Annotated in this window: 47 protein-coding genes and 2 tRNA genes (2 of these 49 cut by a window edge); 27 read left to right on the forward strand and 22 right to left on the reverse strand. The window is 66.0% G+C overall.

All coding sequences use genetic code 11. The features are described 5' to 3' along the window. A protein-coding gene (locus tag AC1DB8_RS15015; protein WP_441419180.1) for a class E sortase crosses the window boundary here: on the reverse strand, positions 1–622 show its 5' portion. 194 nt of this gene lie to the left of the window's left edge; 622 of the gene's 816 nt are visible here — the first part of the coding sequence; its start codon is at positions 620–622; its stop codon lies beyond the left edge, outside the window. 180 nt (positions 623–802) lie between these two features. On the opposite strand from AC1DB8_RS15015, the gene AC1DB8_RS15020 reads away from it, so the two are divergent. Then, positions 803–1057, forward strand: coding sequence for a cell division protein CrgA (locus AC1DB8_RS15020; protein WP_441419121.1), 255 nt, complete (start codon positions 803–805; stop codon positions 1055–1057). Between the two features lie 129 nt (positions 1058–1186). After that, the gene (locus AC1DB8_RS15025; RefSeq protein ID WP_441419122.1) at positions 1187–1792 is read left to right on the forward strand and encodes a DNA-3-methyladenine glycosylase I; all 606 of its coding nucleotides are present in this window, start codon (positions 1187–1189) and stop codon (positions 1790–1792) included. A 1003-nt stretch (positions 1793–2795) separates the two neighbouring features. Here the strand turns inward: AC1DB8_RS15025 and AC1DB8_RS15030 are convergent. Then, the gene (locus AC1DB8_RS15030; RefSeq protein ID WP_441419123.1) at positions 2796–3689 is read right to left on the reverse strand and encodes a rhomboid family intramembrane serine protease; all 894 of its coding nucleotides are present in this window, start codon (positions 3687–3689) and stop codon (positions 2796–2798) included. Positions 3690–3697: 8 nt separating this feature from the next. Next, a complete protein-coding gene (locus AC1DB8_RS15035) occupies positions 3698–4243 on the reverse strand; it encodes a peptidylprolyl isomerase (protein ID WP_441419124.1) in 546 nt (181 codons plus the stop codon). Positions 4244–4397: 154 nt separating this feature from the next. Here AC1DB8_RS15035 and AC1DB8_RS15040 point away from each other — a divergent pair, with 154 nt between their 5' ends. Beyond that, positions 4398–5336 (forward strand): hypothetical protein, encoded by a 939-nt coding sequence (locus AC1DB8_RS15040; RefSeq protein ID WP_441419125.1) that lies wholly within the window; start codon positions 4398–4400, stop codon positions 5334–5336. A 155-nt stretch (positions 5337–5491) separates the two neighbouring features. Next, entirely contained in the window at positions 5492–6367 is an 876-nt protein-coding gene (locus tag AC1DB8_RS15045; RefSeq protein WP_476893470.1) for a glycosyltransferase family 2 protein, read from the forward strand. Between the two features lie 42 nt (positions 6368–6409). Here the strand turns inward: AC1DB8_RS15045 and AC1DB8_RS15050 are convergent, their stop codons facing one another. The 12 genes from AC1DB8_RS15050 to dnaA form a co-directional block, all read right to left on the reverse strand. Beyond that, positions 6410–7324, reverse strand: a complete 915-nt coding sequence (locus AC1DB8_RS15050) for a DMT family transporter (protein WP_441419127.1) — start codon at positions 7322–7324, stop codon at positions 6410–6412. A gap of 120 nt (positions 7325–7444) precedes the next feature. Continuing rightward, positions 7445–7520 (reverse strand) — tRNA-Ala (locus AC1DB8_RS15055). A 71-nt stretch (positions 7521–7591) separates the two neighbouring features. Further along, a complete protein-coding gene (locus tag AC1DB8_RS15060) occupies positions 7592–7735 on the reverse strand; it encodes a DLW-39 family protein (RefSeq protein ID WP_175322972.1) in 144 nt (47 codons plus the stop codon). A 32-nt stretch (positions 7736–7767) separates the two neighbouring features. Further along, positions 7768–7841: transfer RNA gene (locus AC1DB8_RS15065), tRNA-Ile, on the reverse strand. 98 nt (positions 7842–7939) lie between these two features. Continuing rightward, the gene (locus AC1DB8_RS15070; protein ID WP_441419128.1) at positions 7940–8566 is read right to left on the reverse strand and encodes a DUF3566 domain-containing protein; all 627 of its coding nucleotides are present in this window, start codon (positions 8564–8566) and stop codon (positions 7940–7942) included. Further along, positions 8563–11271 carry a DNA gyrase subunit A gene (gene gyrA, locus AC1DB8_RS15075; protein WP_441419129.1) on the reverse strand — a complete coding sequence of 903 codons (2709 nt, stop codon included), beginning with the start codon at positions 11269–11271 and terminating at the stop codon, positions 8563–8565. The genes AC1DB8_RS15070 and gyrA overlap by 4 nt, the downstream gene beginning before the upstream one ends. Before the next feature lie 58 nt (positions 11272–11329). Further along, positions 11330–13417, reverse strand: coding sequence for a DNA topoisomerase (ATP-hydrolyzing) subunit B (gyrB, locus tag AC1DB8_RS15080; RefSeq protein WP_441419130.1), 2088 nt, complete (start codon positions 13415–13417; stop codon positions 11330–11332). A gap of 421 nt (positions 13418–13838) precedes the next feature. Beyond that, a complete protein-coding gene (locus AC1DB8_RS15085) occupies positions 13839–14396 on the reverse strand; it encodes a DciA family protein (RefSeq protein ID WP_476893471.1) in 558 nt (185 codons plus the stop codon). Next, positions 14393–15595, reverse strand: coding sequence for a DNA replication/repair protein RecF (gene recF / locus AC1DB8_RS15090; RefSeq protein ID WP_476893472.1), 1203 nt, complete (start codon positions 15593–15595; stop codon positions 14393–14395). Before recF ends, AC1DB8_RS15085 begins: the two co-directional genes overlap by 4 nt. 22 nt (positions 15596–15617) lie before the next feature. Then, on the reverse strand, positions 15618–16502 hold the full coding sequence (gene gnd, locus AC1DB8_RS15095; RefSeq protein ID WP_441419133.1) for a phosphogluconate dehydrogenase (NAD(+)-dependent, decarboxylating): 885 nt from the start codon (positions 16500–16502) through the stop codon (positions 15618–15620). 126 nt (positions 16503–16628) lie between these two features. Next, on the reverse strand, positions 16629–17753 hold the full coding sequence (gene dnaN / locus AC1DB8_RS15100; protein ID WP_175323034.1) for a DNA polymerase III subunit beta: 1125 nt from the start codon (positions 17751–17753) through the stop codon (positions 16629–16631). A 589-nt stretch (positions 17754–18342) separates the two neighbouring features. Beyond that, positions 18343–19764, reverse strand: a complete 1422-nt coding sequence (dnaA, locus tag AC1DB8_RS15105; protein WP_441419134.1) for a chromosomal replication initiator protein DnaA — start codon at positions 19762–19764, stop codon at positions 18343–18345. 466 nt (positions 19765–20230) lie between these two features. Between dnaA and rpmH the strand changes: the two genes are divergently transcribed. The 8 genes from rpmH to AC1DB8_RS15145 all read left to right on the forward strand — a co-directional run bounded on the left by rpmH (position 20231) and on the right by AC1DB8_RS15145 (position 26045). Next, complete coding sequence (gene rpmH, locus AC1DB8_RS15110) at positions 20231–20368, forward strand: 50S ribosomal protein L34 (RefSeq protein WP_003800212.1); 138 nt, start codon at positions 20231–20233, stop codon at positions 20366–20368. Between the two features lie 41 nt (positions 20369–20409). Further along, positions 20410–20820 carry a ribonuclease P protein component gene (rnpA, locus tag AC1DB8_RS15115; protein ID WP_175323036.1) on the forward strand — a complete coding sequence of 137 codons (411 nt, stop codon included), beginning with the start codon at positions 20410–20412 and terminating at the stop codon, positions 20818–20820. Beyond that, the gene (gene yidD, locus AC1DB8_RS15120; RefSeq protein ID WP_441419135.1) at positions 20813–21220 is read left to right on the forward strand and encodes a membrane protein insertion efficiency factor YidD; all 408 of its coding nucleotides are present in this window, start codon (positions 20813–20815) and stop codon (positions 21218–21220) included. The genes rnpA and yidD overlap by 8 nt, the downstream gene beginning before the upstream one ends. 16 nt (positions 21221–21236) lie before the next feature. Beyond that, complete coding sequence (gene yidC, locus AC1DB8_RS15125) at positions 21237–22211, forward strand: membrane protein insertase YidC (protein WP_441419136.1); 975 nt, start codon at positions 21237–21239, stop codon at positions 22209–22211. Further along, positions 22211–22822 carry a Jag family protein gene (locus tag AC1DB8_RS15130; RefSeq protein WP_441419137.1) on the forward strand — a complete coding sequence of 204 codons (612 nt, stop codon included), beginning with the start codon at positions 22211–22213 and terminating at the stop codon, positions 22820–22822. The genes yidC and AC1DB8_RS15130 overlap by 1 nt, the downstream gene beginning before the upstream one ends. Before the next feature lie 17 nt (positions 22823–22839). Next, positions 22840–23490, forward strand: coding sequence for a 16S rRNA (guanine(527)-N(7))-methyltransferase RsmG (rsmG, locus tag AC1DB8_RS15135; protein ID WP_476893473.1), 651 nt, complete (start codon positions 22840–22842; stop codon positions 23488–23490). 85 nt (positions 23491–23575) lie between these two features. After that, complete coding sequence (locus AC1DB8_RS15140; RefSeq protein WP_441419139.1) at positions 23576–24643, forward strand: ParA family protein; 1068 nt, start codon at positions 23576–23578, stop codon at positions 24641–24643. Between the two features lie 67 nt (positions 24644–24710). Beyond that, positions 24711–26045, forward strand: coding sequence for a ParB/RepB/Spo0J family partition protein (locus AC1DB8_RS15145; protein ID WP_476893474.1), 1335 nt, complete (start codon positions 24711–24713; stop codon positions 26043–26045). Positions 26046–31517: 5472 nt separating this feature from the next. On the opposite strand, the gene trxA is transcribed toward AC1DB8_RS15145, so the two are convergent. The 5 genes from trxA to AC1DB8_RS15170 form a co-directional block, all read right to left on the reverse strand. Beyond that, on the reverse strand, positions 31518–31844 hold the full coding sequence (gene trxA, locus AC1DB8_RS15150) for a thioredoxin (RefSeq protein WP_441419141.1): 327 nt from the start codon (positions 31842–31844) through the stop codon (positions 31518–31520). 37 nt (positions 31845–31881) lie between these two features. Next, positions 31882–32838, reverse strand: a complete 957-nt coding sequence (gene trxB, locus AC1DB8_RS15155) for a thioredoxin-disulfide reductase (RefSeq protein ID WP_476893475.1) — start codon at positions 32836–32838, stop codon at positions 31882–31884. 189 nt (positions 32839–33027) lie between these two features. Then, entirely contained in the window at positions 33028–34575 is a 1548-nt protein-coding gene (locus tag AC1DB8_RS15160) for an ABC transporter substrate-binding protein (RefSeq protein WP_476893476.1), read from the reverse strand. A 171-nt stretch (positions 34576–34746) separates the two neighbouring features. Continuing rightward, the gene (murJ, locus tag AC1DB8_RS15165; protein ID WP_476893477.1) at positions 34747–36840 is read right to left on the reverse strand and encodes a murein biosynthesis integral membrane protein MurJ; all 2094 of its coding nucleotides are present in this window, start codon (positions 36838–36840) and stop codon (positions 34747–34749) included. A 117-nt stretch (positions 36841–36957) separates the two neighbouring features. Then, the gene (locus AC1DB8_RS15170; protein ID WP_441419144.1) at positions 36958–37506 is read right to left on the reverse strand and encodes an NUDIX hydrolase; all 549 of its coding nucleotides are present in this window, start codon (positions 37504–37506) and stop codon (positions 36958–36960) included. 170 nt (positions 37507–37676) lie between these two features. Here AC1DB8_RS15170 and AC1DB8_RS15175 point away from each other — a divergent pair, with 170 nt between their 5' ends. The 5 genes from AC1DB8_RS15175 to AC1DB8_RS15195 all read left to right on the forward strand — a co-directional run bounded on the left by AC1DB8_RS15175 (position 37677) and on the right by AC1DB8_RS15195 (position 43636). Then, the gene (locus AC1DB8_RS15175) at positions 37677–39149 is read left to right on the forward strand and encodes a CCA tRNA nucleotidyltransferase (protein ID WP_441419145.1); all 1473 of its coding nucleotides are present in this window, start codon (positions 37677–37679) and stop codon (positions 39147–39149) included. Then, positions 39150–39734, forward strand: a complete 585-nt coding sequence (locus AC1DB8_RS15180; protein ID WP_441419146.1) for a histidine phosphatase family protein — start codon at positions 39150–39152, stop codon at positions 39732–39734. A 665-nt stretch (positions 39735–40399) separates the two neighbouring features. Beyond that, the gene (locus AC1DB8_RS15185; RefSeq protein WP_441419147.1) at positions 40400–40540 is read left to right on the forward strand and encodes a hypothetical protein; all 141 of its coding nucleotides are present in this window, start codon (positions 40400–40402) and stop codon (positions 40538–40540) included. Between the two features lie 149 nt (positions 40541–40689). Beyond that, positions 40690–42171: a glycosyltransferase family 87 protein gene (locus AC1DB8_RS15190; RefSeq protein WP_476893478.1), complete on the forward strand. Its 1482-nt coding sequence runs from the start codon at positions 40690–40692 to the stop codon at positions 42169–42171. After that, positions 42164–43636: a phytoene desaturase family protein gene (locus AC1DB8_RS15195; RefSeq protein ID WP_476893479.1), complete on the forward strand. Its 1473-nt coding sequence runs from the start codon at positions 42164–42166 to the stop codon at positions 43634–43636. Before AC1DB8_RS15190 ends, AC1DB8_RS15195 begins: the two co-directional genes overlap by 8 nt. Here AC1DB8_RS15195 and AC1DB8_RS15200 read toward each other — a convergent pair. Then, positions 43633–44331, reverse strand: coding sequence for an ABC transporter ATP-binding protein (locus AC1DB8_RS15200; RefSeq protein ID WP_476893480.1), 699 nt, complete (start codon positions 44329–44331; stop codon positions 43633–43635). The two genes, AC1DB8_RS15195 and AC1DB8_RS15200, sit on opposite strands and share 4 nt — an antisense overlap. Positions 44332–44390: 59 nt before the next feature. After that, positions 44391–45488 (reverse strand): ABC transporter permease, encoded by a 1098-nt coding sequence (locus AC1DB8_RS15205; protein ID WP_476893481.1) that lies wholly within the window; start codon positions 45486–45488, stop codon positions 44391–44393. 198 nt (positions 45489–45686) lie between these two features. On the opposite strand from AC1DB8_RS15205, the gene AC1DB8_RS15210 reads away from it, so the two are divergent. From AC1DB8_RS15210 to AC1DB8_RS15255, 10 genes are all read left to right on the forward strand, one after another. After that, positions 45687–46958, forward strand: coding sequence for a sensor histidine kinase (locus tag AC1DB8_RS15210; protein ID WP_476893482.1), 1272 nt, complete (start codon positions 45687–45689; stop codon positions 46956–46958). Beyond that, positions 46955–47611 carry a response regulator gene (locus AC1DB8_RS15215; RefSeq protein WP_476893483.1) on the forward strand — a complete coding sequence of 219 codons (657 nt, stop codon included), beginning with the start codon at positions 46955–46957 and terminating at the stop codon, positions 47609–47611. The genes AC1DB8_RS15210 and AC1DB8_RS15215 overlap by 4 nt, the downstream gene beginning before the upstream one ends. Before the next feature lie 77 nt (positions 47612–47688). Next, entirely contained in the window at positions 47689–49668 is a 1980-nt protein-coding gene (locus AC1DB8_RS15220) for a penicillin-binding transpeptidase domain-containing protein (protein WP_476893484.1), read from the forward strand. Between the two features lie 38 nt (positions 49669–49706). Continuing rightward, the gene (locus AC1DB8_RS15225) at positions 49707–51389 is read left to right on the forward strand and encodes an ABC-F family ATP-binding cassette domain-containing protein (protein ID WP_441419155.1); all 1683 of its coding nucleotides are present in this window, start codon (positions 49707–49709) and stop codon (positions 51387–51389) included. Between the two features lie 65 nt (positions 51390–51454). Further along, positions 51455–52228: a DeoR/GlpR family DNA-binding transcription regulator gene (locus tag AC1DB8_RS15230; protein WP_476893502.1), complete on the forward strand. Its 774-nt coding sequence runs from the start codon at positions 51455–51457 to the stop codon at positions 52226–52228. Continuing rightward, the gene (locus AC1DB8_RS15235) at positions 52225–53412 is read left to right on the forward strand and encodes an MFS transporter (RefSeq protein ID WP_476893485.1); all 1188 of its coding nucleotides are present in this window, start codon (positions 52225–52227) and stop codon (positions 53410–53412) included. Before AC1DB8_RS15230 ends, AC1DB8_RS15235 begins: the two co-directional genes overlap by 4 nt. 66 nt (positions 53413–53478) lie before the next feature. Further along, on the forward strand, positions 53479–54981 hold the full coding sequence (locus AC1DB8_RS15240) for a bifunctional phosphatase PAP2/diacylglycerol kinase family protein (protein ID WP_476893486.1): 1503 nt from the start codon (positions 53479–53481) through the stop codon (positions 54979–54981). A 132-nt stretch (positions 54982–55113) separates the two neighbouring features. Continuing rightward, positions 55114–56058 carry an ABC transporter ATP-binding protein gene (locus tag AC1DB8_RS15245; protein WP_476893487.1) on the forward strand — a complete coding sequence of 315 codons (945 nt, stop codon included), beginning with the start codon at positions 55114–55116 and terminating at the stop codon, positions 56056–56058. Between the two features lie 3 nt (positions 56059–56061). Continuing rightward, on the forward strand, positions 56062–56967 hold the full coding sequence (locus tag AC1DB8_RS15250) for an ABC transporter permease (protein ID WP_476893488.1): 906 nt from the start codon (positions 56062–56064) through the stop codon (positions 56965–56967). 239 nt (positions 56968–57206) lie between these two features. Beyond that, positions 57207–57671: the start of an amino acid permease gene (locus AC1DB8_RS15255; protein ID WP_441419160.1), read on the forward strand. It continues 978 nt past the right edge of the window; the window shows 465 of its 1443 coding nt (coding positions 1–465); its start codon is at positions 57207–57209; its stop codon lies beyond the right edge, outside the window.

Genomic DNA, 57671 nt, shown 5'->3' on the forward strand with positions numbered 1-57671 from the left:
CGTCCGTGGCGGAAGGCAGAACGATCTCGCTGTTGCGGAACCGGTAGACGTAGTAGCCCTCCCGGGTCTGCACGTAGATCCTGTCGCCCGGGACCAAGGAGTCGATATTGTCCAGGACAGCTCCATGGGTCTGCCGGTGCCCCGCCAGCGCAAAGTTTCCCGCCGCGCCGGGCATCGCGGTGCCGTCGTAGTGTCCGAGCCCCAGCGAGTCCAGTACCTCGGGCGTGGTTCCCTGCACGACGGGCCGCGTGTACCCGGCGCCGAAGCGCGGCACGTAAACGACGCCGATCGTAGTGCCGGCTGCCGGCTCGGAAGCGACAGGGGCTGGACCCGGGCCGGCGGAGGCAGGGCCGGCCGAACCGTCCACGCCGGTGCTCGCGCCACTGGGCCGGGGGGCGCCCGGTCCGTTTAGCTCCCGCGCGAAATCCTTGACGACCTCGCGTTGCCGGGCATCGGCGTCGAGGTTGGTCCACCAAAGCTGCCAGGCGACAAACAGCAGCAGGACCACCCCTGCCGTCAGGAGCAACTCCCCGGCAACTTGAAGGGCGCGGGACACCGCGCTCCGCGGAACTTCGCCGCCGCCCCGCGCAGGCGCGGCCAGGGATTCCGCCTTCTCCTGCAGCACCGTGGCCTCTCCTCTGGGCGTTCGCAGCGGGCGGAGTGTGGCCTTAACTACAGCTAGAATTGGCTGCGATTAGGATTTCAAACTCCACCAAGAGCGCGTTGACCGCCGGCTGTTCCTTTTCTTGCAGGATATCAAGCCGAGGCACCCGCTCCTCATCCAGCCCGCCAAGGAGGACCCGTGCCCGAGTCGAAGCCGCGAAAGAGGACTGCCAGCGTCGCGCAGCAGACTTCTGCGACGCAGGCCTATAAGCCCAACCCCGTCTGGTTCAAGCCGGTGATGTTCGGCCTGATGATCATCGGACTGCTGTGGATCATCACCTTCTACATCAGCGAAGGCACCCTCCCGGTCAGGGAGTGGGCGTCGTGGAACATCGTCGCCGGATTCGGCATCGCCATCGTCGGCTTCCTGATGACCACGCGTTGGCGTTCCTGAACCCCGCATTCCCCTTCGCAGCAGGCCGGCACACAGAGTGTGCCGGCCTGCTGCGTTAAGCCCGCGCCGTTAGCGTCGGCTGGTCGGGCGATAATGCTGGAAGGCAAACTCTCCAGCAAAGGATTCCAGATGACCCCCGACGTCAGTGGCTGCATCATCGGCGACGATGGATTGACCCGGCCGGCCTGGGCAGCCACAGACCCGCTCCTGCGCGACTACTACGACAGCGAGTGGGGGCTCCCGGTCCGGGACGAACAGGGGCTCTACGAACGGATCAGCCTCGAGGCGTTCCAGGCCGGCCTGTCCTGGGCGACGATCCTCCGCAAGCGCCCCGCCTTCCGCGCCGCGTTCGCCGACTTCCACCCTGAGACAGTGGCCGCCTTTACCGAGGACGACGTCGAGCGCCTGCTGCAGGACGCCGGCATTGTCCGCAACCGGCTCAAGATCCGGGCAACGATCACCAATGCCCAGGCCACTGTGGACCTCAGGGACGACGGGGGGCTGGTGGACTTCGTCTGGGGCTTCCAGCCTGACAGCACCCCGGAGCCGACGGCCCTGACAGAGATTCCCACGAGCTCCCCGGAGTCGGTCGCGTTGTCCAAGGCCCTGCGCAAGCGCGGCTTCGTGTTTGTCGGCCCCACCACGATGTACGCCCTGATGGAGGCCATCGGGATGGTCGACACCCATCTGCTCGACAGCCACCGGCGCGGCACCTCGGGCGTCTGGCTCCGCTAGTCGCAGCCCACCGGGTCCACAGCTGTGCACAAGCAGCCCAAAGTTATCCACAGCCTGTTGATACCCCGGGCGGATCGCGGCCCGGGGAAAACGGTCCGCGCTGGCCCGCCCGCGCACCCAAATCAGGGGATAGAGACCCGGTCCCTCCGCTGAATCACAGACCTGTAAGTTATTAACACTGTGGACGGTCTGTGGATAACCGCAGTCGGAGCCGAGTGTGGCCGCCTTCGACCCATTGCCAGGCCGGTTGCGCCGTCGCCCAGCTCTCCACTCTGTGCACCGGGTTGCATCGGGTGTGCCTTGGGATACTTGTCCACTTAATAACAGGCCGCTACCCACAACTTATCCACAGCTGGGGATAAGTGGCCGCTGGCCGTCGCCCGGCAGCCCCGGAAAAGCCCGGAATGGCGCGTTTTCCACGGCGAAACTCAGAGGATCAAGTTATTAACAATGTGAACAACCCTGTGAATAACGGCCTATAAATCAGATAAATAGGACCCCTCCCGCGATCGCAGTCGCTTAGGCTCCCCTGGCGTGCAGGACTGGGAGGGCCTGGAAGGGTGTTTCCGGCCCTGGCGGCTGACGGCGGCAGCAGCGGCTGGAGCAGGGGCTGGCCGGGGGAGACGGGTCCGCCTGGGCTGACGGTTGTGGCGGGTCCGCGCGGAGAGTCCCCGGGCGCGCTGGGTCCGGCCGGAGGTTGTCCACTTAACCACAGGCGGTCCCCAGCAAGTTATCCACAGGTGTGGAGAGTGGCGGGTGGGCTGCGCGGGATTTGCCAGCTGTGGCGGTCAGATCCGGCATCGTCGGTTGAACTACAGGCATGTAAGTTACCAACAATGTGGATAACCCCTGTGGAAAAGTTTCACGCCGGAGATGGCGCGTAACATACGGGGGCAGTGCTTACGGAAAAGCGCGGCGGTTTTGGACCGGCGCATCCCGGACCCGGGGCGCCTCCGTCCGGAACCGTAGCGGAAACCCACGGCCCTAGCGCAGAGCGGGTCGCCTAGGCCGGCAGCGAGGTGGCCGCGGCGTGCAGGGCGGTGGCTGCGACGAGCAGGCACAGCACCACGGCAAGTCCGGCGGCCTGAAGGAGCCCTTGGCGACGGCCCCGCGGAACGTAGGCGATCACCGCGGCGCTCAGCGCTCCAGTGATGAGGCCGCCAAGGTGGGCCTGCCAGGCGATCTGGGGGATGACAAAGCCAATGACGCCGTTGATGGCGATCAGGACCCATAGTTGCCTGGTGTCGCCGCCGCGGTGGCGCTGGACCACCAGCATGGCGCCGAAAAGGCCGAAGATGGCGCCGGAGGCACCGACAACGCCGGTGAGGGCCTGGCCCGGTGCGTAGGCCGGTGTCAGCAGCAGATAGCCTACGGATCCGCCAACGGCTGACAAGAGATAGAGCGCCAGGAAGCGGACACGCCCGAGGAGGGGTTCCAGCGCCTGGCCGAACATCCACAGCATGTACATGTTGAGCACGATGTGGAGGATGAAGCCTTGCGAGTGAAGGAAGGCCGAGGTCAGCATCCGCCAAGGTTCGAAGGCGCCGTAGGCGGGGTTGGCGTAGACCGTGGCGAAGGCGAAGTTCTGGTAGATCCCGTCGTTGGGAACTATCCACTGCAGCACGTAGACGAGGACGCAGGCTGCGATGATCCCTAAGGTGGCCAGCGGCTTCCCCAGGGCGGCGGCGCCGCCGTAGACCGAGCGGGCCGTCGGCGTCGTACGTTTGGTTTCGTTGACACAGTCAACACACTGGAATCCGACGGCGGCCGCCCGCTGGCAGTCGGGGCACGCAGGGCGCCCGCACCGCTGGCACCGCACGTAGGCGGGCCGGTCCGGGTGCCGGGGGCACACCGGAATCTGCGCGGACGGCTCTGCCGCCGGAATTCCGTAGCTCATGGCGTGGGCTAGAGCTGTTCTACGTCAATGCTGTTGATGACGACGTCCTCGACCGGGCGGTCGCCCATGCCCGTGCGGACACCTTCGATGGCGTCGACGACCTTCTTGGACTCATCGTCCGCGACCTCGCCGAAGATGCTGTGCTTGCCCTGCAGCCAGCCGGTCGGGATGGTGGTGATGAAGAACTGGGATCCGTTCGTGCCGCGGCCCATCTGGATGCCCGCGTTGGCCATGGCCAGCTTGTAGGGCTCGTTGAAGGTCAGCTCCGGGTGGATTTCGTCGTCGAACTTGTAGCCCGGCCCGCCGACGCCACGGCCCAGCGGGTCGCCGGCCTGGATCATGAAGTCCTTGATGATGCGGTGGAAGATGGTGCCGTTGTAGAGCGGCGTGCCGGTCTTGTCCTCACCGGTTTCCGGGTGGGTCCAGGCCTGCTCACCGGTGGCCAGGCCGACGAAGTTCTTGACGGTCTTGGGCGCGTGGTTACCGAAGAGGTTGACGACGATGTCGCCCAGGCTCGTGTGAATGGTTGCTTTTGCGGTTGCGATGGCAGTCATGGCCCTATTCTTCCACGGCAGGGGTTCGCGCACAGGGCCGCAGAGTCAGTTCCGCGCTGGGTGAAATCCAGCCGAAATCGGGCCTGAGAATAGCCGGTGGGGTCCCGGACACGTAGGCTAACTGCAGAACCGTCACATTAATCGGGAGGTAGTTGTGAAGAAAACGGATCGTATTGCCCGTGAGCTGGAGCAGTCAGTCAGCACCGCAGTAGAAAACGCCAAGGACTGGGCAGGCCCGCGGGTCGAAGCAGCAGTCGACTGGGCTGTTCCGCGTCTGCAGCAGGGCCTGGACACCGCTTCTCCCAAGATCCAGGAGGGCCTCAAGTCGGCGGCCCACAACCTGGCCGACGGCGTCGCCACTGTGACCCCCCGCATTCAGGACGGGCTGGCCCAGTTGGCGCCGAAGATCCACGATGCCGTCGAAAGCGCCACCCCCCGGCTGCACGATGCCCTGGACAAGGCCACCCCGGTGATCGCCAACGCCCGTGACCGCGTCGTCGTCGAATACCTGCCCAAGCTTTCGGACCAGATCGGCCACGCCTCCGACGCCGTGCACCGCACCCTGGAAGGCGCACCGGCACACGTGGACGCTGTGGCACAGCGGCTGGTTGACTCCGGTGTTGTCCACAACATCCAGGGGCAGGCGCAGTCCGCCGGCCAGCAGATCAAGGCCGCCGCCGCCGAAGCCAGCCGTGCCGTCACCGGTGAGCTTGGCAAGCCGCAGAAGCCCAAGCACCGCGGCTTCCTTATCTTCGGCGTCATCGCCGCGGCCGTGGCCGCCGGCGTCGCCGCCTGGAAGGCATCCAAGCCGATCGAGGACCCGTGGAAGACGCCGGCCCCGGTCACGCCCGTGACTCCGGCCCCAGTTCCGGCCACTACGGTCAGCGACGTCAAGGAGACCGTGAAGGAAAGCGTCAGCGACGCCGCCGACGCGACGGTTGCCGCAGCCGACAAGGCGGCCGAGGCTTCGGCGGATGCCGCTGACGCCGCTGCAGCCAAGTCGGGGGATTCCTCCGCGAAGGTTGCGACCGACGCCAAGACCGCGGTTCGCAATATCGCAGCGAGCCTGAACGGCGACGACAAGACCAAGTAGCTCCTGGGCTGCCGGTGAACCAGCCGGCAGCCTGAGGACTGCACTTCAAGGAGGGGTTCCGCTGCCGGCGGGGTCCCTCCTTTTGGTTTGCCTTTAGCCGCCCGGGATGCCCGTCAACAGGCCGCAAGAACGGTGCAGGTGCTAAATTTGGGGGGATGTCACCCGATGAACCCTCTGTGGATGCCCCACACGATGCTGAGCAGCCCCCGGCTGTCTCCATCGTTATTCCGGCGTACAACGAGGAAAGCGTCATCCGGCAGTGCCTGATTGCCGCCGTCTACCAGTCCGTCCCGGCGCACGAGATCATCGTGGTGGACAACATGTCTAAGGACCGCACCGCGGAGATCGTCCGCCAGATGCAGCTGGAGTACCCGGAGAGCCCGATCATCCTGCTCAGCCAGGACACAGTCCAGGGCCTCATCCCGACCCGGAACTTCGGCCTGGACCACGCCAGCGGGGATGTCCTGGGCAGGATCGACGCCGACTCGGTGCTGGAACCGGACTGGGTGGAACAGGTCCAGCAGGCCTTCGCGGACGCGTCAGTGCATGCCGCCACCGGGCCCGTTGTCTACTACGACATGCCAATGCGACGCTTCGGCCTTAAGGCCGACGACAAGATGCGCCAGCTCATGCTCAAGCTGGCCAAACACCAGTACCACTTCCTCTTCGGCTCCAACATGGCCCTGCGCCGTTCCGCGTGGGAGACCATTCGGCTGGAGACCTGCCGCGATGAGAAGGATGAGATGCATGAGGACATCGATCTCTCCCTTCACCTTGCCGACCACGAGCTGCGGATCCAGTACTGGCCGCAGATGGTGTCCGGGATGTCAGCGCGCCGGCTCGAGGATTCGCCCCGCGACTACCGTTACTACGTCACACGCTTCGACCGCACCTACAAGGCGCACAACGTCAAGAAAATGGCTCTGAAAGCGCCCATGGTGGTCTTCTTCTCGGTGTACTTCCCGGCGAAGCTGCTGCGCGCCATCCACACCGTCAACACGGCCCAGCCGGCCCGCCGCGGCGGCCAGTAGGGCCCGTAAGGCTCGCCGGCGCACCCGCGGCCGCCGCCGTCGTCAGTCCGTCCCCAGCTCCGCCAGCCGGGCGGCAGCACGCCGCACCGCGCGGGAGCGTCGCTGGCCCATCACGACGACGGCGAGTCCCACCAGGATCATGCCCAGGCCGGCATAGGTTCCGGCCGGCAGCGTCTCGCCCAGGAAGGCCGCCGCCAGCAGCGCCGCCCCCGGGATCTCCAGCAGGATGATCATTGAAACCAGCAACGGGCTCATCGTGGCGAGCAGGTGGTTGAACGCCGTGTGGCCCACCAGCTGCGCGCAGACGGTGATGGCCAGGATGCCCAGCCAGCCGGTCGCGTCGAAGCCCGCGAGCGGCTGCCCGGTGGCCAGGGCCAGCACCGCCACGACGGCGGCACACATGCCGTAGCAGAGTGTCGTGTAGACGCCGGTGCCCATGGTCTGGCGGGCCTTGCCGCCGGCCAGCGTGTAGATGCCCGCCAGCACGCCCCCGGCAACGGCGAGAAGATCCCCAACCAGGGCTTGCGGCGAGCTGCCCATGTCAAAGCCGGTGATGGCCACAACACCGCCGAAAGCGAGGCCGAGGCCGGCGAGGACCTGCCAGCGGTGCCGGACCCCGCGGAAGAGCTGGAACACGGCGATCCAGCCCGACTGCAGGCAGACCAGGGCGGTCGCTGCCGCCACCGACGTGAGCTGCAGGGACGTGATGAAGCAGGCGAAGTGCAGTGCCAGTGCCACCGCGGCCGCCAGCGACCAGCGGAACTCGCTGCCCGTGACCCGGCCGAACTGGCGGGGCTGGCGAACCAGCACGGGCCCGGCCATCACGGCCGCTCCGATGGCGTTGCGCCAGAAAGCGATTGCGAGGGCGCTGACGGACGTGGCGCCCAGGGTGGCGGCGATCAACGGGCCGGAGGAGGCGACACCCAGCACGCCGAGGGCGGCGAGGAAGAAGTTCACGCTCCAACAGTAGTGTGCCGGCGGGGGCGTCCAGGTTCCGCGCCGGCCCGTTACGGGAAGCCTCGAGGGCTTAACGCAAAAGGTCCCGGCCAGCGTTTCCGCTGGCCGGGACCTTTCCTATGGTGGAGGCACGGGGACTCGAACCCCGAACCCCCTGCTTGCAAAGCAGGTGCGCTACCAATTGCGCCATGCCCCCATAAGAAGCAACCCGTCAATCATACCCCGCTGCCGGAGAGCCGTTGCCAGCTTTCCTGCCGGGGTTCCGGGCTAATCAACCGTGTCGGTCGACTCGCTCCAGACTGCCTTCCGGGCTTCGGATTCCTGCACCTTCCTGTAGAGCAGGACGCCTGCGATCGTGGCTGCAACAACCAGCAACTTCTTCACATGCACCCCGTTCCGGTCCAGTTTCACGTGGACCTTTACAGGAACCAGTACAGGTTCCGTGGGCGTACCAGGACTTGAACCTGGGACCTCTTCGTTATCAGCGAAGCGCTCTAACCGCCTGAGCTATACGCCCCGATGCCTCATCGGGCCGAGATATGACTTTACAGCACATCCCGGCCCGATCTCAAATCGAGGCATTTCCCCGGAGAATATCCGGGAAAACTACGGGTTCTAGTCGTCCGTAAGGGTGACGCCGATGCCGCCCACGAGGGTGGCAGCGATGTTGTACAGCACCGCCGAAAGCATCGACAGGGCCGTCAGCAGCACCACGTTGATCACCGCGATGATCACCGCGAAGGAGGCAACCTGGCCGAGGGAGGCGACCTTCTTCAGTTCGAAGCCGCCGCTTTCGGAGCCGGCCAGGGTTCCGAGGAGCCCGTCCACCTGGTCGAAAATGCCGGTCAGGTCCAGGACGGTCCAGAGCACGATCGCGGCGACGACGGTCACGATGCCGAGCGCCACCGAGAGCAGGAAAGCCATCTTGAGCACGGACCAGGGGTCGACCTTGCTGATCAGCAGGCGCGCGCGGCGGACTTTCGCCTTCGGCGCCGGCTTAACCAGTCCCGGAGTTCCCTGGGCAGGGCGCTGGCCGGAGGCTTCCGGTCGCTGTCCGGCTGCTGCGGGACGCTGGCCCGGAGCGGCCGGCCGCTGTCCTGGGACAGCGGGACGCTGGCCGGGGACGGCGCCGGCCGGTCGCTGCTGCGGACGCGACGGGGCGTTCACCCGCGGGGCGGCAGCCGGCTGCCGCATCCCGCCGGGGCCGCTGCTCGACTTGGGATATGAGTCGGAATTGCTCACGCGTTACCTCCGGTATTGTCTTCGTCCAGCTCGGCATGGCCTGATGACTCATCTGACTCCGGGGCCGGTACTGATTCTGTCTCTGCGGACCCCTCGTGTGATCCGGTCTCTCCAGCCAACGTTACGTCATCCTGCTCCGTAGCCCGACTTTCATCGCCGCTTTCGAGGGCTGTTTCGTCGGTCTCGAGGCCGCGTTCGCTGTTGCGGGCCACCGCGATGATGCGGTCGTTCTTGTCCGGTTTGGCAAAGATCACGCCCATGGTGTCGCGGCCCTTTGCGGGGACCCCGGTCACGGAGGAGCGGACCACCTTGCCTCCTTCCATGACCACCAGGACTTCGTCTTCCTCGTTGACGATCAGGGCACCGACGAGGTGTCCGCGTTCTTCCTGGTACTTGCCGACCTTGATGCCGAGTCCACCGCGGCCCTGGAGACGGTATTCCTCCACCGCGGTCCGCTTGGCGAAGCCGCCTTCGGTGACGATGAAGACGAACGATCCGTCCTGTACGACGTCGGCCGCCAGCAGTTCGTCGTCCTCGCGGAACTTCATTCCGGTGACGCCGGACGTTGCCCGGCCCATCGGGCGCAGTGCCTCATCCGTGGCCGTGAAGCGGATCGACTGGCCCTTGCGGGAGACCAGCATCAGGTCATCCGTTTCGGACACCAGCTGTGCCGAGACCAGCTCATCGCCGTCGCGCAGGTTGATGGCGATCACGCCGGCGGAGCGGTTGGTGTCGTAGTCCTCCAGCCGCGTCTTCTTGACCAGGCCGCGCTTGGTGGCGAGCACCAGGTACGGGGCGTGCTGGTAGTCGCGCAGGTCCAGCACCTGGGCGATGTGCTCGTCCGGCTGGAAGGCCAACAGGTTCGCCACGTGCTGGCCCTTGGCGTCGCGGGCCGCTTCCACCAGTTCGTACGCCTTGGCACGGTACACGCGGCCCAGGTTCGTGAAGAACAGCAGCCAGTGGTGCGTGGTGGTGACGAAGAAGTGCTCCACGACGTCGTCGCCGCGCAGCTGGGCGCCCTTGATGCCCTTGCCGCCGCGCTGCTGCGACCGGTAGTTGTCGCTGCGGGTGCGCTTGACGTAGCCGCCCCGGGTGATCGTGACGACCATTTCCTCTTCGGGGATCAGATCCTCGATCGACATGTCGCCGTCGTAGCCCATCAGGACCTTGGTCTTGCGGTCGTCGCCGTGCTTGGCCACAATTTCGGCCAGCTCGGTGCTGATGATCTCGCGCTGGCGCTCCTCGGAGGCAAGGATCGAGTTGTATTCGGCGATCAGGGCTTCGAGTTCCGAGTGGCGGTCCTGGATCTTCTGCCGCTCCAGGGCGGCAAGCCGGCGCAGCTGCATATCCAGGATGGCCCGGGCCTGCAGTTCGTCGATGTCCAGCAGTTCCATCAGGCCGTCGCGGGCCGCTTCGGTGGTGGTGGAGGCACGGATCAGGGCGATGACCTCGTCCAGCGCGTCCAGCGCTTTGAGGAGGGCGCGCAGGATGTGCGCTTCCTCCTCCGCCTTGCGCAGGCGGTACCGGGTGCGCCGGGCGATGACGTCCATCTGGTGCGTGACCCAGTGCCGGATAAACGCGTCGAGGCTGAGCGTGCGCGGAACCCCGTCGACGATTGCAAGCATGTTCGCCGCGAAGTTGTCCTGCAGCTGGGTGTGCTTGTAGAGGTTGTTCAGCACCACCTTGGCGACGGCGTCGCGCTTGAGCACAATGACGAGGCGCTGGCCGGTGCGGCCCGAGGTCTCGTCGCGGAGGTCGGCGATGCCGGAAATCTTGCCGTCCTTGACGAGTTCGGCAATCTTGATCGCCAGGTTGTCCGGGTTGGCTTGGTACGGCAGCTCGGTGACCACGAGGCAGGTGCGGCCCTGGAGTTCCTCGACGTTGACGACGGCGCGCATGGTGATGGAGCCGCGGCCGGTCCGGTAAGCGTCCTCGATGCCCTTGTGGCCCAGGATCGTGGCGCCGGTCGGGAAGTCGGGACCCTTGATCCGCTGGATCAGTTCTTCGAGCAGCTCTTCGCGGCTGGCGGTCGGGTTGGCCAGGTACCACTGGACGCCGTCGGCAACCTCACGGAGGTTGTGCGGCGGAATGTTGGTGGCCATGCCGACGGCGATGCCGGACGAACCGTTAACCAGCAGGTTCGGGAAACGCGCCGGCAGAATGGTCGGTTCCTGGTTCTTGCCGTCGTAGTTGTCCTGGAAATCAACGGTTTCCTCATCAATGTCCCGGACCATTTCCATGGCCAGCGGTGCCATCTTGGTTTCGGTGTACCGGGGAGCCGCGGCGCCGTCGTTGCCGGGCGAACCGAAGTTGCCCTGGCCGAGTGCCAGCGGGTAGCGCATGGTCCAGTCCTGGATCAGGCGGACCAGGGCGTCGTAGATCGCGGTGTCGCCGTGCGGGTGGTACTGGCCCATGACCTCGCCGACCACGCGGGCACACTTGTTGAAGGACCGGTCGGGGCGGTAGCCGCCGTCGAACATCGCGTACAGCACGCGGCGGTGGACGGGCTTGAGTCCGTCGCGGACGTCCGGCAGCGCTCGTCCGACGATGACGGCCATGGCGTAGTCGAGGTAGGAGCGCTGCATTTCGGTCTGCAGGTCAACCTGTTCGACGCGGTCGGTCAGCACATCGGTGTCAAGAACGGTGCCTTCGAGCACGGGTTCCGCGCCGGATGCGGCTGGAACCTCGGGTGTTTCGTCACTCATAGTCTATATTTTCCGTTTCAGGTATATATCGGTTCTGGAATATTTAGGGCCTTGGCCGCTAGATATCGAGGAACCGAACGTCCTTGGCGTTCTGCTGAATGAAGTTTCGGCGGGATTCGACGTCCTCGCCCATCAGGACGGAGAAGGTCTGGTCCGCCGCCAGGGCGTCGTCCATGGTGACCTGCAGGAGGGTGCGGTGGTCCGGGTCCATGGTGGTGTCCCAGAGTTCCGTGTAGTCCATCTCGCCGAGGCCCTTGTAGCGCTGGATGCCGTTGTCCTTGGGGATACGGCGGCCGGCGGCTTGGCCGGAGACCAGCTTCGCGTCGCGTTCCCGGTCGCTGTAGACGTAGTCGTGCGGGGCGTTGGACCACTTGATCCGGTACAGCGGCGGCTGGGCCAGATAGACGTAGCCGTTCTCGATCAGCGGGCGCATGTAGCGGAACAGCAGCGTCATCAGCAGCGTGGTGATGTGCTGGCCGTCGACGTCGGCATCGGCCATCAGGACGATCTTGTGGTACCGGAGCTTGGCCAGGTCGAAGTCCTCGCCGATGCCGGTGCCGAACGCGGTGATCATGGACTGGACTTCGGCATTGCCGAGGGCTTTGTCGAGCCGGGCACGCTCGACGTTCAGGATCTTGCCGCGCAGCGGCAGGATGGCCTGGGTCTCGGGGTTGCGCCCGCGCTTGGCCGACCCGCCGGCCGAGTCACCCTCCACGAGGTAGACCTCGCACTTCTGCGGGTCCTTGGAGGAGCAGTCGGACAGCTTGCCGGGCATGCCGAACGATTCCAGCGGGCTCTTGCGGCGCGCGTTGTCGCGCGCCTTGCGGGCGGCCATCCGGGCCTGGGCCGCGGAGATGGCCTTGCGGATCACGTCGCGGGCCGGGCCGGGGTTGCGTTCCAGCCAGTCGCCGAGACCGTCGGTGACGACGCGCTGCACGAAGCCCTTGACCTCGGAGTTGCCGAGCTTGGTCTTGGTCTGACCCTCGAACTGCGGTTCGGCGAGCTTGACCGAGATGACTGCGGTCAGGCCTTCGCGGATGTCGTCGCCGGTGAGGTTGTCGTCCTTTTCCTTGATGATGCTCTTCTCCCGCGCGTAGCGGTTGATGAGCGAGGTCATCGCGGCGCGGAAACCCTCTTCGTGGGTTCCGCCCTCGTGGGTGTTGATGGTGTTGGCGTAGGTGTGGACGCTCTCGGAATAGGCGTTGGTCCACTGCATCGCCATTTCCAGGGCGATGTGCCGTTCCGTGTCCTCGGTTTCGAAGGCGATGACGTCCTCGTGGACGACGTCGACCTTTTTGCCGGAGTTCAGGTGCTTCACGTAGTCCAGCAAGCCGTCGTCGTACTGGTACACCACGGTGTGGAACTCCGCGGGGACTTCACCTTCGGTCTCGACGACGTCGAGATCCAGGTCGTCATCGTCGGACGGCTCCGCGGCCGCGCGGCGCTCGTCGGTCAACGTGATGCGCAGTCCCTTGTTCAGGAACGCCATCTGTTGGAAGCGGGCCCGCAGGGTTTCAAAATCGAACTCGGTGGATTCGAAGATGGTGCCGTCCGGGTAGAACGTCTGGGTGGTTCCGGTTTCCTGGGTTTCCTCGCCCTTGACCAGGCTGCCCTGGGGCTTGCCGCCGTCGGCGAAGGACATCCGCCAGACGTGGCCCTGCCGGCGCACCTCAGTGTCAACGCGGCTGGAGAGCGCGTTCACCACCGAAATGCCGACGCCGTGCAGGCCGCCGGAGACCGCGTATCCGCCGCCGCCGAACTTTCCGCCGGCGTGCAGGATGGTCATGACAACCTCCACCGTGGGCTTGTGCTCGGTGGGGTGCATGTCCACGGGGATGCCGCGGCCGTTGTCGACGACCTTGACGCCGCCGTCGGCCTGCAGGACGATCTCGATGTGCGTGCAGTACCCGGCCAGCGCTTCATCGACCGAGTTGTCCACGACTTCATAGACCAGGTGGTGCAGGCCGCGCGGACCGGTGGAACCGATGTACATGCCGGGGCGTTTCCGGACCGCCTCCAGGCCCTCAAGCACCGTGATGTCGCTGGCGCCGTACTCGCGGGGGGTCACCGCCTCCGCAGGGGTGGCCGCTGAAGCACCTTCCGCCGCTGGGTCCGCTGCCGGGAAATCTGTATTGTCGTTAGCCACAGGCGCTTTCGACTCCTCTATGTTCGTTGAAGGCCGGCCGTCGCCGCTTCCGAAGAGGAACGGTTACCGCCAACAGGCACGTCACTGTTGGCACCGCTGCATGGATCGCCTCAGCCAATTCCGCGCAAAGAAATTGCGTCGGAAACGGACTCAGTCGACGTTTCACCGGCGCCCAGTTATCTACCACGATTCTACCGTGTTATAGGAGGGATTCCCGCATTCCAGAGGCCCAAACGGCAGCTAAAGTGCCGCTGAGAGGCCGTTGGCTCCGGCTGCACGGCTCCCGGGGTCCTCCGGTTGGGTTCCTATACGCGTCTGGGGCGTTGGAGCGCCCTACACGGCGCTTGCGGATTTTTCAATAGTCTTGGAAGAAGTGCTTCATACCCGGCGGTGCTGACTGGACCGCGGACCGCGCCGCGGGCTATCCGTAAGTGTCGCGCGGGCCGCGGCCGTTGACCGTCCGGGCACCCTTGCGCCAGCTTGGCGCCGCGGGACCGAGCACCTGAATGCTGGTCACGACGCCCTCACCCAGTTCCATGCGGAATTTTTCCAGCAGACTCAAGCTGAGCAGGCGCAGCTGGGTGGCCCAAGCCGTGGAATCGCAGCGCACGTGGAGGGTCGTGTCGGTAAAGCTCTCCGGTGTGCAGTGTGCGGAAATTTCCGGTCCCACCAGGGCCGGCCATTGCGCCATTACGGAACCGACAGCCACAGGTGAGCTCCAGCCCCGTTCCGCGACGAGCCGTCCCACCACCTTGCCGAGCCCCAGCGGGTCCCGTCCGGTGCCGTGGAACTGGCTGAATCCGCGGGTGCCGGCACTGCGGGCCGGCTTTTGGGTGCTGCCCGGCCTTGGGGGCGCCTTCCGGCGGATTTCTCCCCGGGCTGCCGCGGCATCGCGCATCCGGTTCAAAGCTGCCTGGGCGGCGTCGATGTCATCGGGGTCGCGGCCCGGCTGCAGGCCTCCGTCGGTATCCTTATTCATCGCTTGTCCGGCTCATCGATTCCTCCCGGAATGACCTTCACCCGCCGTCCGGCCAATTCTGCCGGGATGTCCTCCTCGACGGCGGCGGTCACCAGGACCTGTTCCGCGCCGGATACTATTGCCGCCAGTTTACGCCGCCGCTGGACGTCCAGTTCGGCAAAAACGTCATCAAGGATCAGGATCGGCGCGGAGCCGCCGGTGCGTGCGTCGTCCAGCATCACATAGTACGAGGCGAGGCGCAGGGACAGGCACATGGACCACGTTTCCCCGTGCGAGGCATACCCCTTGGCGGGTGCCTGCCCCAGGACCAGTTCCAGCTCGTCGCGGTGCGGGCCCACGAGCGAGATTCCGCGTTCCAGTTCCTTGCGGCGCGAGGCCGCGAACGCTTGGATGTAGCGTTCGGTGAGTTCCTCCACACTCAGCCGGCGGAGGTCCTCGAGGCTGGCCGGGGCGTCAGCGGCTCCGCCCGCTGACGCTTCGCCGTCGTCGTCGAGCACCCCCTGCAAGGTGGAGCGGTAGACCGCTCCGGCCTCCTTGGACCCGTCAGTGAGCTGGGCGTAGGCGTTCTTAAGATGCGGCTGCAGCAGTTCCACCAGCTCAAGCCGGGCGTGCAGGAGTTCCGCTCCGGCCCGAGCCATGTGCTGGTCCCAGACATCAAGCGTTGCCTCGTGGCCGGCGGTGAACTTGCCGGAACGGCCGGATTTGAGCAGCGCGTTGCGCTGTTTCAGCACCCGGTCGTAGTCGCCGCGCGTGGCGGCGTGCCGGGGAACGAGACTGACCAGGAGCTCATCCAGGAAACGGCGCCGGTTGGACGGATCGCCCTTGACTAGGGCGAGGTCTTCCGGGGCAAAGAGAACCGTCTGGCAGATCCCCAGGATGTCCCTGGCCCGGACCGGGTTGCTTCGGTTGATGCGTGCCCGGTTGGCGCGGCCGCCGTTGATTTCCAGCTCCAGCACGGTGGACTCTTCGCCGCGGACCAGTTTGGCGCGGATCATTGCACGCTCGGTGCCGAACCGCAGCAGCGGGGCATCGGTGCTGACCCGGTGCGAGCTCAGCGTGGCCAAGTAGCCGATGGCTTCCATCAGGTTGGTCTTGCCGATGCCGTTGGAGCCCACAAGCACCGTGACACCGGGTTCCAGGCTGAGGTCAACCTGGGCATAACTGCGGAAGTCTGTCAGCGAAAGTTGTTCGAGGTACACGCCGGTTGCAGGATTCCAGGGACTACTTGGCCGGCCGGGTCGCGTGGCCGCCGAACTGGTGGCGCAGGGCGGACACCATCTTCATGGCAGGCGAGCTGTCTTCGCGGGAGGAGAAGCGTGCGAACAGCGCCGCCGTGATGGCCGGGGCTGGCACCGCGTTGGCAATGGCTTCCTCCACCGTCCACCGTCCCTCGCCCGAGTCCTCGACGTAGTCGTCAATGGATTCCAGTCCGGGATCCTCGTCCAGGGCTTTGACCATGAGGTCCAGCAGCCAGGAGCGGACAACGGTGCCCTTCTGCCAGGCCCGGAAGGTGCCGGGCAGGTCGGTCACGATGTCCTTCGCCGCAAGGAGTTCGTAGCCTTCCGCATAGGCCTGCATCAGGCCGTATTCGATGCCGTTGTGCACCATCTTGGCGTAGTGTCCGGCGCCGACGCCGCCCACGTGCACGAAGCTGTCCGCGCGGTCGCCTTCCGGGCGGAGTGCGTCAAAGACCGGGAGTGCCCGTTCGATGTCGGCAGGATCACCGCCGGCCATCAGTCCGTAGCCGTTCTGCAGGCCCCAGACCCCGCCGGACACCCCGCAGTCCGCAAAACGGACGCCCTTTTCGGCCAGCGCAGCCGCGTGCTTCTGGTCCTCGGTGAAGCGGGAGTTGCCTCCGTCGATCACCAGGTCACCGGCGTCGAGCTTGTTGCCGAGTTCGCTGATGACGGCGTCGGTGATCTCGCCGGCGGGAACCATGACCCAGATCAGACGCGGCGCCGGCAGTGCGGCAATCAGCTCGTCAACGGTGGCCACGTCGGTGACATCCGGATTGCGGTCGAAACCGGTGACCTGGATTCCACCCTTGCGCAGGCGTTCGCGCATGTTGAAACCCATTTTTCCAAGGCCGATCAGTCCAATGTGCATAGTGCGGGTTCTCTTTCTGCATTGGGTGTCGGTTGTCGATTTGGGGCCCAGAACGACAACAACTGCCTGGGCCCACGCCGCCAGGGTTCCCTGGCCGAGCTTGCGAGGCGAGGGTGGCGGTGGGGGCTAGTTGGGCAGACGGACCGGCATGACCAGGTAGCGGTAGTCGTCCTGGTCCTCGCCGTCGGCGTCCTGCTGGGCGGTGATCATCGCCGGCTTTGGCGCCGTGGTGAAGGAGAACCGCACAAACTTGGTCTCGATGACGCTCAGGCCCTCGATGAGGTAGTGGGGGTTGAAGGCCACGGTGATGTCTTCGCCGGTCAGCTGGGCTTCGAGCTCTTCTGAGGCCTGCGCGTCTTCACCGGTTCCGGCGTCAAGGTGCAGCTGTCCCTGGGTGAAGGCAAGCCGGACCGGGGTGTTGCGTTCGGCCACAAGCGAGACGCGGCGGACGGCTTCGACCAGTTCCTGGGTCTGCACGGTGGCGTGGATCGGGGTGGAATCCGGGAACAGCGACCGGATTTTCGGATAGTCGCCATCGACCAGGAGCGACGTCGTGGTGCGGCCGCCGCTCTCGAAACCGATCAGCCGGCTGTCGTCATCGGCGAGGGCGAGGTTGATATCGCCGCTGCCGCCGAGTGTCTTGGCCACTTCGTTGAGGGTCTTGGCTTTCACCAGGGCGCTGGTGGAGATGCCCGGAGTTGCGGGCTTCCAGGGCACTTCGCGCATGGCGAGGCGGTAGCGGTCGGTGGCGAGCAGCGTGATGAGGTCGTCCTCGATCTCCATCCGGACGCCGGTGAGAATGGGCAGCGTGTCGTCCTTGCTGGCCGCGATAATCACCTGGGAAACGGCCTGCGCGAACGAATCGCCTGGCACGGTGCCACTGATCGGGGGCAGCGCGGGCAGCGGCGGGTATTCCGCCTCCGGCATCGTGGCCAGGTGGAAGCTGCTCCGGCGGCAGGTCAGGGTGACTTTGTTGCCGTCGGTTTCGATTTCGACCGGGGCGGAGGGCAGGCTGCGGCAAATGTCCGCGAGCAGGCGGCCGGAGACCAGGATCGTGCCCTCGGTGGTGATGTCAGCGGGGATTTCCAGGCGTGCCGAGGTCTCGTAGTCAAAGCTGGAGAGGCTGACAGTGCCGGCTTCTGCCTTGAGGAGCAAACCGGAAAGCACGGGAACAGGCGGCCGCGGAGACAACGACCGGGCGGTCCAGGTCACGGCTTCGGCCAGGACGTCCCGTTCGACTCTGAACTTCACGGAAGGGTGCCGCCTTTCATTGCTGCTGACAAAAGCTAAAACTCACAGGGCCATGGCGACCCCGGCGCGCTGCCGGATCCGCCAAAAAGGTAAGTGCATGCACTCCAGGTCTTTCTCCGCCGCTGTCCGTTTCCGGGTTGCGAATGACAAGAGAGTGTCCGGGACGGACGCACTGCAGACAGCTTAGCCCCAAGATCCTAGTTCTCCCATCCCCGGGTTACACCAGTGTGGTTCCGGAGCGGGCTTCCGGGCCGGGCTTCCGGAGGGCCTGTGCTGGCAGGTGGGGGGTCGGAAGGAAACTGTTGTTTGAGGGAATTTCATTTTCTTGGGATTAGTAGTGTTAATAACTGCTGTGGAAACTGTGGATAACTCGGTCTGGCCGTGCGTTTCCGGGGTTAAGCCCTGTTCATGGACTGTGGGTGGAGCAGGTTTTAAACAGGGTGTGGATGGGGACAACATTTTCGGGCGTTGCGCCGATCCACAGGCGCCTTAAGGGTTTTAAGCCCATTAACCGCGGTTGTCCCCTTAAGTATCCACAGGGTTGTCCACAGGCCCCTGTTAATAAGGTAAGAGTGCGCGGCGCCGATACTCAGGAATTGCGCTGCTGCTGCTTGATCCGGTTGGTCAGTTCAGTAACCTGGTTGTAGATCACGCGGCGCTCCGCCATCAGTTCGCGGATCTTCCGGTCCGCGTGGATGACCGTGGTGTGGTCGCGGCCGCCGAGCTCCTGGCCAATCTTGGGCAGGGACATGTCGGTGAGCTCCCGGCACAGGTACATCGCGATCTGCCGCGCGGTGACCAGGGTCCGCGTGCGGGACTTGCTGCAGAGTTCTTCCATGCTGAGCTTGAAGTAGTCGGCCGTCTGGGTGAGGATCTGCGCAGAGGTGATCTCCTGGGCGCCGTCGTCGGTGATCAGGTCCTTGAGCACCATTTCGGCCAGGGCCACATCCACCGGCTGCCGGTTCAGGCTCGCGAACGCCGTGACCCGGATCAGCGCACCCTCAAGTTCGCGGATGTTGCTGGAGATCTTCGAAGCGATGTACTCCAGTGCGTCGTCCGGGGCGGACAGGCCTTCGCTCAGCGCCTTCTTGCGCAGGATAGCGATGCGCGTTTCCAGTTCCGGCGGCTGGATGTCGGTCAGCAGGCCCCACTCGAAGCGGGACTTCATGCGGTCTTCGAAGCCGGCGAGCAGCTTGGGCGGCTGGTCGGAGGTGATGACGACCTGCTTGTTGTTGTTGTGCAGGGCGTTGAAAGTGTGGAAGAACTCCTCCAGCGTCCGGTCCTTGCCGGCCAGGAACTGGATGTCATCGATCAGCAGAACGTCCACGTTGCGGTAGGTGGTCTTGAAGCTGGTGCCTTCATCGTCGCGGATGGAGTTGATGAAGTCGTTCGTGAATTCCTCGGAGTTCACATAGCGGACCCGGATGCCGCTGTAGAGCCGGCGGGCGTAGTGGCCGATCGCGTGCAGCAGGTGGGTTTTGCCCAGACCTGAGTCCCCGTAGATGAACAGCGGGTTGTACGCCTTGGCAGGCGCTTCGGCGACGGCGACGGCGGCCGCGTGGGCAAAGCGGTTGGAGGAACCGATCACGAAGGTGTCGAAGACGTACTTCGGATTGAGCCGACCGAATTCGTGGGAAGTGCTCGGCAGCATTGGCTGCGGCTTCAGTTCCACCATGGGGTCGGCGACCAGGGACAGTTCGGCCGTTGGTTCGGGCTCGACATGCAGTGGCACCAGATCGGTGTCGACGTCGATCGCGCAGCGGATTTCGTCGGAAAAGACATCCCGCAGGGCGTCGTCGAGGGCTTCCTTGACCTGGGTCTGGAGTACCTCGCGGGTGAGTTCGTTGGGTACGGCCACCAGCAAGGTTGAGCCGATCAGTCCCTGGGCCTGGGCGAGGATCACGAAGCCACGCTGCCGGGGAGTGACCCGGTGGTCGTTCTCAAGAAGGCTGACAACCCGCCGCCAGGAACTTCCGACGGTGTTTGCTTGGTTGGCTTCGTCTACCGTCATCAATCAGTTCCTCAAACCTTGCTTGCCTGCGTTACCTGCAGCCACGAGGCCTGAACCAGACTGCTGGCCCCGGCTTAATCCACAGGGTTGTGCACAGTCCGTGGATAATCGGCTACTGGGACACTCTAGGGGATGAAAAGACTAGAAGATAGCTGGGATCAGCCCTGTGGATAATTACACTGGTGTGGTTCCAAATGCGGGGGCGTGACCCACTTCATCCACAGGCTGGCGACCGGGTTAACCACAGCTGGGGACAGGCGGCTGAACACCTCCCGGTTTGACTCTGGGGGCGCTTTTCCCCTAACGTTGTGAAGTCCTTTGTGTCCGCTTTTCGCCTCATTGAATCTCTCCCCGACGCCTGCGTCTTGCGAGTCGAGGGTAGCGGCACATACAAAACTTAGCGTCGGCCAGTTCTTCCCCTTTTTTGATCGGGTGGGCGCACCTTTGATCCACTGGAGTAACTAACGTGAGCAAGCGGACTTTTCAGCCGAATAACCGCCGTCGAGCCAAGAAGCACGGCTTCCGCCTTCGTATGCGTACCCGTGCCGGCCGTGCCATCCTGGCAGCCCGTCGTGGCAAGGGCCGCACCGAGCTGTCGGCCTAAATAACTGACTCGTCGGTCACCATCCCTATGCGAGTTGAACGGTGCTAGCCACCCGGAACCGTCTGAGGACCCCTACCGATTTTTCAACAACTGTACGTTCCGGCGTCCGCAATGGACGCCGGAACTTAGTGTTATATACGGCAGCTCTCGCTGCCGATGAACCAAGCCGGATCGGTTTCATCGTTTCCAAGAGTGTTGGGAACGCTGTTGTCAGGAACCTCGTTAAGAGGAGACTAAGAGAAGCCGGCGCCTTGTCGCTGCAGAAATATCCCAGCGGGTTCGCTATCGTGGTCCGGGCACTGCCCGCCTCTGCGGCCGCCGGCTGGGATGATCTGTGCAGCGACTATGACGCCGCTTTGGAGACGACCATGAAACGCTTGGGCAGCCGCCTTCCACAGGCCGCTTCTACAGTTTCTTACGAGACAACACAGGAAGGGACCCCGCGTGCGTAACTCGACTGCCGCCGTCGTCCCTGTTTCTGAATCCCGCGTCAAAGCGGCCGTAGCCTGGCTCGGCCTTGCGGTCTGGAACCTGCCCCGCAACATCTTGATCCTGCTGCTGATGGCCTACCGCAAGGTGGTCTCGCCGCTGTACGGGCAGGTTTGCCGGTTTTTCCCCAGCTGCTCGGCGTACGCGCTGGAAGCGGTCACGGTGCATGGCGCCGTCAAGGGAAGCTGGCTCGCGGCCCGGCGCCTGGCGCGCTGCCACCCATGGAATTCCGGTGGAGTGGACCACGTCCCCGCCGGGCACCGGGAGTGGCCGGATGGCCACACCCCCAGAATTGTTGTGCTGAACAACCCGGATAAGTACCTGGCTGCTCAGTCTGATGGAGAAGGCCGCTCGGCGGCCTGACGAATAGGGATATCGTATGGACTTCTTTGAAACAATCATGTTTCCGTTCAAGTGGCTGGTTTCCATCATTATGGTGGGCTTCCACGATGGACTGAGCGCCATCGGCCTCCCGGCCGCCAACGGCTGGACCTGGACGCTGTCCATCATCGGGCTGGTGCTGGTCATCCGCGCCGCCCTGATCCCCGTGTTCGTCAAGCAGATCAAAGCCCAGCGCGGCATGCAGCTGCTCCAGCCCGACCTGAAGAAGCTTCAGGACAAGTACAAGGGCAAGACCGACCAGCTCTCCCGCCAGGCCATGGCACAGGAACAGATGGCCATGTACAAGAAGCACGGCACCAACCCGTTCTCGGCCTGCCTGCCGATGCTGATCCAGATGCCATTCTTCTTCGCGCTCTTCCAGGTTCTCTCCGGCATCAGTAACGCCAAGACCACCGGCAAGGGCATCGGCGCGCTGAGCCACGACCAGGTGGTGCAATTCGACGAATCCAGCATTTTCGGTGCCCCGCTTTCGGCATCCCTGCTGCACGGCGGTGGCGGCAACCAGATGGCGGTCTGGATCCTCTCGATCGTGATGATCCTGGCGATGACAGCCTCGCAGTTCATCACCCAGAAGCAGATCATGGCGAAGAACATGTCCGAAGAGGCCATGGCGAGCCCGTTCATGAAGCAGCAGAAGATGATGCTGTACGTCCTGCCGCTCGTCTTCGGCGTCGGCGGCATCAACTTCCCCATCGGTGTCCTGATCTACTGGACCACCACGAACCTTTGGACCATGGGCCAGCAGTTCTTCGTGATCCGCCGGATGCCGACGCCGGGCTCCCCCGCCGCGAAGGCCCTGGCCGAGCGCCGTGCCGCCAAGGGACTGCCGTCCCTGCCCCTGATGGGTGCCAAGAAGGCCGACGCCGAGGCTGAAGCGGCCGCCGCGGCGGCCGCCGTCGCCGCGAAGAGCCAGCGCATCCAGCCCCAGCGCAAGAACAGGAAGAGGAAGTAATGTCTGCCGAGAGCACCGAACACGCTATTTCCGCCGAAGCCCCCGATCAGGACACTTTCCAGGACGACGTGCAGGTAGACAGCAACCAGGAAGCCGGGGACGAGTCCCAGGACGCCGCTGCCGGTTCCGGAAAGGGCACCTCGGCAAGCCGCCTGGAGGAAGAGGGCGACGTCGCCGCGGACTACCTCGAGGAGCTCCTGGACATCGCCGACATCGACGGCGACATCGATATTGAGGTCCGAAACGGCCGCACCTACATCTCCATCGTTGCCGAGGAAGACTCCTCGGGACTGGAGAGCCTCGTTGGCGCCGACGGCGAGGTGCTCGAAGCCCTTCAGGAACTCACCCGCCTTGCGGTGCTCTCCGCCACGGAGAACCGCTCCCGCCTCGTGCTGGACATCAACGGCTACCGTGCCGACCGCGCCGGTGACCTGCAGCAGATCGCCGAAGACGCCATCGCTTCGGTCAAGGACACTGGCAAATCCGTCGCGCTGGCACCGATGAGCGCGTACGAGCGCAAGATTGTGCACGACGCCGTTGCCGATCTCGGATTCGTCAGCGAATCCGAAGGCGAAGGCGCCGACCGGCACATCGTTGTCTCCGCAGACTGAATCCGCGGAGTAGCTTGATGGTGGAAATTACCGCGGCCGAACTGAAGGCCGCAGAGTCTATTTTTGGCGACCGGCTTGAACTGGCAAAACGCTACGTTGAGCACCTGGCCACGTCCGGCACCGAACGCGGGCTGATCGGGCCCCGCGAAGTGCCCAGGTTGTGGAGCAGGCACGTGCTTAACTGTGCCGTTATTGAACGCGAGATTGCCCAGGGAAGCCACGTTGCCGACGTCGGCAGCGGGGCCGGGCTCCCGGGTCTTTGCCTGGCCATTGCGCGGCCGGACCTGGAACTAACGCTGATCGAACCGCTGGAGCGGCGGGTGATCTGGCTGCAGGAAGTCGTCGATGACCTGGGGCTCGAAAACGTCACCGTGATGCGGACCCGTGCGGAACTGGCCGTGGGCCACGTGAGCGCCGACGTCGTCACTGCCCGGGCTGTTTCTGCCCTCTCCAACCTCGCCGGGCTCACCATTCCGCTGCTCGGAGGCAAGGGCGAGGTCGTCGCCATCAAGGGGCGTAGCGCCGGCGAAGAGATCGAGAAGGCCGCCAAGGTCATCCGGAAACTCGGCGGGGTGGAGACCTCTGTTGTGGTCGTCGGCGAAGACCTCCTCGAGGAACCCACGACCGTAGTCCGAATCGTTGTGAACAAGCCTCGAAAGATTGCGTAGCACCCGCCCGGTGCCCTCGGTCTTGTTTAGGAAGAGGTTAGGCTAGTAACCGGCAGCAAAAGCCGAATGAGAGCGAGAGTGTCAAGTGAGCAGTAGCGAAGCCTCCACACAACGGATCCCCCCGTTTGTGTCCCTGGGGTCAGCACGGGCCTTTTCCGCGCCCGCGGTCGCTCACAATATCTCGTCCAAACAAGCTAAATCGGTTGCGGACGTCACTGTCGCCGCCGGCGTTTCACGTGAAACCTCCGTCGCTTCCGTCGGCAACGTCTTGGACTCGATCGACGATTCCAGCCCGATTGCCCGCGAGCTTGCGCATGAGAACAAGCGTCGGGAACGACTGCTGGGCCGTGAACTGCCGAAGCCGGAGAAGACCCGCATCTTCACCGTGTCCAATCAGAAGGGCGGGGTGGGTAAGACAACCACCACGGTCAACATCGCCGCTGCCTTGGCTGCCGCTGGCCTGAATGTGCTGGTGATCGACATCGATCCGCAGGGTAACGCCTCTACCGCCTTGGGTATAGAACACCACGCCGACGTCGACAGCATCTATGACGTCCTCATCAACGATGTGCCGCTGCAGGACGTCGTGGCACCGTGCCCGGACATCGACAAACTAATTTGCGCGCCGGCCACCATCCACCTTGCCGGCGCTGAGATCGAGCTCGTCAGCTTGGTCGCCCGTGAGCAGCGACTCCGGCGGGCCATCGATGTCTACGCCAAGGAACGCGCCAAGAACGGCGAGGAACGCCTCGATTACATCTTTATTGATTGCCCGCCGAGCCTGGGACTTCTGACAGTCAACGCCTTCTGCGCGGCCGGTGAGGTCCTCATCCCGATCCAGTGCGAGTACTACGCCCTTGAGGGACTGAGCCAGCTGCTCAAGAACATTGAAATGATCCAGAAGCACCTCAATGCCGATCTGGTGGTCTCCACCATCCTGCTGACGATGTACGACGGGCGTACCAATCTCGCGGCCCAAGTGGCAGCGGAAGTCCGTGAACACTTCCCGGAGCAGGTGCTCGGAGCTGTGGTTCCTCGGTCGGTGCGAATTTCCGAGGCGCCGAGCTATCAGCAGACCGTGATGACTTATGATCCTTCCTCCAGCGGCGCTCTTTCCTATTTGGAAGCCGCAGCGGAAATTGCTGAACGTTAGAATCTTCTCAACATTGCACTAGCCAGAGCCGGGTTGAGCCGGGCTCTTCCACTGGAGGGATTTATCCATGAGCGATAAGCGACGCGGCCTTGGCCGTGGACTTGGCGCACTGATTCCAAGTTCCGCCTCGGCTAACGCCTCCGGAAGCGGTTCTGCCCCGTCCCGGCCGGTGGATCTGTTTTTTCCTGAGGCCAGGAAGCGGACCCCCGACACAATGCTGACGGAAGAGACCCCGGAAGCGACGGAAGCCGCTGCAGACAAGACGACGGCGTCTTCTTCTGCGACCGCTGCCGCGGCTACGGCTGCCCCGGACGAAACTGCCGGCACGGACGAAACCGCTGCGCCGGCTGGAAAGCCTGAGCCGGTTCGCTCCGGGACGAAGACTGCGACGAAGCCTGCGACAAAGGCTGCGACAAAGAACCAGCCTGGCCCGGCCCAGACCGGCGGCGCGGCTGCGAAGAAGGCCGCAGCGCCCAAGGACTCCGCAGCCCGGAACGACTCCCGGACTGCGGGTAAGACCGACTCCCGGCCGATGCCCGCGGCGGACGCGGTTGCCGATGACAACGGCGTTGATCTGATTGAAGTTCCTGGCGTCCGTTTCGCGGAAATCCCTGTTTCGGACATCCACCCCAACCGCAAACAGCCGCGCTCCGTCTTCGATGAGGACGATATGGCGGAGCTGGTGCACTCGGTTCGTGAAATCGGCGTGCTCCAGCCAATTGTGGTGCGTACATCAACCGAAGAAGGTGGCGAACCCTACGAGCTCGTCATGGGTGAGCGCCGCTGGCGTGCCGTACAGGCCGCCGGACTCGACACCATCCCGGCGATTGTCCGCGACACCACTGATGATGACCTGCTTCGTGACGCCCTGCTCGAGAACCTCCACCGAAGCCAGCTGAATCCCCTGGAAGAGGCTGCGGCGTACCAGCAGCTGCTGGAGGACTTTGGAACCACCCATGAGCAGCTTGCTGATCGGATCGGCCGCTCCCGGCCCCAGGTCTCGAACACCCTCCGCCTGCTGAAACTCCCGCCGCTTGTTCAGCGTCGTGTAGGCGCCGGCGTGATTTCGGCCGGCCACGCTCGTGCCCTCCTTGCTCTTCCTGACGCCGCTGCGATGGAGCGGCTTGCCCAGAAGATCGTGGCAGAGGGTATGTCGGTCCGCGCCACGGAAGAGGCTGTGACGCTGTACCAGAGCCCCGCTGCGCCGACGAAGAACAACATCCCCCGTCCGGGGGCACGCCACGAACGACTCGATTACCTGGCGTCGTCGTTGTCCGACCGCCTGGACACTAATGTGAAGATTTCCCTGGGGGCCCGTAAGGGCCGCGTCAGCATCGAATTCGCCAGCGTTGAGGATCTGAACCGGATCATGGACGTTCTCACCCCTGGTGCACCGAGCTAACTCTCAGCGCATTTGCTCAAGATGGGGCCTGTTTCACGTGAAACAGGCCCTTTTTTGTGTGTTTGCCGGCATACAGTTTCCCGAATTGCCATTCTGGGCAACCGCTCGGTTTGTGCGCACTTGGACGTTCCAGGTGTGGATCATCCACCCACAGATACCTGCCAACGCTGGCGGGCCGGCCCGGTGACCCCTCTCGGCCCTCCCGTGGGCACGCAGGGCCCGTCGGTTCCGTTCGTGGCGCTCCGCGTGTGCTCGGCGGCAGCTGGGACGTCTCCATTGCCCTACAGGGCGCGCGCCGGGACGGCCTGTGCTCTGGGATGGTCTCAAGTACGGGCCAAGGTGCTGCAGAACGCAGGAACGCACTGCAGAGCGGAGCAACGTACGTAAGGCCCGTGCGGGGCGGGAGTGATGGTCCCTTTAGCGCCTTCGGTCGTTCATCGGGCCCGGTTGTCGAGCCCGCCGGCCAGGCGGCTGTGAACTTGCATGAACAACAACGCGCCGCAATGACCTCAGCTGCCAGGTGGAGGGGTTACATATTTGCGCGGGCCCACACAGTATGTTTCACGTGAAACACGTGGGACGAGAGGGGCAATGTAGCCGCGACGCGCGCAGTCCCGCAGTGTGGGACCAACGGGGCAAGGCGGACCACCAAAAGTACCGGGTTGGCGGCACCTTCGGCATTATGTCGCGACGTTAGCAAGTCCTGTGTGGGCGGGTGGCAATAGTTGGATACGCCCAAGTCGCACCAACGGCCCCGGTGTGGTCGGTACGAGCCGATCACGAGGCCGGATCGGCGTCCTGCCGTCCTTACGAGCTTGTTTTGGCCTCCCGATGGATGCCATGATGGGGGCTCAACCGCAGCGGCTTGCCTGTTTGATTGTCTTGCTGTTGTTCCCCTAGCAGCCCAACTTGGGCATCTCCGTTGCGTTGCTCGGTCCACGTTGGGCGGCTGGCGCAGCCTCCTAACCGCAGTAGTAGTGAGCCGCGGTCGCTCTCGCCGGCAGTCACAGCTCACGGTAGGAGCGCCGCGGAGGGGATCGGACGTTGGCCGCCGTCGCTCCATTATCTTCGGGTGTTTCACGTGAAACATTCCGAGGGTGCGGACTCCCAATAACGAGGGCTGGATCAGGTTCGCCGACGACATTGTGTCGGTTGATGGAATCACGCCAACGGAAACTATCCCCGCAAGTCTGAGTGGCACCACGTTGAGGGCGGTTTGGACTTAGCGCGGCCCGAGCTCAGCCGAGAAAGGGCCCCGATGCCGCATTGGGGCCGGGTACGGTGCTCAATCGCGTCTGCACTCCCCCTCCCGTACCGGAACCTGGGTATGCGTTAGTGTTCGTCGAATGTCGGTGAGCATGGCTCAATCCGTCGAGGTGGCGCCCAAGCGCCTGGGCTACGACCTCTTGGCTGGCCGCATTAGACATGCGCCAACCCACGGACCCGGCCTTGGGAGATGCATTTGCGCCGGCCCAAGGACCCGGTGGTAGGAGGTGCGTGCGTGGCGCCGAACGAACCCCGCCGCAGGAAAAGCTTTTCGGCGGTATGGGGTCGCGCGTGTCGTGAGACCTCACCGGCCCTACCGCGTGCTCTTCCTGGCCATGACGAAGCTCCCCACTCCGCCGGTAGACGGCAGGTGGCTGCTGACTTCGCTGGATCGTCCAGTACGGCAGGCGGAGATGCCCGGATTCAGGCAGCAGCTGAGCCTCCCAGGCGCAGTGGCGACCCGTGGTGACGGCACAGACTGGATGTGTGGGACGATGCTGCGCGGTGTGCGGGGCAGTAGCTATTGACTCCCCCGTCCTCCCCCTCGCACCGTAGACTGTCCCGTCGACCAGCCGCGACGCCGGGTCGAGCGTCAATGTGGCATCCGGCCGGAGCGGGAGCAATGCATCTCTTAGACACCCTCTTGGCACGGCCGGGCATATTCCTGGATCGGGTATATCCGCTGTGAGTCGGTCGGCTTTCCTCGATGCGGGCTGCGAAGCCATCGTAGGTCCACTCTCCCCAATGCCGTTGCCGGCAGGGCTAGTGCTCTACTTGATAGCTCTCCGGTCGGAGATTCCACTGCTGGCGGTGCACCGGCACTCGTCGCAGGCTGTAACTGGAGCGGTGGATATCGCTGTGGATAACTTTGTGGATTAGTTCCCGGCGTCAGTGGACAGTGGGACCTGGAGGCAGGTCTGCGTCTTGGCCACATAACGCGCCGGTCGATGGCCCGCCGTGTTTGGCCATATTGTTTCACGTGAAACACAGCGCTCCACATGCGGTCGCCACGGATGAAGACCGAAAATGCTTATAAAATCCACATAGTCTGGTTAAATTTACGGCCGTCCAGCGCAATGCTGAGTGGTGAAGCAGGCCGTCCGATGTCTCCGGATCTGGCGTGCTGAAAGCAGGGTGCCTGTCGACGCCTACATTTGAGCCTTGACAGCCCAGAGGCTGGTGCCAAAGGCCCTGTGGATAGCGCTGTGCGTAATGTCTCAGTGCTCTGTGGATAACTGTGTGCATAACTTCTGTGGGGAAGAAGCTGTGAACTCGCTCGTTCCCTCTCACTCAACACCCGGTCAGTACTACAGCGATCGGGATCTCAAGATCATGGGCAGGCCCAGCCAGGTAGGACAGCGTCCGCAGCTGCTGTCCCAATTCGATCGTAGGGACGCTCTCGGTCCCGTAGGGGCTATGACAGATCGTGGGACCCCGCCCGGCAGGAACGGTCGCTTCGCCATGGGTCCTACTGCACACGGACACTCCAGACCTCGAGCACGGTTCCTGCGCTCGTACCTCTCTGGGCTGGCCATTTGGCGGAGGGGTTGCTACGGCTTCCGCCCAAGGATGACGTCCTCCCCAGTGTCTGGCGTCGTGTACTTGCTTCCCGAGGAGCATGTGAGTCCCGTGCCGGCCGCGTACGCGAGGGCGCACTGGGCGATGCCTGCGCTGTTGCTTCGCCGTACAGAAGTCCTCCGGGAGCAATTCAATGCACGTCGTCGGGCTGGCGTCCGGGCCCGTGCCGGAGGGCCGCAGTCGCCCAGCTGACGAGAGCGATCCGGGCCTGCACTTGTCCTGGTGAGCTTTCGGGCCTGGCTCCCGGTAGTGGCCATAGTCTTCTTCGTTGAGTCCAGATTCTGGCTGCGAGATTTGGTATAGATCGTCGGACTATAACGGCCGGTCGATTGGTTTGAGTCAGACCGCGGATCCCTCACGGTGCTTGCGAACGCAGGTAGCCAAGCGCCGAAGATGCCTTCCGCAGCCACCACGGCCCGCTCTCCGGAGTGTCGCCGGAAATCATTGCGCCCCCCGCCTTCCGATCATGTCCGTCCTGTCAGCGGGCCTTCCCCAGAGTTTGCTGCCCGAGTGGCAGGCCAGCGTCATATCCCCATCGATAGCCTTGCGGTGAACGTAGCGCCTGCCAGGGTGCGGATGGTGCTGCGCAGGAATGGGACCGAACTGCCCGTAGTCCCCTGGCGCCGAGGGCAGGTGCCTTCCCGGCAAGATATTCATCCGCCTATCCAAGGAGCTTAGGAGGTGTCGAACGTAGGGCGGTCGCTTGAGCGCTACCACCTCGAAGCTGACCGGTAGCCGGAAGGCGTCTTCGGCGATTCATCGTAGAGGCTGTGCGTCGTGGAATGCGTTTGCTGGCGGACCTATGGCGGCTGCTCGTCACTGCCCCGGCGGAGACCCAGTGGGTGGAAAAGAACTGCCAAGGGGTTCCTAGGCGGTGGTAGTGGGGGTGGGCGAGCGGGGGTTTCACGTGAAACATGGTCGGACGGGCTGAGCGTTGGGAAGCGGTGGGATGCCTGTGATCGGTGCTGAGGTACTTCCGCAGCGCGGAGGGAAGGAAGGTCGATGGCCAGTTTGCTGCGTAGACGGGTCCCTACGCTGGGTGTTTCTTGTTTCGTTTTCGCTGGCGTTTGGCGGCATCTCATGGAATGGGACCGCGAGACGGCGGCTGGCTAGGAGCTGCATTGCGGGTGAGCGCACGGTGCCACCACGCGCCCGAGGTCCCCATAGCGGGGTATCGATAGTGAACTACCGTTACAGCTCAAACAGAAGAGCGGAAGGATGTAGGGTTGCTCTCGTTCTGGGGTAGCGGCGATAGATTGTTCGACGTGTCCGAAGGATCATGTTTCACGTGAAACATGATGCGGCGGCGTGGAACGTGCATTGATGCAGCAAATGGGCCCGGCGCTAGGATCTCGGTCCTGTGCGATCGTTTATCAACACCTTCATCAGGGATATAGATCGCCCTATCCACGCTCCAACCGGCGGAATGCTCGCGTGCGGTGACACTGTGTTGAGATGCAGCTGCGGCAATTTTGGACAGCATCTCTGTCCCCTTCCAACGTCCTGGGGCCCTGTGCACTAGGGGCCCTGCAATGCACGGTTTCGAAGGTGGCGCTGGCGAAGACGCGCAAACACGGAACCTCTCGGAACCAGCAACCGGACAACGGTTTCACGTGAAACATGACCATGCCCGGCGGCGGTAGCACATCAGGAAGGGCGGGGACCGCGCAAGTTTAGATCTTCGACCCAATACAGCTATGAAGATCGGTACAAAGGGGCCAATTCCGACCCCGATTGGTTGCTTTTGCACCACGCCCGCCCCACCAGCACGTGAAGGTCGTGTTTCACGTGAAACATTGCTCACGGCGCACGGATTCGTACCGCGCAATGCGGGAAGCGCTCCATTCACACGAGTCACCACGCACACTGCTGATCTAGCCGGAGGATGCCGCAGCTTGGCGTCGCGCAGCTCGGGGTGGGAAGCGCCGACACAACGTTGGGATTCCGAGCCCGCGCCGTCGGCGAGCCACAGCCAGCTCCCCGTGCGTACACCTCGAACGGCAATCTCGCGCCTACCCCTGGTAGGGCCCGGTACTTGCACAGAATCGCGTGCTATCTTGGCCAAAACTAACGCATCAAACAACAGAATAGTGTTGCTTTCCAGCAGCAGGCCCGAAGATCTTCACGGAGGTGGCGTGGGACAGGCCCGGGCCGGTCCGGAGGTACACAGGCGAACTCCTCAAGAGGGGCAGCTCCGGCGGCGGCAGGCAACCCTGCCCAACTCCGGCATGCACCCGGCGGCCTAGTCCGCCTGGCCGCCTAGTCAGCCCGACGGACTAGGCCTGGTGCAGACTCGGCCCGGCCATCCAACGGCCGACCTGGTCCTCTGTCCGCCCACTCCCCGCCCGCCCGGGCATCTACCTGCCGCCAAGACTCCGTGGCATAAGCCCATGCTCTTGATCGCCGCACGCACCCAAGTAATTGCTCCCTCCGGCACGCAGCCGCAGAGTGGGTTAGCCCGTCAGACGTGGCCTCCCGAGCTTCGGCCCTTCAATCCGGCTGGCCGGCACAGGACAGTGCGGAGCCCCGCGGTGCCGGCAACCAAAAAACGCTGGCCCCTACTCAGTGAGTGGAGGCCAGCGTTACGGCCGGCCCCATGATCGGGCCGGCCGGGACGTTCGTTACGGGCTAGGACAGCACGTCTGCGAATTCCTTTTCAAAGAACTGCTTCGGCCTGGCGCCGATGACTGTGCTCTTCACTTCCCCACCCTGGAACAGGTACACGGCCGGGATGGAGGTGATGCCGTACTCAGCAGCGATGGCCGGGTTGTCATCGACGTTCACCTTGACGACGTTGACCTTCTCGCTGTACTCGACCGAGATCTCGTCGAGGATCGGCCCAAGCTTGCGGCAGGGACCGCACCATTCGGCCCAGAAGTCCACGATGACGGGCTTGTCGGCTCCCAGCACGTCGGTGCTGAAGCTAGCGTCTGTTACATCTTTAGCGTTGCTCATAACCTTGTCTTTCTCTTAGATGCTTGCCGTTCGCCGATCAGGCGGGGAGGTCTGCGAGGTAGTGTTCGACGTCGAGCGCGGCGACACAGCCCGAACCCGAAGCGGTGATGGCCTGGCGGTAGGTCGGGTCGATGACGTCACCGGCAGCGAAGACGCCCTTGACGCTGGTCTTGGAAGTACGGCCCTGGACGGCAATGGTGCCTTCGGGTGAAAGATCCAGTTTGCCTTTGACGAGGTCAGTGCGGGGATCATTCCCGATCGCAACGAAGACTCCAGTCACGGCGAGCTCGGTTTCGGTGCCGTCAATGAGGTTCTTCAACCGCAGGCCGGTGACTTTGTCGCCTCCCAAAACGTCTTCTACGCCGCTGTTCCAGATGAAGTTGATCTTCTCGTGGGCGAGGGCGCGGTCGGCCATGATCTTCGAAGCGCGGAGGGTGTCGCGGCGGTGAACCACAGTGACGGACTTCGCGAACTTGGTCAGGAACAGCGCCTCTTCCATTGCCGAGTCACCGCCGCCGATGACGGCAATGTCCTGATCCTTGAAGAAGAAACCGTCGCAGGTTGCGCACCAGCTCACGCCGTGGCCCGAGAGTCGTTTTTCGTTCGGAAGGCCAAGCTCGCGGTAGGCAGAGCCGGTCGACAGAATGATGGACCGCGCCTGGAAGGTCTCCCCCGTGCCGATGGTGACGGTTTTGATGTCGCCCTCGAGATCCAGTTCGGTGACGTCCTCAAACTGGATTTCCGTGCCAAAGCGCTCGGCCTGCTTTTCGAAGTTTTCCATGAGGTCCGGGCCCATGATGCCATCCGGGAAGCCGGGGTAGTTCTCGACGTCGGTGGTGTTCATCAGCTCTCCACCGGCGGTGACGGAACCTGCCAGGAGCAGCGGCTTCAGGTTGGCGCGCGCCGTGTAGACCGCGGCGGTGTAGCCTGCGGGCCCGGAGCCGACGATGATGACATCACGTACTTCGGACGCGGTGTTTTCTGCGTTGCTCACTAAACGGTGAACCTCTTCCTTTGTCGATGCGCCCGCCTGGGTGGCCGGCCACATGGCACAACTAATGTGGGCAGCTGAATATTCCACCCACACCGGGCGCGGCACAGCCGCGCCCACCACTCAGGGTACCGGTAGCCACGGGTTTGGACCGTTTGCTTTCCCGCGGTTACGGCCTGGGACGTGGGGCAGTTACTGGATCTTGATCTCGGCCAGGCGCAGGCCGTAGCCGTAGCGGGTCTTGGGTGCGGCCAGCTTGGGCAGGCTCTTGATGGCAACGATCACGTACTGTGCCTTGACCGGTTCCTGCAGCGGCATGGTGAGCTCCGGGGACGTGAAGCTGTTGCTGCCCACCTGCTTGGCGCCGTCGAGCGTGGGACGGTCGTTGGTGAAGATGCTGATGTTGCCGCCCGACGCGCCGAGCTGGCTCAAGGTCACCGAGGAGATCTGGGCCGGGCCCTTCAGCTTGACGACGAGCGGTACGCCGTCGGGAGCGAAGCCGCCCCAGCCGTCGGTGGCAAATTCCATGTCGGACCAGTAGCTGGCGGCGTTGCCGTCGTAGGTCTTGACCAGGTCGCCGTCGTAGGTAGCGGCGAAGTCGAAGTTGCCCTGCCGGGTGACTGACTCGATAGCGGGGGGAACCGCGGCCGGCGGCGCGCTCTGGGTAGCGGAGGGCGTGTCCGACTTCGTAGGCGCGCTGGTGGACGCCGTGGTCTTGGCGGCCTGGGGCGTGCTGCCCTTGAAGAGGCCGCCAAGGTTGGTGACGGCGAAGATCAAGCCAATGACCAGCACGGCGGCCAGCAGGGCGCCGACGAGCCAGCGCAGGGACCGCGGTTCGCGCCGGGGTGCGTCGTCGTCATCATCGTTGTCGTAGTCGTCGTAGCGGTCCTCGGAGGCACTCTTCTTCGCGAAAGCCGGGAAGCTTCCCGCCGCGCGACCTTCGCCGGCGCCCTTCGCACTGGCTGCCTGCATCGCCATCGTCCGCTGATCAGGCTGGGCGTCGTCGTAATCGTCGTCCTCCCAGCGGGAGACCTTCGGCGCCTCGGGGGCGGCCTCGCTCGGGACGGGCTGTGCGGCCTGAACGGGCTGGGCGGCCGTTGGCTGCGCGGTAGCTTCCTGCGGCGCAGTCTTCGGGGAGCTCGAAGCGTTGGCCGCGGCAGCACCGGCGGCGGCCCCGGCAGCTGCCGCTCCGGCACCACGGGCGCCGGCGGCCGGCGAGGCCGTCGGCGGAGCAGGAACGCGCTGCGCGGGCGCCGCCGACGTCGGGGGCAGCTGCCCGGCCTGGCGCTGCTGCTCTCCGTAGTTGATGTACCCGGCGTCGACTTCCTCGTCGTCGTAGAGTCCGTCGTAGGTCTCAGGTTCGTTGGAGCGTGGCTGGCCGAAGATTTCGCTGCCCAGCGTGTCGGTGAAGAAAGGCTCGACGTAGGGCGGGTTGGAACTCACCACGAGGTCCAGCAGGTCCGCGGCCGAAGTGTGGTTGGTGATCAGGTAGGTGGCAGCGTCGCTGACTCCAAGGTCAAGGATCTGGACGTGGCCGGGCCGCTCGCCGGTCGCCACTTCGCGGGCGCTCTGGGCGACCTGGTCGGCGTTGCCCGGGCCGGCTACGAGGATGCTCACCGGCCGATTCAGTACCTGATCCACTCCGTCCAGCACCAGATCCTGGTCATGCGAGGTCAGAACCATGGCAGTGACCTTGTAGCGGCCGCCAAGTACTGATCCGACATCGATCGGGTGGGACACGGGCTCCTCCTAGACTGTCCGGGAACTGCCGGCCTCGGCGACTTCGTCAGTCACCTAAGGCCCCCGGTAAAGCCGGTTGACCCTTGGTCTGCAACTCCCCTTGTTAGTCTTCGATCCTAGCCGATGCAGTGTCCGCGCCGCGTGATCCCGGCGCCGGGCGCATGAAAGGCGTCATTTCTTCCTTCGCCGGTCGAACGGGAAGTAAGGGTTGTGACCGGCCTGGCCCTGGTAGGTCCGGCGCCCCGGCAGCGGAATTTCGGCACGGCCCTGGCTGCCCTGGGCGGTGCCGGGGAGTTCCTCCTCGGGAAGGTAACCGCCGTCGGCCGCCCAGCCCCGGACATCCCCGCTACCCAGGTCGGGGCCGGCACGGAAGGAGGCGGCGTCGAATTCGCCCGAGATCCGGGGAATCAGGCCGGTATCCACCGATGTGGTGGCGCGTTCCGGCGCCGGGCGGGGCGGTGCCGGAACTTCGCGCGCGACGGCTTCACCGGCGCCCGCTTCGGCTCCAAGCTCCGGCGCGGTTTCCGGGCCGGGGGCGGCGGGAGTGCGCCGCAGGCGGCCCAGCAGCGGCTGCAGCAGGTCCTGCAGTTCCGTAACCCGGAGGACTTTCAGCAGGACAAAGTAGACGGCCAGCATGACGGGCCCGACGACGACGACCGTCACCAGGGCTGCGGGCCGGCTGCTCCAGGCGAAGCCGTCGGCCTGGTAGCTGCCCATCAGCCACAGGGCGCCAGCGCCGGCGATGGCCGAGCCGAGCGCGGCGTAGCCCATGCGGATATAGGAGCTGGCCACACGCGGACCGTCGAGGTGCCCGAGGAGCCGGCGCAGGAAGAAGGCGCTGACCATGACCGAGAGGATGTTGCCGCCGGTGTAGAGAACCGCGATCGCGAAGATGATCTGGTCAAAGGGCAGGAACTGGATGAAGAACGCCGACACCACGTTGACCAGGGCCAGCACCAGCTGGATGAAGAACGGGGTCCGCGCATCCTCGTTCGCGTAGAACACCCTGGACATCATGAAGTTCGCGCTCATGAACGGGGTGCTGAGCGCCAGGATGGTGAGCGTCTGGGCCAGCATGACGCCGTCCTGTTTGTGGCCGCCCGAGAAGAACATGCCCAGCGGTCCCGCGAGGGCGAAGAGCGCCAGTGCGCCGAAGACCGTGGCGACGGCCATGGTGCGCAGGCCATGGGACAAGGCCCGCCGGAGCTCGGCCCGGTTGCCGTCCTGGGAGGCGCGGGTCATGCGGTTGAACAGCACCGTGGCCAGCGAGAGCGCAATGATGGAGTGCGGGAGCAGGTAAAGCTGGCTGGCCACTTCGAGCACGGCGTTGCCGGGCAGGGTTGCCGCCGTGGCGTGGTCCCCCGCGCGTTCCAGCCGGAGCCGCTCGGCACCCGGGATCGTGGCGATGCGCATGACATAGAGGAACGCCAGCTGCCCCGCGGCCGCGGTGGCCAGCGTCCACACACTCAGTTTCGCTGCCTGGCCCAGGCCCACCCCGCGCCAGCCGAAACGCGGCCGCAGGCCCAGCCGCAGCCGGAAGACCGGGACCAGCAGGATAGCGGTCTGCGCCACCACGCCAATCGTGGAGAACCCCGCCACCAGGAAGGTCTGGAAAGAGCCCCAGTTGTCGAGCGTGTGCGGATTTATTTCGTTGGCGCCAAGGATTCCGATGAACATGCCCAGGCCGGCAATCGCGACAATATTGTTCAGGATCGGCGCCCACATGGCCGGACCGAAGGCGCCGTTGGCGTTGAGTACCTGGGTGAGCAGGGCGTACAGGCCGTAGAAGAAGATCTGCGGAAGGCACCAGAACGCAAAGGCCACAGCCAGCGACTTCTGCTGCGGCGAATAGCCCTGTGTGGTCAGTTCAATCACCCACGGCGCAAGGAGGGTCACCAGCAGCGTCAGGGAAAGCAGCACGACAACGGCCAGGGTCAGCAGGCGGCTGATGTAGTCCGCCCCGCGGTCCGGCGCCTTGCTGGCCTTGATGATCTGCGGCACCAGGACGGCATTGAACACCCCGCCGGCCACCAGCAGGAAGATCAGGTTTGGCAGGTTGTTGGCGTTGATGAAGGTGTCGGTGACCGTGGAGCCGAGGCCCAGGGCGGCTCCCAGCATCCAGGTCTTGCCGAAGCCCAGGAAACGCGAAACCAAGGTTCCGGCGGCCATGACGGCGCTGGACCGCGCCTCTCCGGCGTGGGCGGCCTGAGGGGCGGCAGTACCGGAGGTGACGGACTTTTCGGAATGGGGCTTGGCGGCAGACATTATCTTCATCGTCTCACCCGGGCGCGCCTTTGTGCGTAATCCGGACTCCCGGGCGGCGCGGGTTGCCGGCCGTCCGGCCGCCGGTGGTCCGGCGCGGAGAGGCCGCAGCCGGAAGCCTTAGCGGTGTTCGGGCAGGACTTCCCGGGCGAGGTCCGCGATGCGGCGCTCATTCGGAAAGGAGAGCTTGCGGGCGAGCTCGTGGATGGGGACCCAAGCGACGTCCACCGCTTCCTGGTCCGGATCGTTCTCGATCGTCAGTTCCCCGCCGGTGGACTGCAGCAGATAGTGATGGACGGTCTTGTGGACGCGGTGCCCGCTGACGGTAAACCAGTAATCGATGCTGCCGAGCGGTGCGAGGATCTTGCCCTCGATCCCGGTTTCCTCCGCAATTTCGCGGACCGCGGCTTCCTCGTTGCTTTCCTTGCCCTCCGGGTGGCCCTTCGGCAGGCACCATTCGAGGCGGCCGCCCCGGTTGAGGCGCGCGATGATGGCGACCCGCAACTCGGCGTCGGAGGTGTCCACCACGACGCCGCCGGCGGAGATTTCCTCGACGGTCGGCAGGGAAGCCTGTCCCGGGTGCTGCGCAGGCGCGACGTTGGCACCGATTGCCGATGGCAACGGTGCGTTTGTCCTCCTGCCGGGAGCGCTCGGTACGGGATGGGCCATGAAGTCCACTCTAACGACTCTTGCCCGGACTTGATGACCTAAACATGACAGGAAAGTGGCCGGGCGGAAAACTGGATTGACGCATCCGTCTCTTCGCACCGTGGCCACCGGCGGATCGAGGACCGCCATGGTGTGGTGCTGGCCGGGATTTCTGACAAGCTTAAGAGACTATGGCGCACGCACATCACCAGACTGACTCCCACACTGTCGATTTCCAGGTAGATCCGGTGGTCCTCGAGCTTGGGCAGCGCTTTGTCGACGCCGGTCACGAACTCTCCCTGGTGGGCGGACCCGTCCGCGATCTCTTCCTGGGCCGGGTCTCGCCGGACCTGGACTTCACGACGGACGCGACGCCGGACCAGACGGTTGCGCTGATCAAGAAGTGGGCGGACAACTACTGGGAGATCGGGCGCGCCTTCGGGACGATCGGCATGCGCAAAGCCGGGTTCCAGATCGAGATCACCACCTACCGCGCGGAGGCCTACGATCCGGAATCGCGCAAGCCCGTGGTGGCGTTTGGATCCTCGCTCACCGATGACCTGCTGCGCCGCGACTTCACCATCAACGCCATGGCCCTGCGGCTGCCGACGCTGGAGCTGGTGGATCCGTTCGGCGGCGTCCGGGACCTGCACTCCTCCACGCTCGCGACTCCCGGCTCGCCGGAGGACTCCTTCTCCGATGACCCGCTGCGGATGATGCGCGCCGCCCGCTTCGCCGCCCAGTTGGGCGTGAGCGTGCACCCGGACGTGCGCCAGGCGATGACGAAAATGGCCGAGCGGATCAAGATCATCTCCGCCGAGCGCGTGCGGGACGAACTGGTCAAGCTCATCTGCGCCGCCCGGCCCCGGACCGGCGTGGACCTGCTGGTGGAGACGGGGCTGGCGGAATTCGTGCTGCCCGAGGTCTCCGCCCTGCGCCTCGAATCCGATGAGCACCACCGCCACAAGGACGTGTACCAACACTCCCTGCAGGTCCTGGAACAGGCCGCGGCGCTGGAATCGGAGGCTGACGGGCCGGTGCCCGGCCCTGACTTCGTGTTGCGGTTCGCTGCCCTCATGCACGACGTCGGGAAGCCCGCCACGCGCCGCTTCGAGCCCGGCGGGGCGGTGAGCTTCCGCCATCACGACATGGTGGGGTCCAAACTCACCTCGAAGCGGATGAAGGCGCTCCGCTTCGACAACGACACCATCAAGGCTGTGGCCAAGCTGGTGGAGTTGCACATGCGCTTCTACGGCTACGGCGATGCGGGCTGGAGCGACTCGGCGGTCCGCCGCTACGTCACCGACGCCGGCCCGCTGCTGGAGCGCCTGCACCGGCTGACCCGCTCGGACGTGACCACCCGCAACCAGCGCAAGGCCGAGAGGCTCGCCTTCGCCTACGACGACCTTGAGGCGCGCATCGCCGCCCTGCGCGAGCAGGAGTCCCTCGAGGCCGTCCGCCCCGACCTCGACGGCGGCCGGATCATGGCGCTGCTGGGGCTCAAACCGGGGCCCGTGGTGGGGCGGGCCTACAAGTTCCTGCTGGAGGAACGGATGGAACACGGACCGCTGGAGCCAGCCGTGGCCGAAGCCAAGCTGCACGAATGGTGGGCGGCGCAGCCGGAAGCTGCCGCCGTCGACGTTTCCCCAACAGAGGAGTCCTAAGTGATTGCACCTTCCAACGCCCCCCGCCCGCAGCTCTGGATCCTGCGCCACGGCGAAACGGAGTGGTCCAAGAGCGGGCAGTACACCGGCCTGACCGACCTTCCGCTCACGGTGGAAGGCGAGCAACAGGCCGTGGAGGCGCGGAAGGTGCTCGACGCCGTCGACTTCGACCTCGTCCTGACCTCGCCGCTGCGCCGGGCACGACGGACCGCGGAACTCGCGGGATTCCCGGATGCCCAGCAGGAGCCACTGGCCGTGGAGTGGGACTACGGCGAGTACGAGGGCATCAGTTCCGACCTGATCCGCAAGGACAATCCCGACTACCTGATCTGGACCCACGGGGTTCCCAACGGGGAGTCCCTCGACGACGTAGCCGCCCGCGCTGACAAGATCGTGGCCCGCGTGCTCGAGTCCGGCCTGGACAATGTGCTGATCGTGGCGCACGGACACTTCTCCCGGATCCTTACCGCCCGCTGGCTGGGACTCGACGCCCACGAGGGCCGGCACTTTGTGCTTGGAACCGCGAAAGTCTGCACGCTTGGCTGGGACAAAAAGACACCTGCCGTCGTCAGATGGGGACTATAAAACCCCGCTTGGAAAAGTTTTTGCAGAATCTTTATGAATTCTGTGGCCAACGGGCACATTCATGATGTATTTTTATTCCTGACCCCAGAGCGACTTGCCGGGGTCACGGCGCGCGTCGCCCGGCCAGTCAGCCGGAGCCACGGCAGAACAGAAAAGGAGGTTGGGAAAATGATTACTTTGACTAGCGGATGGATGTACACCTTCACCGCCACCCCGGCCTCTGTCGTTGCCGCGCGCCCGAAAGTCGGACTGCCCGCCTGCTGATTTCCGCGCTCCCGGCCTGAAGCCGGCGCAGAAGGATTGCCAGGTCCATCCCTCCGGGGTGGCCTGTACGGAACGGTCTGACCCAGCGGAACCACGCGGTTGCGCAACATCCCCATAGTTCGGAACCCAGCTTCTTGTTGGGGTTGCGGCGCCATGCGTCCAGGGGCCATTCTTCCGCTTTGCGGAATCCCTCAATTAATACCGGGCATTTCTTTGCCTAATTAGGGTCTTATTCTTCCATTTCCAGGGGCCTTAATTGTCATGCCCAATTACTTTCCATTTCCGAAAGCAACGAAAGGTCAACCGTGACTATCGCAACGAGCTCCACCGCCCGCGCCGCCACCCGTCGGGGCCCGCGGAACCAACGTCTCCACCATGACTTCCGAGGGGAGGTGACCACCATGATCCGAAAACTGCAGGACGTACTGATCTTCAACTCGCACCCGGTGCGCAAGGACAAGACGCAGTTCAACGCCCAGCTGCTTGAGCAGCGGCGCGAAGACATCTTCCTCGCCATGCACCAGATGGGACTGATCCGCTGATGACAAGCATCGGAACCGATCCGCAAGGAGCTCACGCGGCGACGCGTGGGCTCCCCCATTTAACCGCCGTTCTTGCCGCCGTGGCCATCCGCGGACTTGCATCCGGGTCCTGCCGCCGCACAGTACGGCGGCCCCGGTAAGCTCGAGGCATGCAGGAGACAATGCCGCCGGAGAACCGCAAGCGGACCCGACTGGTAGTCCCAAGCCGCAGCGACCTGCTGCTGCGGAATTTCACCGAACTCATCGGTGGCCCGCTCGGCCGCCGCACGGCCCCCGGCGTCGTCTCCCCCGGGCTCTTCACCGTGGAACGGGTCCTCGTCCTGCTCACCGTCCTGGCCGCCCTGGCGGGGCTGCTGCTGAAGGGGTACTGCCGCAGCAAGGGCTGGGAATCCCCCGGCCAGTTCTACGCGACCTGCTACTCGGACTTCCCCGAGCTGTTCAAGAACCGCGGTCTGGGCGACGGGGCTTTCCCTTTTGTCACCGCAGGCAGCTTCTTCGAATATCCCGTGCTGATGGGCTTCATCGCCGGCGCCACTGCACTCCTGGTTCCCGGTGAGGGCGTCAGCAATTCCCGCGTCCTGGCCTACTTCGACGTCAACGCGACCCTGATCGCCGCCGTCTGGATCGTCACCGTGCTGGCCACCGCCCGCACCGCCCGACGCCGGTCCTGGGACGCCGCCATGGTGGCCCTGGCCCCGGGCATCGTCCTCGCCGGCTTCATCAACTGGGACATGTGGGCCGTCGCGCTACTGGCCCTGGGCATGTACTTCTTCTCCAGGAACAAGCTGCTTCTTGCCGGCCTATTCATTGGCTTGGGCACCGCGACCAAGCTCTACCCGCTGCTGATCCTGGGCGCGGTCCTGCTGCTGGCGCTCCGCACCGGCAAAATTCGCGCCTTCCTGGTCACCGCCGGCGCCGCCGTCGCGACCTGGCTGGCCGTTAACATCCCGGCCGCCGCGGGCGACCCGGCCGGCTGGAAGTACTTTTACCAGTTCACCGAATCACGCCCGGCGGGCTACAGCTCACCCTGGTTCGCCTACAACCTGGTGGCCGGACGCCTGGGCTGGAAGCCGCTGGAAGCCGAGGTCATCAACGGCCTGGCCCTCAACCTCTTCCTGTTCGCCTGCGTGCTGATCGCCGCCCTTGCCCTCGCGGCGCCGCGGAGGCCGAGGCTGGCCCAGCTGGTGTTCCTGATCGTGGCCGCCTTCATCCTCACCAACAAGGTGTATTCGCCGCAGTTCGTGATTTGGTTGATCCCGCTGCTGGCGCTGGCACGGCCCAGATGGCGGGACTTCCTGATCTGGCAGTCCATTGAGGGCCTGCACTGGGCCGCCATCTGGATGTACCTCGGCCAGGTGACCAGCGGCGGCGCCACACAGCACAACATCGACATGCCGTACTACGTCCTTGCCGTCCTCGCCCACATGCTCGCCACCGGCTACCTCATGGCGCGTGTGGTGTGGGACATCCTCGACCCGAGCTACGACGTCGTCCGCCGCGGCGGCACCGATGACCCGCACGGCGGCCCCTTCGACGGCGCCGCCGACTGGCTGCGGCTGGACGTGCGGCGCCCCGCAGCGTCCGTGCTGCCGTGGCGGCGCGCCCATGCGGACGCTGAGTCCCGTGCCTGACGTCGCCGTCGTCGGTTCCGGTCCCAACGGGCTGGCCGCAGCAGTGACAATGGCCCGGGCGGGGCTCGCGGTGCACGTCTACGAGGCGGCCGCTTCCGTTGGCGGCGGCCTCCGGACCACGGAACTCATCGAGCCGGGACACTTCCACGACGTGTGCTCGGCGGTGCACCCGATGGCCCTGGCCTCGCCCTTCTTCCGTGAGTTCGAGCTGTCCGGGCGGATCCGGCTGGAGGTACCCGAGCTCTCCCACGGTGCACCGCTTGACGGCGGCCGGGCGGCGCTGGGTTACCGCTCGCTGGAGCGGACGGTGGCGGCCCTGGGCCGCGACGGCGAAGCTTACCGGCGGCTCATGTCCCCGCTGGTGGACCGGCTCGAGGGCGTTGCCGATCTGACGCTGAACCAGCTGCTGCGGATACCGCGGCAGCCGGTGGCGGCCGCCATGTTCGGACTACGCACCCTCGAGCAGGGTACCCGCTGGTGGGGCGCGAGGTTCCGGGACGAGCTGGCTCCGGCCCTGCTCAGCGGGGTTGCCGCGCATGCCGTGGCCCCCCTGCCGACGCTGCCCGCGGCCGGCGCAGGCCTGCTGCTGGGTGCGCTGGGGCACGCTGGCGGCTGGCCGATCCCGGTAGGCGGATCCGCAGCCATCGCGCGGGCGATGGTGGCGGACATCGAGGCCCACGGCGGTGTGGTGCAGACCGGGGTGCGGATCGGCTCGTTGGCGGAATTGCCTCCGGTCCGGGCCACCCTGCTGGACGTGGCACCCCCCGGACTGCTTCGGATTGCCGGCGACCGCCTGCCGCCCGGCTATACCCGCGCCCTTGAGTCCTTCCGCTTCGGCAACGCCGCGTGCAAGGTCGATTTCATCCTCTCCGGTCCGGTTCCGTGGGCCGCTGCGGAACTCGCCGACGCCGGCACCGTCCACGTGGGCGGCACCCGGGCCGAAACCGCCGAGGCGGAACACCTTGTGGCCGCCGGCCGGCACCCGGAACGGCCGTATGTCCTGGTCTCGCAGCCCTCCCGCTTCGATGCCGGCCGCGCCCCCGCCGGCCGGCACATCCTCTGGAGCTACTGCCACGTTCCGGCCGGGTCCACCGTGGACATGGGCGAGGCCGTTACCGCGCAGCTGGAACGTTTCGCCCCCGGCTTCCGGGAGCTGGTGGTGGCCTGCCGCGTGACGACGGCGGCGGGACTCGCCGACTACAACGAGAACTATGTCGGCGGCGATTTTAGTGCCGGGGCGATGGACCTGCGGGGCATGTTCCGCAGGCCGGTGCTCAGCCCGGTGCCGTGGCGGACCCCAGTTCCGGGCTTGTACCTCTGTTCCTCGTCGACGCCGCCCGGACCGGGAGTGACCGGCATGCCCGGCCTCCACGCCGCCAGGCACGCCTTGAAAGACATCTTCGGGATGCCGGTCCCGGGGCTGGGCCGCCAAGAGGCCAGTCAGGGCCCGGCCGACCCCGCCTAGGGTGCCGGCGCGAGCATTCCGGCGGCCGAAAGGCGGCCGTCACGCATCGTCGCCACGGCATCGGTGTAGGAAAGCATCCCGGTGTCGTGCGTGACCATCAGGGTCGCCACGCCGAACTCATCCGTGACCTGGCGGAGCAGCCGGACGATCTCCGCGCTCCGCTCGTGGTCGAGCGCCGCCGTCGGCTCGTCGACCAGCAGCACCGCGGGGTCGGCCATCAGGGCACGGGCAATGTTCACACGCTGGCGTTGGCCGCCGGAGAGCTGGTGCGGGCGTTTGTCGAGCACGGATCCGAGGCCCACCCGTCCCAGCAGTTCCGCGGCCCTGATCCTCGCAGCGCGGAGCGGCTCGGCCCGCAGGTGGGCGGCGATCACGAGCTGTTCGGCCGCGGTAAGGGACGGCAGGAGGTTCGGCTGCTGGAAGATGATGCCGATGCTGTCCCGTCGCAGTGCGGTCCGCCCCGCATCCGGAACGGCGCCGGCGTCGCGGTCCGCCACGATGACTGACCCGGCCGTGGGCCGGACCAGGGTGGCGGCCACGGCCAGCAGCGACGATTTTCCCGAACCCGAGGGCCCCACCAGCGAGACGAATTCGCCACGGTGCACCTCCAGGCTGACGTCGTCGAGGGCCCGCAGGACCCCCTCGCCATCTGGGTATTCCAGCGTGACGTTGCTGAGCTTCAGTGCGGTTTCCATACATATGCCTTTCAAGGAATGTTCGTGTGCTCGGGGAAGGGCGGTGGGCGCCGGGGTTTTCAGTTGCCGCCGAGCGCCAGCAGCGGGTCGATGCGGGTGACGCCCCGCACCGCCAGCGCGGCGCCCGCGAGGCCCAGGACGACGATCCCGGCGATCGGCAGCAAGGTGGTTTGCGGTGTGGTGAGGAACGGGGCGGCCCGCGCGGCGAGCAGGCCGCCGAGTGCACCCGCCGTGCCTCCGGCGGCTGCCCCGGCCACGAGGACGACCGCGGCCTGCACCATGGCGTCCTTCAGCACATAGTTCGAGGAACCGCCCAGGGCCTTGAGCACAGCGATGTCCCGCGTGCGTTGCACAGTCCACACGGTCAGGAAGGCCACGATCACCAGCGCGGAGATGCCGTAGAGGAATGCCTGCATGAGCACGAGCGAACCGTTCTCGCTGCGGTAGGAGCCAAGCGCCTGGAAGGAGCCCTCCCGGGTGGCGCTGACTGTTCCGGCCGCCTGGTTGGCTGCGGCGACATCGACGTCGGCGCCGTCGTCGAAGCTGACCGCGATCACGGTGCCGAGGGCTTCTTTCCCGGCAAGGTGGGCCAGCTTCCGCCAGTCCGCCAGCGTGGTCCAGACGACGCCGGTGTGCGAGTACCACTGCTCCGGCACCACGGCCGATACCGACAGTTCGGTGCCGCCCACCGCGACCCGGCTGCCGACGGTGAGGCCGAGCTCCTTGGCCAGAGCGGTCCCGACCACCACGGTGCCCTCGGCCGCCGGGGCCGGGGAGAGGCTGCTGCCGGCGCCGGTGCCGAAGACGGCCACATTCGCCGTCCCGGTCGGGACTCCCCCCGCACCGAGGGCCTGCAGCCGGCCCTGGCTGATGCCCAGGGCCTCGGCCGTGCTGACGCCGTCGCGGTCGGACCAGCCGGCAACTTGGGCGCCGGTGACCTCGGATTCGGTGAAGGAGGCCTCGGAGCTGCTGCCGGCGGGTGCGCCGAAGACAAGCTGGTCCGCGGGCAGCCCCGCGATGGCGGAGGTCGACTGGTTGCCGAGCCCGGCGGTCAGTCCGGAGAGCATCACCAGCAGCAGGGTGATGAGGGCGACGACGCCGCCCATCAGGGCGAAGCGGCCCTTGGCGAAGCGGATGTCGCGGATGGCGAGAAACATGGGTGTCCTTTTTCTGGTGGTTGTTGGCCTCCCTTCCACTCTCCCGGCGCGGGGCGGCCGTGCCATCAGGCCTGGGGATGGTCCGCCGCGGCCGTCGGGTTGGTCCGGCAGTCAACCAAAAGGTTGATCCTGGCCCGCCGGGCCCCGGTTCAGCCCGTTTCCGGGGAACTGGCGGCCGCCCGGCGCTAGGCTGAAAGCATGGACGGCAGAAGCAGCGGGGCGGAGGGGAACCCCACGGACGCGGCCGTCATCCTGCGGGTCCTGCGGGTCAGCCTGCACGTGGGATTCGCCGTGCTGCTGCTCGTGGCGCTGGTCAGGCTGCTGGCGGCCGGGATCCACGGCGCCGGCTGGCTCAGCCTGGGCCTGGTCCTGTGCCTTGCCGGTGTTTACCTTGCGGGCACGGCGCTGGAGAAACGCCACTCGGTCCGGCCGGGACGCTTCGATCCGCGGCCCTATTCCACCTGGTGGCTGGCTGCTGTCTGCCTGCTCTGGCTGCTGCTGGTCTGGGGCAGCGCAGACTTCGTCTGGCTCGCCTTCCCGCTGTTCTTCCTTCAGCTGCACCTGCTGCCCAGGGGTCCGGCTCTGGCCGCAATCGCCGCCAGCACGCTGCTGGTGGTCACGTCGCTTTGGTTCCACAACGGCGGTCCGGGGAACGCCCTGCAGCTGCCGATGCTGCTCGGACCGGGTTTCGGAGCAGCATTCGCCGTCGTCACCGGCCTGGCCTACCGTGCGCTGTACTCGGAGGCAGAAAATCAGCGTCTCGCGGCTGAGGAACTGCGCCGCACCCGCGCGGAGCTTGCCCGCAGCCAGCACGACGCCGGAACCCTGGCGGAACGGAGCCGCCTGGCCCGCGAAATCCACGACACCCTGGCCCAGGGCTTCTCCAGCATCATCCTGATGGGACGCTCGGCCGAGCAGGCGCTGGAAGCCGGAGACACCGGGACGGCCCGGAACCGGCTCCGGACCGTCCAGGAAACCGCGGCCGCCAACCTGGCCGAGGCGCGCAACTTTGTCCGCGGCCTGCAGCCCCCCGAGCTTGAACAAAACCCGCTCGTGGACAGCCTGCGCCGGCTGTGCGAACAGACCGAAACAGAGGCGGCCGCCCGGGGCAAGGCCCTGCGCTGCCGCCTGGAAATCGACGGAACCCCGGCGGAACTTCCCAACCCGTACCGGACCACCCTGCTTCGCGCCGCGCAGGCCAGCCTCGCCAACGTGTGGGCCCACGCAGACGCCCGCACCGCCGTCGTAACCCTGTCCTTTTTGGGCACCGAAGTGGCCATGGACATATTCGACGACGGCGACGGCTTTGACCCCTCTGCGGTGCCGGACCGGGCCGACGGATCCGGCTACGGGCTGAAATCGTTGCGGGACCGGGTTGCAGCGCTGGCCGGGACCATCGACCTCGAATCCGCGCCCGGGGACGGCACGGTAGTGGCCATCCGGCTGCCGCTCGGGAAGGAAGAACCGTGAACCAAATCCGCGTCCTCCTCGTCGACGACCACCCCGTCGTCCGCGCCGGCCTGCGGGCCATGCTCACGGACTTCGAGGGCATCACCGTCGCCGCGGAAGCGGCGGACGGAGCCGCCGCCCTGGCTGCGCTGGCGCGCCTGCGCACCCTGGGCGAGCCGGTCGACGTCGTACTCATGGACCTGCAGATGGGCGCCGGCATGGACGGGGTCACCGCGACGGGCAGGATCAAAGCCGGCGAGGCCGGGACGCCAGGGCCGCCCGTGCTGATCCTCACCACCTTTGATACCGACGCGGACATCCTTGCTGCCGTGGAGGCGGGCGCGAGCGGGTACATGCTCAAGGACGCGCCGCCGGAGCAGATCCGCCAGGCGGTCCTGGCTGCCGCTGCGGGCCAGACAGCGCTGGCGCCGGAAGTAGCCGCGCGGCTGCTGGGGCGGATCCGGAACCCCGAGCCGGCCCTTTCCGCCCGGGAGATCCAGCTGCTCGAACTGCTGGCCACCGGCCTGGGGAACCGGGCCATCGCCAGGCAGCTGTTCATTTCCGAGGCGACGGTGAAGACGCACCTGGTGCACATCTACGGGAAACTGGGCGTGGACAACCGAACGGCCGCCATCGCTGTGGCCGCGCAGCGGCGGATCATCCGCCGGGGCTAGCCACAGGTGGGCGGCCTGCCCTGCGGGCCTGGTCCCTGTGACACGGAGCTGTCCGTGCCGCGGGGCATAATGGCGCCATGGGGAAAATTCAGAAGCTCTCGCTCGCTCTTGTCGGTCTGGTCTTTGGCGCCTCGCTCGTGGCGTGCGACGACGGCCGCTCCGGCGCCCAGGATGCGGCGAAGCAACTGGCCTCGGCAGTCGCGGCGCTCGACGTCGGTTCCGTGGCCTTTGACGGCAAGGATTCCGGCCAGGCGAACGAGCGGCTCAAGGCGGTCTTCAAGGCGCTTGACCCGGCAAAACCAACCGTTACCGCCGGGGACCTGGTGCTGGAGAAGGACACCGCCACGGTCCCGCTGGACTACAGCTGGAAGATCGGCGCAGGCGAGTGGAAGTACACCGTGTCCGCACAGCTGAAGAAGGCGGACGGCAAATGGCAGACCGTGTGGAGCCCGGAGCTGCTGGTGCCGGGCCTCGCGGACACTGAAGTCCTCGGTACCTCCAGCGATTCCCCGCAGCGGGCCGATATCCTCGGCGCCGGCGGCGCAAAGCTGGTCACCTACCGGCCGGTGGTCCACGTCGGCATCGACAAGGCGCAACTGGAAGCCGCGGATCCGGCCGGCCCCGCGGGCAAACTGGCGCGGCTGGTGGGCGTGGACCCCGCCGCCTACACCAAGCAGGTCACGGACTCCGGACCGTCGGCCTTCGTCGCGGCGATCACGCTGCGCCAGGCCGGCCGGACCATCACGGATGAACAAATCGCCGCGATTCCCGGCGCCCGGGCCATCCCGGACTCGTTGCCACTCGCGCCCACGCGCGGCTTCGCCCGCGCCGTGCTGGGCGCCGTGGGTGAGGCCAGTGCCGAGCAGATCGAAAAGTCCGGCGGTGCACTCCGGGCCGGAGACACCACCGGCACCGGCGGCCTCCAGCAGCAGTACGACGCCCAACTGCGCGGTACCAGCGGCATCCAGGTCTTCGCCCAGACCGAGGGCCTGACCGCGGAACAACGGCAGGAACTTCTCAACAACGGCCGCCGCGTCCTGTTCCAGGAGCCGATGAAGCCCGGAACCCCGCTCAAGACCACCCTGGACCCGCGGCTGCAGCAACTGGCCGAGGACGTGCTGGCCGACGTCGGTCCGGCGTCCGCCGTCGTCGCCCTCCGCCCCTCCAGCGGCGCGGTCCTGGCCGCCGCCTCCGGCCCCGGCAGCAACGGCTACGACACCGCCCTGCTCGGCCAGTACGCCCCCGGATCCATCTTCAAAATCGTGGACTCGCTCGCGATGTTCCGCAACGGGATGACCCCGGACTCCAAAGTGGACTGCCCGCCCACCCTCACCGTAGACGGCCGGACCTTCAAGAACGCCGAGGGCTACCCCGCCTCCTCGCTGGGGTCGGTAACCCTGCGCGACGCCTTCGCGCATTCCTGCAACACCGCCTTCATCAACGCCCGGGGCAAGGTCAGCCAGGCCCAGCTCGAGTCTGCGGCCACCTCCCTCGGTGTCGCCGTGGAGGCGCCATCGCTGGGCGCTGCGGCCTTCCTGGGATCGGTCCCGGGCGAGGCTGAAGGCACCGAACACGCCGCCTCCATGATCGGGCAGGGCAAGGTATTGCTCTCCCCGCTGGCGGCCGCCGTCATGGCCGGGTCCGTCGCCAAGGGCGCGCCGGTGTCGCCGCAGCTCGTGCTCAACCCGAACGCGGCGGCCGCGGGAAGTCCGGCACCCTCTGAGGGACCGACGGCGGTGCCGTCGTCGTCCGCCCCGGCACCCGCAAAGTCGTCCGGCAAACCGGTGACCGCCGCGGAAGCGGCGTCCCTGGCGGACATGATGCGCGCCGTGGTGACCTCGGGCCACGCCGGCTTCCTCGCCTCGGTGCCCGGTGCCCCCGTCGGCGCCAAGACCGGGACCGCCGAATTCGGCAAGGACAACCCGCCGAAGACCCACGCCTGGATCGTCGCCGTGCACGGAGACCTCGCGGTCGCCGTGTTCGTGGAAGACGGCGGCCTCGGCGCCACTACCTCCGGGCCGCTGCTCAAGGAATTCCTGACTTCCGCCGCCGGCTAACGGCGGACGGTCCGAAAGGGCCGTGGGAAGATTGCTGTGTGGCTCATATTGACGTTTCCGGCATCGACTACTTCCTCTCCGACGGCACCCAGCTGCTCAACGGGGTGACGTTCAAGGTCCCCGACGGCACCAAGACGGCGTTGATCGGGCCGAACGGAACTGGCAAGACGACGCTGTTCCGGATCATTTCCGGCGACCTCGTTCCGGACGAAGGCGTGATCGGCCGCTCCGGAAACATGGGCATCATGCGCCAGTTCGTCGGCCAGGTGCGGGACGACTCCACGGTCCGCGACCTGCTGGTCTCCGCCGCCCCGCCCGCACTCGCGGCCGCCGCGCGCGCCGTCGACGAGGCGGAACTGGCGATGATCGAGCACGACGACGAGCCCACCCAGATGAAATACGCACAGGCGATCGTGGACTGGGGCGACGCCGGCGGTTACGACGTCGAGACCGTCTGGGACGAGGTTTGCATGGCCGCCCTCGGCCTGCCCTTCGACCGCGCGCAGCACCGGCCGGCGTCGAGCCTGTCCGGCGGCGAACAGAAGCGGCTGGTCCTGGAGGCGTTGTTTGCCGGACCCGACGAGCTGCTGCTGCTCGACGAGCCGGACAACTACCTTGACGTCCCGGGCAAGCGCTGGCTGGAAGCCAAGCTCAACGATTCCAAGAAGACCGTCTTCTTTATCAGCCACGACCGCGAGCTGCTGAACAACGCCGCGGGCCGCATCGTGACCCTGGAGCCCGGCATCAACGGCGCCGGCGCCTGGATCCACGGCGGCGGCTTCGGCTCCTACGTCGACGCCCGCGCTGACCGCAACGCCCGCTTCGAGGAGCTGCGCAAACGCTGGGACGAGGAGCACGTGAAGCTCAAGGAACTCGTCAACATGTACAAGAACAAGGCCGCGTTCCGCTCCGACATGGCCAACCGGTACCACGCCGCGCAGACCCGGCTGGCGAAGTTCCTCGAGGCCGGCCCGCCCGAGGCGCTGCCGATCGAGCAGAACGTGCAGATGCGGCTCAAGGGCGGCCGCACGGCCAAGCGCGCCATCGTGGCCGAGAAGCTGGAGCTCACCGGGCTGATGAAGCCCTTCTCCACCGAGGTCTGGTTCGGCGACCGGGTCGGGGTGCTCGGCTCCAACGGTTCCGGCAAGAGCCACTTCCTGCGACTGCTTGCGACCGGCGGCACCGACCCGGAACGCGAGCACCTGCCCGTCTCCGATGTGGAGATCGCCGAGGTCCCGCACGAGGGCGCCGTGAAACTCGGCGCCCGGATCCGGCCCGGGTTCTTCGCCCAGACCCACGTCCGGCCCGACCTGCTCGGCAAGACCCTGCTGGAGATCCTGCACCGCGGCGACGAACACCGCTCCGGGCTGGGACGCGAGGCGGCGGCCGGGGCGCTGGACGGCTACGGCCTGGCGTCGCAGTCGGAGCAGAAGTACGAATCCCTGTCCGGCGGCCAGCAGGCCCGGTTCCAGATCCTGCTGCTGCAGCTCTCCGGCGCCACCCTGCTGCTCCTCGACGAGCCCACGGACAACCTGGACCTGCACTCGGCCGAGGCACTGGAACGCGCCATCGACCACTTCGAGGGCACGGTCCTGGCCGTCACGCACGACCGCTGGTTCGCCCGCACCTTCGACCGCTTCCTGGTTTTCGGCTCGGACGGCAAGGTCTACGAATCGGCCGAGCCGGTGTGGGACGAAAAACGCGTCGAGCGCGTCCGCTGAGGTAGCGCCAGCCGATGAAGTGATCATTTGATGATCAAATGATCACCGACTGGTATTATTTGCTCATGAACACGGATGAGCGGCATCGCTATATCGGCGAGCTCCTTCGCCACCGGGAACGCGTGAGCGTGGATGAGCTAATGGCCGCCTGCGCAGCCTCCGGCGCGACGATCCGGCGCGATCTGGACGGTCTGGCCGGTCACGGCGTCCTGCGCCGGGTCCACGGCGGGGCAGTCAGTCTGCTGCTGCAGGGCGAGAACCCCGGGTACGGGCAGCGCGAGCTGGAGGAGCACGCAGCCAAGGTGCGGATTGCCGCCGCGGTTGCGGCGATGCTCAAGGACCGTGGCCGTATCTGGCTCGACAGCGGCACGACGGCCACGGAGATCGCCCGACAGCTCCAGCAGCGCGACATGACGATCATGCCAATGTCGCTGAGGGCCGTCAGTGAACTGGCCGCAGACCAGGTCCCGGCCGGGCGCCGCCCTGAGCTCCTGTTGCCCGGCGGGAGCCTTGTTCCGGGCGAATTGTCCTTCCGCGGACCCCTGACGGAGGCAAATATCCGCTCACTGCGCTTCGACACAGCCGTGGTCACCCCCTGTTCGCTGGATCTCCGGGATGGACTGCTGGCCCATGATCTCGACGACGCCGCGGTGAAGCGCGCAGGGCTGGAATCGGCAGCCAGGGTGATCGTTGCCTGCTCCGGATCCAAATGGAACGCCAGTGGCATGGCCCTGGTGGCGACGCTGGACGCTGTGGACGCCGTCGTCACCGACAAGGCTCTCAGCTCCGACGAACTCACCCTCCTTGCCCAACACTCAGTGGAAGCAGTGATCGTATGACCAGGACCTCAACCGCCCCGCAATTGAAGGCGGCGGCCGCAGCGACCTTCCTGATCTTCGGGATCAACGGCCTCGTATTCGCCAGCTGGGCCGCCCGCATCCCCGCGGTGACCGAGATCCTGCACATCTCCTCCGGACAGATGGGAAGCCTGCTGCTGTGCGTCGCGGTCGGCTCGCTGATCGCGCTGCCGACCGCCGGGCTCGTGGTAGGCCGGCTCGGAACCGCCAACACCGTGCGCGCAGGCGGTCTGCTGGCCGCCGTGGCGGGCGCAGGGGTGGCGCTCTCGCTTGGCGCCGCAGCCGTCCCCGGTACGGCCATCTCGCTCTTCTTCCTCGGCATCGGCATCGGACTCTGGGACGTGTCCCAGAACATCGAAGGGGCCGACGTCGAACACCGGCTGGGCCGGACCATCATGCCGCAGTTCCACGCCGCGTTCAGCGGCGGCGCGTTCGTGGGCGCGCTGGTCGGCGCCGGTCTAGCGACGCTCGGCGTCGGGCTGCCGGAACACCTGCTCGCCATCACCGCCGTGGTGGCCGCCGCGACCCTGATCGCGCCGCGGTACTTCCTGCCGCACGCACCGGAGCAGGCACCTGCTGCCGGCGAGGCCAGGCCGCCGCGGGCCGCTTCCGCCTGGCGGGACGGCCGCACCCTGCTGATCGGCGTCGTCGTCCTCGGCGCCACCCTGACCGAGGGCGCGGGCAACGACTGGATCGCCAAGGCCTCCGTGGACGGCCTGGGTGCCGAGCAGTCCACCGGAGCCCTGCTGTTCGCCGTCTTCGTGCTGGCGATGACGGCCATGCGTTTCTTTGGCGGCCGGGCGATCGACGTCTACGGACGGGTCGCGGTGCTGCGGGCCAGCATGGCAGCCGCCGCGGCCGGGCTGGCATTCTTCGTCTTCGCCGGCAATATCTGGCTCGCAACGGCCGGCGCGGCACTCTGGGGCGTGGGAGCAGCCCTCGCCTTTCCGATGGGCATGTCCGCCGCGGCCGACGACCCCCGGCACGCCGCGGCCCGGGTATCGGTCGTGTCCACCCTCGGCTACATCGCGTTCCTTGCCGGGCCCCCGCTGCTGGGCTACCTCGGCGACCTGACGGGGATCCGGCTGGCGTTGCTGGCTATCGGGGCGCCGATTCTGGTTGCTCTGCTGCTCGCCGGCGCCGCGAGGCCCTTGCGCGCCAGCTGAGCAGCGGCCCGGGATCCAGCACCCGGGTCAGCGCCTCATCCAGGGGGCCCGCAGTAAGGTGGGGAAATGCGAAGCATACTGGGGAAAACGCCGCGCCGACTGGAGAAGCTGGACCGTCGACTGGTCCAGTCCCTCTCACGGGTTCCCGGCGGCGGCCACGACGACTTCTTCCGGCGGCTCTCCGCGGCCGCCAATAAGGGCAAGCTCTGGTTCGGGATTGCCGCGGTGATGGCGCTCTTCCCCGGCAAGACCCGGCGTGCTGCCCTGCACGGCGTGCTGGCGCAGGGTGTGGCCTCCGCGGTGACCAACCTTGTCTTCAAGACCCTGCTGCCCCGGGCCCGGCCGCTGCCAGAGCACCTTCCGGTCTTCCGCTTCGTTCATCCGCAACCGAGCAGTTCCTCCATGCCTTCCGGGCACTCCGCGTCGGCCGCCGCGTTCGCCCTCGGCGTGGGGCTGGTCCGGCCGGCGCTCGGCACCGCGCTGGCACCCGTCGCCGCCGGCGTCGCCTACTCCAGGGTGCACACGGGGGCGCACTGGCCCTCGGACGTCTTCTTCGGCTCCGCGATCGGGGCGGGGGCGGCCCTCGTGACGAGGAAGTGGTGGCCGGTCCGTCCCCCGTTCCCCGCGGTTCGGCGCACCCCGGTCGGAGCTGCCGCACTGCCCGACGGCGAGGGGCTGGGCATCGCGGTCAACACGCTCGGCGGCTCATACGCCGATGAGACGGCCGAGGCCCTGCAGAAAGTATTCCCTAAGGCGTATATAAAGGAAATTGCCCCCGAAGAGGATGTGGCGGCCGGAATCGAGGCGGTGGCAACACGTCCCGGCGTCGTTGCCCTCGGAGTCTGGGGCGGAGACGGGACGGTGGGCACCGCCGCGGCGGCCGCCGTCGAACATTCCTTGCCGCTGCTGGTGCTGCCGGGCGGAACGCTCAACCATTTCGCCCGTGACGCGGGCACCGGCACCCTGAAGGCCGCCATCGACGCCGCCGCCAAAGGGGAGGCGGCGCGAGCGGACATCGGGCACGTGTCGGTAGAACGGGGGCTGCCGGACAGTCCGGAGAAGCTGGAGCTGTCGATGCTGAACACTGCCAGCATCGGCCTGTACCCCAACCTGGTGCGCCGGCGCGAGCAGCTCCAGCCCGCGCTGGGAAAGCCGCTGGCCGGCGTCGTCGCCATGTTCCGGACCTTCGCCGCGGGCACCCCGAGCACCCTGGTCGTGGACGGGGTGCGGCACAAGCTCTGGATCCTTTACGTCGGCCGCGGGCGCTACTACCCCCGCGACCATGCCCCGCTGGTCCGGCCGGTGCTGGACGACGGCGTGCTGGACCTGCGCATGATCACGGCGGACGAATCCTTTGCCCGGCTGCGCCTGCTCTGGTCGGTGCTGACCGGAACCGTGGCGACCTCCCGGATCACCCACCTGCGCGAAGCCAGCCGGATCCGGGTGGAACCGGGCGACACGACCATGGTGCTGGCGGTGGACGGCGAAGTCATGCCGGGCGTCCGCGCCGTCGAGTTCTCGGTCAAGCACGGCGGGCTGGTGTACTACTCCCCGCAGCCGGAGGGCTGAGCGGCGGCCATGCCGCCATTGTCCGGATTACCCTGATTCAGCCCTGAATCAACCCTTAAAGCGGCGCATTCGCGCGGCGGCGTCGGTAGCGTGGTGGGTACACAACCACACGCGACGCAAAGGAACGCTTCCATGATCGAAGCACGAGGCCTGACCAAGGTATACGGCGAAAAAACCGCCGTCGCCGGAGTCAATTTCACCGTCGAGGCGGGCCGGGTTACCGGCTTCCTAGGACCCAACGGAGCGGGCAAGTCCACCACGATGCGCATGATCATGGGACTGGACCGGCCGACGTCGGGCTCCGTCACGGTCAACGGGGTGCCGTTCAACCGGCACCACGCGCCGCTGCGGGACGTCGGTGCCCTGCTGGACGCCAAAGCCGTCCACACCGGCCGCTCGGCCTACAACCACCTGCGGGCCATGGCCGCCACGCACAGCATCCCGAAAAAACGCGTGCACGACGTCATTGAAATGACGGGTCTGGCCGAGGTCGCCAGGAAGAAGGTGGGCGGCTTTTCCCTCGGCATGGGCCAGCGCCTCGGCATCGCCGCCGCCCTGCTCGGCGACCCGCAGACGATCATCCTGGACGAGCCGGTCAACGGACTGGACCCGGAAGGCGTCGTCTGGGTCCGCAACCTGGTCAAATACCTCGCCTCCGAGGGCCGCACCGTGTTCCTGTCCAGCCACCTGATGAGCGAAATGGCGGTCACCGCGGACCATTTGATCGTGATCGGACGCGGCCGGATCATCGCCGACGCGCCGATCCAGGAGATCATCACCGGCAAGGGCCAGGGGCGCACCCGCGTCCGCACCGACCAGCCGGACCAGCTGATGCGCCTGCTGGCAGGCACCGGCATCACCGTGCAGGTGCAGGACAACGAACTCCTCGAGGTCACCGGGCTGGAGCCCCGGCAGATCGCCCGCACCGCCCTCGACAACCACGTCATGATCTACGAACTCACCCCGCTCCGGGCCAGCCTCGAGGAGGCCTATATGGAACTGACCAAGGATGAGGTCGAATACCACTCACTGATCACCACGGGCGGCCACGCCCCCGCCCAGGCCGGAGGCAACTAAGCCATGAGCTCGACCACCCTTGAACCCAATCCCTCGAGCCGCGGGCCGCGCTCCGGCGCTGCAAACAACCAGGCAGGCGACCGGGCTGGCGACAGCCTCAGCACCGGCCCGGGCCCCAGCTTCCTGCGCGTCCTGAACTCCGAGGTCATCAAGTTCCGCACGCTGCTGTCCACCCTGATCCTGCTCGGCGCCACCATCGCCGTCATCATCGGGGTGGGAGCCCTTGCCGCCTGGGGCATCGGCCAGGCACTGCAGGCCTCCAACTCCGATCCGCAGCGCTCAGCCGCGCTGGCCGCGCAGGGCGACATCGCCGCGTCGGCGCCCAGCGCCGGCATCTCCTTCGCGCAGCTGATCCTTGGCTCACTGGCCGTCCTGATCATCAGTTCCGAGTTCACCACGGGAATGGCGCGGTCCACGTTCACCGCCGTCCCGAAGCGGATTCCGGCCTTGGCGGCCAAGCTCCTTGTTGTTGTGGTCTCCGCGTTCCTGGTCACGGCACTTTCGCTCTACCTCGCCGGCCTGGTGGCGGTTCCGATCCTGGACCAGTACGGCCACACCCTGGACGTCTCCAGCGGGCACTACTTCCGGACGCTGCTGGTCAACAGCGCCTACGTTGCCGCCGTCGCTGCGATCGGGATGGCCCTCGGCGCCCTGATCCGGAACTCCGCCGGCGGCATCATGACGCTCGTGGGAATCTTCTTCGTGCTGCCGATCGCGCTGCAAATTATCCAGGGCGACTTCGTCACGGAACTGCGCAAATTCATCCCGTCGAACACGCTGGCACCGTTGACCGCCGCCGAACACGTCCCGGACACGCTGGAAAGCTGGCAGGCCGCCCTGGTCCTTGGCGCGTGGGTGGTCATTCCGATCGTGCTGGCCGGCATCCTGCTCAAGAAGCGGGACATCTAGTCCGAAGCAGTGGTTTCAGGCACATTTCGGAATTGCCTCCCAGGCAACATCCTTTGCCTGGGAGGCTCTATGGCTGGAGGTCCGTCCCATTTTGGGGGGCGTAATCTGTGTGACTGCACAGAACTAAGCCTCTCTGCGGCGGTCTAGGGTGAAACGACATTGTGGTCCGCCGCACATCCTTGCCTGGCATCGCCGGCACTGGGGCGCGGGCCGACACCACCCACGAAGGACGGCGCTTCATGCAGGCTGACCAGCAACTCTCCAAATCCCTGAAACCCCGGCATCTGTCCATGATCGCCATCGCCGGCGTCATCGGTGCCGGCCTCTTCGTCGGCTCCGGCGCCGCCATCCAGCAGGCCGGCCCCGGCATTCTGGTGGCCTACCTGGCGGCAGGGCTCGTGGTCATCCTGGTGATGCGCATGCTCGGCGAAATGGCCGCCGCCAACCCCGAAACCGGATCGTTTTCCACCTACGCGGACAAGGCGCTGGGCCGCTGGGCGGGCTTCAGTATCGGCTGGCTCTATGCCTGGTTCTGGATCATCGTGCTCGGCATCGAAGCCACGGCCGGCGCCGCGATCATGCACCGCTGGGTTCCCGGCATCGACCAGTGGATCTGGGCGCTGGTCCTTATGGTGCTCCTCACGCTGACCAACCTGGGTTCGGTGAAGTCGTACGGCGAGTTCGAGTTCTGGTTCGCCTCCATC

It is taken from the genome of Arthrobacter sp. 10N410 (assembly GCF_056394945.1).

Bases quoted from the DNA above. Each gene is read 5' to 3' on its own strand.
- AC1DB8_RS15025 (WP_441419122.1), top strand. From the start codon at position 1,187: ATGACCCCCGACGTCAGTGGCTGCATCATCGGCGACGATGGATTGACC.
- AC1DB8_RS15030 (WP_441419123.1), bottom strand. From the start codon at position 3,689: ATGAGCTACGGAATTCCGGCGGCAGAGCCGTCCGCGCAGATTCCGGTG.
- AC1DB8_RS15035 (WP_441419124.1), bottom strand. From the start codon at position 4,243: ATGACTGCCATCGCAACCGCAAAAGCAACCATTCACACGAGCCTGGGC.
- AC1DB8_RS15045 (WP_476893470.1), top strand. From the start codon at position 5,492: ATGTCACCCGATGAACCCTCTGTGGATGCCCCACACGATGCTGAGCAG.
- gyrA (WP_441419129.1), bottom strand. From the start codon at position 11,271: ATGAGTGACGAAACACCCGAGGTTCCAGCCGCATCCGGCGCGGAACCC.
- AC1DB8_RS15085 (WP_476893471.1), bottom strand. From the start codon at position 14,396: ATGAATAAGGATACCGACGGAGGCCTGCAGCCGGGCCGCGACCCCGAT.
- gnd (WP_441419133.1), bottom strand. From the start codon at position 16,502: ATGCACATTGGACTGATCGGCCTTGGAAAAATGGGTTTCAACATGCGC.
- dnaA (WP_441419134.1), bottom strand. From the start codon at position 19,764: ATGACGGTAGACGAAGCCAACCAAGCAAACACCGTCGGAAGTTCCTGG.
- yidC (WP_441419136.1), top strand. From the start codon at position 21,237: ATGGACTTCTTTGAAACAATCATGTTTCCGTTCAAGTGGCTGGTTTCC.
- AC1DB8_RS15130 (WP_441419137.1), top strand. From the start codon at position 22,211: ATGTCTGCCGAGAGCACCGAACACGCTATTTCCGCCGAAGCCCCCGAT.
- rsmG (WP_476893473.1), top strand. From the start codon at position 22,840: ATGGTGGAAATTACCGCGGCCGAACTGAAGGCCGCAGAGTCTATTTTT.
- AC1DB8_RS15145 (WP_476893474.1), top strand. From the start codon at position 24,711: ATGAGCGATAAGCGACGCGGCCTTGGCCGTGGACTTGGCGCACTGATT.
- trxA (WP_441419141.1), bottom strand. From the start codon at position 31,844: ATGAGCAACGCTAAAGATGTAACAGACGCTAGCTTCAGCACCGACGTG.
- murJ (WP_476893477.1), bottom strand. From the start codon at position 36,840: ATGTCTGCCGCCAAGCCCCATTCCGAAAAGTCCGTCACCTCCGGTACT.
- AC1DB8_RS15170 (WP_441419144.1), bottom strand. From the start codon at position 37,506: ATGGCCCATCCCGTACCGAGCGCTCCCGGCAGGAGGACAAACGCACCG.
- AC1DB8_RS15175 (WP_441419145.1), top strand. From the start codon at position 37,677: ATGGCGCACGCACATCACCAGACTGACTCCCACACTGTCGATTTCCAG.
- AC1DB8_RS15185 (WP_441419147.1), top strand. From the start codon at position 40,400: ATGATCCGAAAACTGCAGGACGTACTGATCTTCAACTCGCACCCGGTG.
- AC1DB8_RS15190 (WP_476893478.1), top strand. From the start codon at position 40,690: ATGCAGGAGACAATGCCGCCGGAGAACCGCAAGCGGACCCGACTGGTA.
- AC1DB8_RS15200 (WP_476893480.1), bottom strand. From the start codon at position 44,331: ATGGAAACCGCACTGAAGCTCAGCAACGTCACGCTGGAATACCCAGAT.
- AC1DB8_RS15205 (WP_476893481.1), bottom strand. From the start codon at position 45,488: ATGTTTCTCGCCATCCGCGACATCCGCTTCGCCAAGGGCCGCTTCGCC.
- AC1DB8_RS15210 (WP_476893482.1), top strand. From the start codon at position 45,687: ATGGACGGCAGAAGCAGCGGGGCGGAGGGGAACCCCACGGACGCGGCC.
- AC1DB8_RS15220 (WP_476893484.1), top strand. From the start codon at position 47,689: ATGGGGAAAATTCAGAAGCTCTCGCTCGCTCTTGTCGGTCTGGTCTTT.
- AC1DB8_RS15230 (WP_476893502.1), top strand. From the start codon at position 51,455: ATGAACACGGATGAGCGGCATCGCTATATCGGCGAGCTCCTTCGCCAC.
- AC1DB8_RS15235 (WP_476893485.1), top strand. From the start codon at position 52,225: ATGACCAGGACCTCAACCGCCCCGCAATTGAAGGCGGCGGCCGCAGCG.
- AC1DB8_RS15240 (WP_476893486.1), top strand. From the start codon at position 53,479: ATGCGAAGCATACTGGGGAAAACGCCGCGCCGACTGGAGAAGCTGGAC.
- AC1DB8_RS15245 (WP_476893487.1), top strand. From the start codon at position 55,114: ATGATCGAAGCACGAGGCCTGACCAAGGTATACGGCGAAAAAACCGCC.
- AC1DB8_RS15250 (WP_476893488.1), top strand. From the start codon at position 56,062: ATGAGCTCGACCACCCTTGAACCCAATCCCTCGAGCCGCGGGCCGCGC.